A 54,847-nucleotide genomic window follows, 5' to 3' on the forward strand; every position below is an offset into this window, starting at 1 on the left:
TTTTGCCGGGTCGAGAAGCACTCTAACTCGTCGATTGGAGCGGTACAAGATAGAAACGACGTGAGTGGGAGCATCCGATCTTCACGTCTCTCTACGCGCTACATCAGCATAAGGTGCGAAGTCAAGTAGTTCAGCACCTCCTCAACTGGAGTCGAGCCATCTAACGCTCGGTTCGGCCGGTGGCGGTTGTAGTAGTGTCTGAAGCGTCTTAGCTAGCGTTTCGCGCTTGACTGACTGCCCTGCCAGAACGAGTGGAAGTGGTCGATTCGTATGGTGACGATCTGGAACCACTTTTCGATATGGTTCCGGTCGTGGTAGTCGAGGTGACCGCTCAGATCGTGACGAGAGTGGGCAGTCAAATAGTCACCAGCATCGACGAGAAACTCGGTGTCTGCGACGCCATGGTTCTCGGTGAGACGATGCAGGAACGCCGTCCTCAGAAATCAGAGATTTCTGATGTGCTGCACGAGAACGCAGTTCTCGTGAACGTCGGCGGGTCGCTCTGCGTTTCAGCAAGTGTTTCTTTCCAGAACCAAATCGCCTGATGACAGCGATCGACACCCAACCAGTCTAAGACGGCCTCGATTTCACGCAACGACAACCCCATCGAGTGAAGTCGAACCGCGAAACACCGGACGGGTGTCGGTGTGCGCTCGTTTTCCCAACTGACCACATTCTGCACGTCTAAGCGTTCTCTGAGGAGGTCTGCGAGTTTCATGGACAGCACTCACTACGACCTCCTCGCTTCTCAATCCTTCAACTAGACAGTAACAATATTTCCATATTATAAAAAACCTGTTACTAAATAACTGTGCGAATATTGAGTGAACTGTAAAGGTTTCAGTATACCACTGGTTTCTGGTGTATCCCCTTGTATTAGGATGTGTAAAAATAATATTATACCATATCCTTTTCATGTCGGTGGAACTTATATTTATCAATAATATTTTATATCTATCAGTTGTGGATAATACTTACTATTGCATTTTTCTCTGTGTGTCTGAACGACATCTTCTCAGAGGATAGGAAGAAGGATGTTAATTCACCTACTTCCGTCTCGACTGTCTAGTTGTATGGACTTCGACGAATTCACCGGAGAGATACAGCACCGACTCGAACTACCAGGGACCGGCGAGACAGTCCGTGCGATTCGGGCGACGCTACTGACACTCGGCCAGCGAATCCCCGCGGGAAACGCAGAGGACCTGGCGGCCTCTCTCCCGATGGAAATTCGATGGTACCTCACAGGTGCCGTCGCGGAGCACGGTCAACGGTTCGACTGGCAGGAGTTTGTCGCCCGCGTCAGCGATATCGAGGGCGAAGATCCGAGGGACGCAGCCTACCACGCCCGAGTTATCATCGACCTCGTCCGCACGGTCGTCCCGGAGTCCGATTTCCGTGAACTTCGGGACCAGCTCCCGGAGAGTGAAGACGACGAGAACTGGCGGAAGCTCTTCGAGGTTGTAGACGCTGGCGGCTGGAGCGACGCTGAAGAGGCACAGACTGGTGGTGGACCGCAGTCTGCTGAATCCGACGATATCGACGACTGATACGGAAGATCTCGGAGGTGAACGCTACTGTACTATTCAGTCTATGCCGACAATGGTGAGTAACTCGCGGAGATCGTCGATAACGTAGTCAACGACGGACTCGTCGTCGGACGCTCTCGCCGCGGCGCTCCCACCGAATGCCACCGTGTTCAGTCCCGCCCGCGCTCCTCCCACCATATCGTTTTTGTACCGGTCTCCGACGAACAGAATCCGTTCCGGCGGAACCGCTGCTTTCTCGAGTGCCGCCTCGAACACTTCTGGCGCGGGTTTTGTCTTGCCCACCTCGGCCGATGTCGTCACGTGTTCGAAGTACGACCGAACGTCAAGAATCGTCAGGAGATACTCGGATTCCCATGCATCGATGTCGCTAATTACGCCGAGATAGTACCCTGCATCCGCGAGTTTTTCGAGGCTTTCGATGGCACCATCCCCCGCTTCGAACGCAACGTGGGCAGCCTGAACCGCCAGCGGGAGCCACTCGTCGACTGCGACAGGTTGACCGACGACCTTCTCGACGGTCTGCTGATAGCCTTCGTACGCTGGCCGAAACGTCTCCCCATCGCGAGCACGAAAATACGCCCCGAGTTCCCTGTCCCAGGCACGGATTGCTTCAGTTGTCTTGAGGTCGAACTCGACGGAGAGGCCAGTGACGAACAGTCTGCGGCCTCGCTGTATCGACTCCGGATCCAGTAAGACACCGCCGATATCCCAGAGGATGGCGTCGTACTCGTTGGTCATGATTTCATCTCTGTTTTTATTCGAGGATGCGACCGTGGGCGTCGATTTCGCCGTTTCGGATTCGCGTACTGCTAATCCGTTCGCCATCCTCTGCGACGACGAACGGTGGGGTGTGTATCTCCAGTGGGGAGAGCCCGGATTCACGACGCTCCTTGTTGAGTTCATATGCGCGTCGCTGAGCCTTGGCCTCGGGCGATACGACCAGTGCGTTCAGGTCTTCGCGCGTCGTCGCGGGACCGTGAGTGTCCGCGAGTTCGAGAATCTCGTAACTGGCCGTGTACGCGTCGTTCATCCTGTCGAGTTCGTCGTCGAGAGCCGCACGGCGCTCTGTGAAATTGCCGAGTGTATCGGCGTGCGTCGGGTCGCTGCGGGTCTGTTTGGCGACGTCCGGTGACGTGAGCCCGACGATAACGTGACCATCACCAGGGCCGTCGTGACTCGCAGTCTGGAACGCCGAGTGCAAGAGGGCCCGGTGCCCGTTGTGGATCGGCGTGAACGTGCCACCGAGAATTGCGGTCCGTTCTTCCATACGTGCTTTCTGTCCCGCGGGGGCTGTATAGCTGCCGGAGAGTGACTCGTACTGTGGTGGCATGCCAATACGGAATATCCATCAACGGGTGCAAAGTATCCCGAGGACGTACGGTCGCGCATGAACGGTTGGGACGACACGATTACCTCATACTGGAGAACGATCGTGTGGACGGCACTCGTCATGCTGGTCGGCTCACTGGTCCCCTCTCCCTTCCAGCGTCGTCCGCAATTCAGCCGATTCGGTCCCGACAAAATCTTTCACTTCCTGGGTCACGCTCGTCTCACGGTAGTGCTTGCGGAGGCGTTCAGTACTGGTCGGCTGACCGTCGTTCAGACGGATCTTCTTGCCGTCGGAGTGTCGTTCGTGTACGGTCTCGTCATCGGTAGCCTCCAGCGATACGTTCCAGGGCGTGCACCTGAACGAGCGGACCTCGTCTCCGGATTACTCGGTGCGGTTGTCGGCGTACTCTGGTGGCATCACCGCCACAGTAAATGACACTATTTTGCACCGGGAGGTGCCTTCGTGAGCCAGTTGACGTGAAGAACCTGGAATTCAATTCCCACGATTCTGGAACGGCCGGATACCGTTTGTTCTTCCGGTACAAACACTCGAGTATGTACAACGACATTCTCGTACCCACGGACGGGAGCGACGGAACTATGGGTGCTGTCCAACACGCTATCGACCATGCGACAACGTACGATGCGGCCCTGCACACACTGTACGTGGTCGATACAACTGTCGGCGTCGACGCGTCGGCCGCTGGAACGCTCGACGCTCTCGAGGAAGCCGGTGAGAACGCAATCCAGGACGTAATCCACCGGGCAGAGACTGCAGGCGTCGACAGCATCGAGGGGGCCGTCGCGCGAGGAGCACCCCATCAGGCGATACTCGATTACGTCGACGAATACGATATCGATCTCGTCGTCATGGGCACGCACGGACGCACGGGCCTGGACCGCTATCTGCTCGGGAGTGTCACTGAAAAGGTCGTCAGACTGTCCGATGTGCCGGTACTAACAGTTCGAATGCCGTCTGAAGAACCGGAGGACTCGTTCTAATCGTCTCAGAACTCTTCTCACCGAATAGGAACAAGGGGTAGCAATTAGGCGTAAGGCTACGAGGCTCCAATTAGGTGTAGTACAATGTCCGAAAATTCTTCGACACAGTTCCAACGGACAACCGAACTTCCAACTGACTCGCTGACGCTCATCGAGGGACTCCCTGGACTGGGACTAGTCGCCTCGATCGCGGTCGACCAGATTACGAAGCAACTCGGATTAGAACAGCACGGTGCTATCGTCTCTGACGATTTTCCGCCTGTCGCAGCGTTCGACGGTGGCCGGGTCCGAGACCCGGTGCGCGTTTACGCTGGCGAAGATCCAGCCGTGATGACACTCCAGAGTGACGTCCCGATACCACCGACGGCTGTCGAGTCGTTGAGTCACTGTGTTCTGAACGATCTGGCCGAAGAGTTCCAGCGGGCGATATTCCTCGCGGGCGCACCAGCCGAGTCCGAAGACGAAATTGGCGACGTCATCGGTGTCGCAACCACCGAGCAGCTACAAACGTCGCTCACCGATGCGGGAATCCCGCTGGCAGAGGGGTCTGGGGTTATCGGTGGTGTCACTGGGGCGCTGTTGGCCGACTGTTACCAGAACGACGTTCCTGCCGCAGTCCTTATCGTCAGCTCGAATCCTTACATCCCTGACCCCAGCGCCGCCCGCGCTGTCATCGAAAACGCACTGGAACCGCTCGTCGAGTTCGACATCGATACAGAGGAACTCCGCGAACAGGCCGAAGAAATTCAACAACAGAAACAGCAGATTGCCGAACAACTCCAGCAATATCAACAACAGCAGGAGCAACAACCCCAGGTGGCGGGGATGTATCAGTGAGTGTCGACGGACACTCTCTCGACTTCTCTGTAGAGGACAGGTAACGCACAGAGAGCAGCCGGCGTTTCCAGGCGTGACTCCGAGTGTGCCGTTCTCAGCGGTTGGGAGTCTGACCGTGCATTTTTATCATCATCTATAATACACTAACATATGACAGACTCTGCAAAATTTGACGCGAAAGAACTCAGAGAGTGGCTCGACGCCGTCGACGAAAAGGAGACGACACAGTCGCTGATGCTCGCCATTGCGTACGACCACGGCGCAGATGTCTCTGAACTCGCAAGTTGGTACGGCAAATCAGAGACCGAAGTCAGGGATATCATCGAGGAGTTGTCGTCTCGTCAGGCGATTCTCCCGATCGCAGAGTGGGAAGGAATCGACTTCGAGATGCTCGCCGACAGGTGGGGCCTCAGGCCGGAAACTATCGTGGAGTGGTTCGCCGCACTGCAGTCACGCCCCATCAAGGAACGTGCTGAAATCATCCATCGATACAGCCAGGAAGAGTCCGGCCCGCTGCTCTCTCATCCGGAGGCCAGAGTCGACTTCCTGGATTACGACGTAATCGAAGACCATGGCTGGACGATAGACGACGAGGACCTGTTCGAGAAAGCGTCGAACGCGGACCTCTCACCGTCCGCCTACGGTCGCTTTGTCGTCGAACCCGAAGAGACGATTCTCGAAGCCGCCGAAAACCGGGGCTACTCCTGGCCGTATGCCTGTCGGGGCGGCGCCTGTGCAAACTGTGCAGTGATTGTCAAAGAGGGTGACATCGCCATGCCGGGCCAGACTGTCCTGCAAGAAGAGCAAGTCAAGCAGATGAACGCGCGACTGACGTGTGTTGGCGTCCCCGTCTCCGAGCGACTCAAACTGGTGATGAACGTCCAGCAGCTAGACCAGTTCGAAGACCTCCGGCTTCCCTCGCCCGTCTCGGAATCAGAGCCGTCTCTGTAACCGACCCCAGGTGGGACAACTGCCCCACCCGAGTCGCTGTTCCCGCGTGTGTCCTTTTTTCAGAACTGCTTGGCGGGCAGCGGTCGGAATTTGCCGTCACCGGACGACAGTGACCGGCACGGTCGCCCGTTCGACGATATCTTTCGCGACGCTGCCGAGCATGACGTCTGTGCGCTCCGAACGGCCACGGTGGCCGACGAATATCGTCTCGAAGCCCTCTTTTCTCGCGTAATCCGTAATTCTCGTGACCGGGTCTCCGTACAGTAGTTCTGTTTCGATGTCGAATCCGAGTTCATCGGCGAGGGCCGTTGTATCGTCGAGCACGTCGAGTGCCCGGTCTTCTGCGTCCTCGACACTTTCGAGCAGGAGCCGCTCGTCGGCGTCGGCGAGGCCGGCAATCGGCTGGCTGCCGCCCTGGTCGTAGATGTTTGGGTCGACCGCGTACACCGCGGTTATCGAGCCGTTCATCGCGTCTGCGATGTCCGTGGCATACGCGAGCGCATCGTCCGCTTCTTCTGAGCCATCGACGGCTACGAGCAACTTCATACGTGACGGTTCGTCTTACATCCTCTTCAAACAACACGACAGATGCCATTCTGTGAGACCGGCTGGGATGTCGACCCGAGCAGTCCGTTCCAAAGAGCTGGGAACCAGGTGCCAGCTATTAGACGGTCCTCAGCGTAGTCTCAGACGGAGGAGAGGATACATGCCAGTTGAGGAACTCGCACGGACAGACCCGATTGCAGCGACCCGTCAGGCATCGATTACACAGGTAGCGGCACTCATGCGCGACGAGGACGTCGGCAGCGTCGTCATCGTCGAGGATGACGAACCGGTCGGTATCGTCACCGACCGGGACGTCACTGTCAAGGTGACTGCCGAAGGAAACGACCCGACAGACGTGACGGCCGAAGAGGTCATGACCCCCGACCCAGTCGTCGTCGACAGTGATACCGGCGTGATGGAACTCACCCACTTCATGGCCGACAACGCCGTCCGCCGGGTCCCAGTCGTCGACGACGGGAAACTCGACGGCATCATCACACTAGACGATCTCGACCAGCTGCTCAGTGACGAACGACAGAACCTCGCCAAAGTAGTCGAGGCAGAATCCCCACCGTACTGACACCGGTCAGACGCTCGACTCGCTCAGCCACCGTCTTTCGCTGAATCGAGTGCGGGCGGCAGCTACCGCCCCCGACTCAGTTGCTTTTGCGGGGCCGCGCCCGGACTCGACTACCCGGTCGGCCGAGCGACTACCACTTCGACAGTCAGTCCCCACAGCGACGTGGATTCCATCTCGACGACGGTGAACCCGGTCGCTTCGAGTAGTTCGTTGACATATATCGGTCGACAGTCCGCATACTGTGGGAACAGGTCGTGGAAACGTTCGTACGCGTGGGTCACGGCTCCAGCGTCCCGTTTCGACAGCGCTACGACACCGAGCCGGCCGTCGTCTCGCAGCACCCGATGCCACTCTTCGAGAACGGCCGGTAGCACTGGGGTATCGAACAGTTCGAGCGTGAAGCTCGCGAACGTCGCGTCGAACGTGGCTGACCTGAACGGCAACTCCTCTGCGTCACCACGGACGACAGCGACCCGGTTCCCGACGTGTGCCGCCGCGACAGTCTCGCGGGCGACCGAACACATCCCTTCGGAGATATCGAGGCCGACGACGTGGCCAGTAGCACCGACGTCGTCGGCAAACGAGACGAGCGCCTGTCCCGTTCCGGCTCCGACGTCGAGTACCCGCTGGCCGTTCTGGACGTCCAGTAACTCGATGCCGCGGTTCCGGGGCCGGCGGTCGAGACGGGCGACGAGCGTGTCGTACCACGGACTCAGCCGGTCGTACCACGACATCGCGTCCCGCTTCGACCGTTCGACGCGAGCTATCGAACCCGTCCTAAAGTCGTCGTCTGCCGTGGGTCGTTCATCGTGCATCTCTGGATGTTGTCTGGTCTGTGTCCCTCTCGAAGACCGATTCTCTTGAGTGAATTTCACGCCCAGGTACAAATACGTCGGTTGTTCCAAGGCAGTAGGAAGCAGAGAACTGTGTGAAGAGTGTAAGTCGACCACCGATTTCGGTGAGCATCCGTCGTTTACCGAAGAGCACAGTTCAAAACACGTAGATCGACTCTCCGTAGTCCGAGGTGGGACTGATACTGGCGGAATCAGTCGGATCGTTGTTCCCGAACAACTGTCACTGGAACCGGTGCCCGACGAACAACCATCTCGGCAACGCTCCCGAGAAGTATCCGAGCGAAGCGATCACGACCGTGACTTCCCATGACGATGTGCTCGATGTCTTGGTCTACGACGTACTCGTTGATTTTACGTGCAGGGTCACCGATGACCACCTCGGTTTCTATCTCTCCTCCCTGATCTCTTTCAGCAGCCAACCGTCCGAGCCACTCCCGCCGTCTCGCCCGCAAGTTGTCGTAATCTTTCCCCCTTCGTTCGAGATACGACTCGGGAGGACCACGAGAAAAGACATTCAACAACGTAATCGAACTGTCGGGATACCTCTCAAGCGCGTAATCGAGTGCGTTCTTCGCCTGTTCAGAGTTGTCTATCGGAACAAGGAGGTTCTTGCGTCCCGTTTTGACGTCACCGCGAACAACGGTAACGGGTACTGGTGCACGCCGGACGACTTTCTCGGCGACGCTCCCGAGCAACACGCGAGAGAACCCGGTTCTGCCGTGACTCCCGATCACTACGTGGTCGATGTCATTTTCGGCGGTATACTCGACAATCCTTCGAGCGGGGTCTCCGAAGTTGTGAACGGCATCCGCTTCCACTCCTTCTCCCTCGGCATGATCGATGTATTCGTCGAGGATTTCGTTGGCCGCTTCGACCAGACGGTCGTACGTTTCCGAATTTGGATATGCCACTCCCTCCTCGACACCATCTACTTTTGATATTTCTGTCGAGTCGATTACATGAAGGATCGACAAATGGTGCTCGGGAAATTCTTTTAACGCGAACTTGAATGCTTTCTCCGCTTGAGCGGAGTTATCCACCGGGACGAGAATATCGAGCATCACGTTCCTAATTCACGCCCCCTTTCCAAAGGTGTTGCCTGCGACGGGGCAATAGAAGTACGTCCGGATATCAGGGACTGCTACCGCTGATACTCTATGGAGAGTCCGCCACCGATACCTGACCACCCAATCCTCAATCCAACCGGGTAGTGGGTTCAGGGGCTCGATGTAGTACGCCAAAGTTGGTTGCTATGGATGCGTGTCAAACGCCTTGAAGCAACGCGTTTAGCTTTTCAGGAGCTTCATCTGTGCCGATGGCCATTAGCCGATCTCCAGTGGCAAAGTTGAATTTATTGGGATCTTATCTTTTTTCGAAGACCTGCTTCGCTCGTCCCTCTGTGTGGCCACCTGCTTACGGAAGTTCAAGGAGAAAGCCCCGTCCACGGACCCAGGACAATCAGCGTCACCATGATACCGAGTGCCGTGACGTCGATAGGGACTGGTTCGGTAACGAACAGAACGAGGGCGATGACGATGACGAGGAAGACGAGGACGATCCCGACAGGGTCTGCAGCCATCACTTTGTGATGACATCGTGGAACAAATTGGAAGTACTGGTCGCCAGCTACTATCACGTGGGAATCACTACGAGAGTATTTATACATTGCCACGCTAGTCTCAACGAAGAGGTGTCACCAGCAGCCATGCCATACACGCTCGAGATCAGCGACGAACTCAAAGAGAAGATAGACGGCCACCTGGAGGAAGGGGAGTCACACGAGGAGTTCATCGCAGAGTTGGTATCGATGTACGAAACAGAAGGCGCCTTCCTTCAGGAGGGGTACTCGGAGTAACCCCTCAGTTCCGGTGATGTCCGTCGATGGTCGAACGAGTCGTTGGAATCGGTGGCCGCGTCCTCGGTGACGACTCTGACTGTCGCCGGGCAGCCTCTGCAGGCGGGTGTGTTTACTGTGCCGACGCCAAAGTAGATCTATGAACCTCGAAGAGACACTGATAGATAGTCCCGAACAGATCGTATCGGCAATCGAACACACGAACGTCGACCCCACGGCGACAGAAGCTGAGATTCGTGACCTGTGTCAGGCCGTTCACGAGTACGACTTTCGCTCGGCGGTCGTCGTTCCGTACCATGCCCAACTCGCAGACGAACTGCTGGGTGAGACTGCCAACGTCGTTGCCGTCGTCGGCTTCCCGTACGGCATCCAGAACGCAAAGGCCAAACAGGCCGAGGTTACCGAGCTACTCGACTACGTCGACGAACTCGACATGGTGATGAACCGAACGGCTTTTGCCAACGACGACAACGAGTCCGTCGTCGAGGACATCAGTGCGGTCAAAGATGTCGTCGGCGAGAAGACGCTGAAGTGTATCATCGAGTCGCCCGCGCTGTCCCCCGAAGAGATACGGCGAGCGGCAACACTGGCAGAACGAGGCGGTGCAGATTTCGTCAAGACCGCTGTCGGCTACGACGGTCCGACCGACAAGACAGAAGTCGAAGCGATTCAGGACGGTATCGGCCCGGAGACCGGAATCAAAGCGTCCGGTGGGATCAGTCGTTTCGACGAGGCCCTCGAGATGGTCCGGGCAGGAGCCACCCGTATCGGAACCTCCTCTGGGGTGGAGATATACGAGTCGATACCCGAGCGTGACTGACTCCAAAAATCGAAATCGCGAGCCGTCTCGACCGGGTCCGTCTCTCCCGCAGTCGAGAGGCGTGACTGTTCCACACTCAGTACGAGGGTCGCTGCGCCTGAATCACCGCGGCGAGGTGCTCGTGTTCGTCTGCGAGTAGTTCTGTCAGGTCGTCGGCGGTGATGATGCCGACGAGCTCGTCGCCGTCTGTACAGACTGGGAGTCGGCGGATTCCGTTTTCACTCATCACCTGAGCGGCTTCGTAGAAGCCGGCGTTCGGCTCGACCGTACACAGGTCCGTCGACATGACATCCGCCGCGGTCGCGGTCGAGGCAGCCTCTTCGGCGACCACACGAGTCGTCAGATCCCGGTCGGTGACGATTCCGACTGGACTGCCATCGTTCGTGACGACGACGCTCCCGACGTTCTCGTCTCGCATCTGCTGGGCGAGTTCGGCTACTGGCGCGTCCTGGCTGTTACTGACGACATCTTCCCGAGCGAGGTTCTGGACTGGCATTGTGTGTTCCTCCACGTAGATACTGGTTGTCACGACCGATATATCGGCCGGACCTTCCCAGCAGGCTGGAATTACCCCCGGAGCACTCGGTCGTGCCCGGCGTCCAGACACCGGACGACGTTCCAGTGCGAGCGGCAACGTCGTCCGGAAGACAAACAGTCCTGTGTCGACCAGTATCAGTTGATGAGTGTCGAAACACTTTGCCAGATCTGTGAGGCAGCGCCCGCCGAGCACCAGTGTTCCCGCTGTGGAGCGCTCGTCTGTGATGCCCACTACGATACAGCGACTGGTCTGTGTACGGACTGCGCGACGGCGACTCGTGACCGGGTCCGGTAGCGAATCGCAACCTTTCCGTCCGCGCTCTCAAAATAAGGGAAGAGTAAGATGGGATACGACCGACTCGCCCGACATTTCTCCCGCTGTGACCAGCCGACAGTGACGACGCTCCCTGATGGGAGTGTCGACTACTATTGTTCGGTTACTGGCGGTACCGGTGACCTTCTCGACACGCGGGACGCGCTCGCTGACGAGTTGCTCGGTGACCGGACCTCCATCGAGTATGTCGTCGAGACGACCGAGCCCGGCGGACAGGCGGTCAACGCCGCCAAACAACTGCACGCTCTCGGTGGGGACGTGACCTGCTACGGCCACCTCGATTCACCCGTGTTCGACGCGACATCCTTCGAGACGGTGTCGATGGGCGATCCCGCTCTCGTGTACGTCTTCACGTTTTCCGACCGCGACGTCATGTTCGTCAACAACTCGGGCGTCACCGACTGGACACTCGACGACCTGCGGCGCGAGCGCTCACTCTCTGCGGTTTTCGACAGCGACGTCGTCTGCTGTAGTAACTGGCTCTCTCTGTCGGGTCTCGAAGATGCATTCTACCAGTTGGCCGAGGAGGACCTGCCGCGGATTCCGTTCGTGTTCGACCCCGGCGATATCGTCGGGAACAGTCACGACGAGATCGATGCGTTGCACGATGCGCTGGCTGCCCTGCAGAACACGTTCGATGTCGTGTACAACGCGAATCGGGCGGAGGTTCGAACGACGACTGCACCATTCGAAGAGACGTTCGAGGACGACATCGACCGACTCGCTGCGATTCGAGCCGAGACTGGCATCACGGCTGCCGCGATGCACGCCAGAGACGAGGCCGCCGTGGTGTCGAGTGACGAACGGACGAGCGTCGACAACTATCACGTCACCAAGCCAGCGCGACACACGGGCGGCGGCGACCGCTTTACAGGTGGACTGGGATACGCGCTGGCGTGTGACTGGGACTGGGAGAGCGGGTTGGCCTGTGGGAACGCCTGTGCCACGTACTACGTGGAGACGGGTGAGACTGCTACTGTCGACGATATCGTTACTCTGGTCGAAGAGCATCGACCAGCCGAGAGATAGCGTCTGGTGAGACGTTCCGAAGTCACTCTCTGTCTCCAGTCCCATCTTCGCGTGCCATCGCGAGTTCGTGGGAAGCGACGTTCGATTACTTACGTGTGGCGCGAGCAGTCAGCGTGAGGAGGAGACAGCCGATGAAAAATCAGGAGGTCGCAAACGTCCTCTACGAAATCGCCGATTTCCTCGAAATCGAGGACGTTGAGTACAAACCCCAGGCCTATCGGACCGCCGCTCGGAACATCGAATCACTCTCCGAACCGGTCGAAGAGATTCACGAGCGGGAGGAACTCGAAGAGATCGAGGGCGTTGGCGAGTCGATTGCCGAGAAGGTCGCAGAGTATCTCGAGACGGGGCACCTGGAGTACTACGAGAATCTCAAAGCAGATCTCCCGGTCGACATCGAGGCAATCACCAGCGTGGAGGGAGTCGGGCCGAAAACTGCAAAGACGCTCTACCTGGAACTCGGTGTCGCGACACTCGAAGACCTCGAGCGGGCAGCCGAAGCAGGGGAGATCGCCGCTCTCGAGGGATTCGGTGAGAAGTCCCAACAGAACATCCTGACCCACATCGACCGGGTGAAAGAAGGGCAGGAACGGATGCTCCTCGGCCGTGCGTTTCCGATAGCTCAGACCGTCGAGACGCGCCTCCAGAAGTCCGCGGCGTTCGACCGCCTCGATATCGTTGGCTCGTTTCGACGGCGGCGACCGACCGTCGGCGACCTCGATATCCTCGCCACTGCGGCGACTCCTGCCGACGCGATGGACGAGTTCTGTGGCCACGACGACGTGAACGAAGTTCTCGCTCGTGGCGAGACCAAAGCGTCGGTCGTTGTTTCGGGTGGTCTCCAGATGGACCTTCGCATTGTCGACGAGTCGGAGTACGGCGCCGCATTCGTCTACTTTACCGGGTCGAAAGACCACAATATCGCCCTCCGAAACCGAGCTATCGACCGCGACTGGAAGCTCAACGAGTACGGCCTTTTCGACGTCAGTGACGTTGACGACCCGCGAGGGCAACAGCGGGTCGGCGAGCGAATCGCGGGCGAAACCGAGAGAGAGGTTTACGAAACACTCGATATGGCCTGGATACCGCCCGAAATCCGAGAAGATACCGGTGAAGTCGCCGGAGCGGCAGCCGACGAACTCCCCAGTCTGGTCGAGAGCGAAGAGATGCGCGGTGACCTGCAAGCTCATACTACGTACTCCGATGGGTCACAGACAGTCCGTGAGATGGCCGAAGCTGCCGAAGAGCTGGGATACGAGTACGTTCTCGTCACCGACCACGGGCCGAATGCACCTATCCCGAGCAAACTCGATTCCGACGGGTTCGACAGCCAGCGAGAAGATATCGAGGCGGTCAATGCCGACGACGACCTCGATATCACAGTGCTCCATGGGATAGAAGCCGAAATCACGGCATCTGGACTCGAAACACCGTCAGACTGGTTGGAAGCCTGCGACCTGGTTGTTGCCGGTATGCACAGTCGACCCGATGACCCAACTGACCAGGTGGTTCGAACATTGCGGGAGTTCCCGGTCGACGTATTGGCGCACCCGACCAACCGCCTGATAAACGAGCGCGCTCCACTGGATATCGACATGGAGATGGTCGCGGCGACAGCTGCTGAAGAGAACGTCGCGATAGAAATCAACGCCCAACCCGAACGGCTGGACCTCGAGTGGCAGGCCGTCAAAGCCAATCGTGAGACGGTCTATTATGTCGTCTCGACCGATGCACACACGACCGGGGAGCTTGAGTATCTGCATCTGGGTGTCTCACAGGCCCGCCGTGGCTGGTGTCGTGCTGACCGTATCTTGAATACTCGTTCTCTGGACGACCTGTTGTCGTTTTTCGACAAGTGATGGATAGCTCCGTGTTCCGTTTCAGTTGGTTTCGGACTCCGAGATGGTTCCAGCACCTGGAAATCCTCCCGACGTGTCTGCGCTGTCGACACCTCAGTCGTCGGTTGTCGATACGATGGGACACGCATACTCGGTTCCATCGCTCTGTGACACCTGCAGTTTCACCCCCCCATTCCAACCGAGTGATACAGTCACCTGTTCAACGACTCGGGAGTACTCACTGGCGTGTTTCCCCGAGCGACAGACACGCGTCTGCTCTTCGACCAACCCTGCACTGGTGAGCAAATCGAGTTTGCGGTACGCCGTCGAAAGCGGCAGATCACAGATTACCGAAACCTCTTTTGCTGACAGCGCGTCATCGCTCGTCACATCGAGGATAGTTCGACAATCGGGATCATCGAGAGCATCGAGCAACGGTTGAACGTCGTCTTCAGACACAATTGTTTCCACATCTTCTGATGACGATTCGGCTGTGCCGACTGTCGTGGCTATCACCTGTGACTCACTCATATCTAGATCTATCTCCGGCCAGGCGGAGTAACACGTACCCACAGTATCTTGGGTGTATTATACACGACTCTCTTTAGCTGTATTAATTGAGAGTATTCCATTAAAAAGCAAACCTATCACACGACACCGGCCGTACACGCCTGACTGTTCCGTCAAAGGACGTCTTCGAGGATTTTCGATTCCGCTGCCGTGAGGTGTTCTCTGAACGTCGATGGGGTGATATCGAGTTCCGTGGCGATTTCCGTTGCGTTGGCTCGGCGTGGACGGTCGAAGTATCCGCGTTCGTAGGCAGTGGTCAACACTTCGAGTTGACGCGAGGTGAGCTTGCTGCAATCCACGAAAGTGCTATCTCTGGAGTTGTCTTCTGTTGCCGTTCGAACGAAGCGTTTGATATCGACGTCAGGAAACCGGTCACGTAGTTTGGCAATCACGTCTTGCAGTTGGTTGTAATCGGTCGCGTGAAATCCGAGTTTCAAAACACCGTCTCGTGCTACGTACCGGTTTATAGGACACCCGAACTTCCCCAGGCATTCACACGGACAGTCCACACCCTCGTCGTGGGTCAATCGATACCAGTCTGTCGAGCCGTATGAAAAAGCCAGTGTGAGGTCTGTGTCGAACTCCACGTCTGAGTCTATCGAAAATTCGGTCACACTTTCTCCGCACTGCGATGGACAGACGCTCGTCGATACCGAGTCGATTGTTGTCTCCGCCGCCTCTGAGAGTTCGACAATCGGGCAGAGACTCGGCGTGGGAAATTCCACCGTCGCTCGGATTCCTGGCGGCATGAACTCGTCTGAGGACACAGAGTACCACTACTTCAGTATACAGACGTTTCCCTGAAAAAGAAGAGGGTTATTGGCGTGTCCCTCGAAAATTGGGGACACTACTATCCACATCAAAGTACGAATTAGGCTCGAAGTTCGCTGTCAAGAAGACGCTTCGTCTCGGTCGATCTCGATTCGGTGACCACTCAGCTCGTCTGGTTGTAATTCGTACAGTCGAACTTCCAGGTCTGGTCGTGATTCACCCCAGATCTCGAAAAGTGGACGCTTGGCAGCACCGTATTGTGTGATGTGGTCGACAGTCAGGTCATCTCGATTGATTTCGCTCAGTGTTCCGCTCGCGATAACGCTCCAGTAGACGGGATCGTCCGGTTCGTAAACCACGAGACGCGCATGAGGTGTAGACGCCAGGAACTCCCGTTTCTCGCTTCCAGGTGTCGAAACTAATCGCAGATAAAATCGACGGTCTGCAGCATCGTACCCGTAAGAGATGGGTATAGAGTACGGTTCGCCAGCGCGCGCCAGCGATAACACTCCCGTCTCGTGGCGACCGAGGACGGCATCTGTCTCTTCGTCCGAGAGTAAGGTCTCCTGAGATACTGGCATTATTCTCCTACGGGTATAGAACAGTGGAAACGATTTAACAGTGGTTACTATGATAGACCGGTTTCGGTAACCAGACCCAGAAAGATGCTGCCTCAGGAATACTGCTCTCTTTCAAAAGCGACGTCTCCAGGAGCAGCAACTGAGTAAGAACAGACTGAAAAAAGCGGAGAGAGTGAGTTAGGAGGCGTCAGCAGACGACTCGCTCGTGAACGCGTCCGCTGTCACGGCAGCCCCACAGATAACACAGCCTCTCACGAGGAGCGCATCTCGCATCGGGTCGTCAAGCTTCAGAGATTCGTTGCACTCTGGACAGACGAACAGGTATTCTTTCTGCCCTCTACTGCCCATTGTGTCTAAGAATATGTGGTCTGTCGATAAAATGGTGCTCTGTCTTTCCAGATGAGTGAGAACGACACGCTGACCGACGGTTTTTGCCTGCTGGCAGTACGGTAGAATGACTTCGAAAGGTCGGTGACCTTTGAACCCGAGAGCATGGACAATCACGGGTTCAAGGTGGCTCAGAAGGATCTTGGTACTCTGTCACTCCTCGCCGCGGAGGGATTCGATTCGCGTTTCGAGATCGTCGATTGCCTCTTCGACGCTCTCTTTGGCCTGGTCGCTCAGCTCTTCTGCTTCGTTCACTGCCTCGTCGAAGGTGTCTCGCAGACGCTGGACAGCGGTCTCGATGTCGTCGGATTCACTCATACTGTAGCCGCTTCTACAATCGGTGGGCAGTTAGAGATAACTCCAGTTCCTATTCGATGGGAATGACTGGGAATTTTCATTTCCCGTGGGTTCCATTCATCTCATAGACCAATGGCACCACTAGAACTGACGAGTCCGGTCTTCGCGGACGGCGAACAGATTCCAGACAAGTACGGATACACAGCGGAGAACGTGAACCCGCCCCTCGAAATCGAGGCTGTCCCTGCGGATGCTGAATCACTGGCGCTTGTGATGGACGATCCCGATGCAGTCGAACCGGCGGGCAAGGTCTGGGACCACTGGGTCGTGTGGAATATCGACACCGAGACGACGACGATTCCCGAAGGCTGGGACGCATCCGGAGCAGTCCAGGGACAGAACGACTACGGCGAACAGGACTACGGCGGTCCGAATCCGCCGGACAAGGAACACACCTATCGATTCAGACTGTATGCGCTCGACCAGCAGTTAGAACTCGACGCAGATGCGACGAAAGCAGACCTTGAGACTGCACTGTCCGGGAGCGTTCTCGAGGAGACCACACTCGAAGGAACGTACGCACCGTGACCCGGACACATCTCTCGTCCAGCAATCCCAGCCCAAGCGCGCGTGTCGACCGTACGAAATCCGTGTTAGCGTCGGCTGTAAGTTGACGGACCCCGTTACCCGGTGTACGGGGAGTTCGTCGTCTGGACTCGACACTGTATGACAGACCCAGACGAGCGGTCGGGAACGAGTACGTATTCGACGACACTCGGAGACCGTCTGAGTGAGGCGAGTCGGCTCTGGGTCGGCGCGCTAGCGACAGTTCTCCTCTTTCTGTTTTCCATCCAGTTGCTCGGGACTGCGACAGAAGCGGCAGAGCCGGTCATCGAACGGATACTGCGGCGTATCGTCGTCGATGATAGTTCTGCGCTCGGGCTGAGTTGGCTAACCACGTACGCGCTGACGAACGGGTCGGTCGTGGCGGCGCTTTCACTGTCCTTGCTCAGGTCCGGTCTCGCCTCCGTCTCGGAGACCTTTCTCATGATAATCGGGTCCCGCCTTGGCGGTGCCGCAATCGTCGTTCTCGTCGGCGCAGTCGACTATCTGCACCGTCGCCGCGACCGGACGCTGAGTGAGGGGACTAGTCTGGGGCTGCTGACGTTTCTGGTCACGTTCACTATCTACATCCCGGTCACTGTGCTCGGACTCGTCGTCCTGGGGCCGTTCCGGTCTGAACTGCTCGCCGTGACCAGCGGATTCGACCTGTCGCTCCGGTCGGTGCAGTACATCGAGCCAGTCACCGACGCCGTCACGCGAGCGCTAGGTCCCGGGCCCTCGCTGGTCGTCGCGTTCGCGTTACTGTTCGGGAGCCTCTGGCTATTCGACCGGGTCCTCCAGCGGGTCAAGACTGAGACGTTCCGGCGATATGTCTTCCAGCATTTCGAACGACGGTGGATGGCCTTCGGTATCGGACTCTTGCTTACTGGAGTTACGACGAGCGTCGCCTTTTCCCTTGGTATCATCGTCCCACTCTACAATCGCCAGTTCGTTCGCCGTGCGGAGATTGTGCCATACATTCTCGGTGCGAATATCGGAACGCTGTTTGACACGCTTCTCGTGGCGTTCGTCCTGGAGACGACCGTCGGAGTCGCCATCGTCGTGCTGATAATCGGGCTCGCGACGCTCCTGACGAGTGTGGCCTTGGTCCGATACGGCTCGTACGTTGCGGTCATCGACCGCGTCCAAGACAGGCTCCTCGAAGACCGTCGCTCCTTCATCGGCTTCGGTATTCTGCTGCTCACACTACCTCTCGTATTCTTACTCCTCCCGCACCTCTGAGACACATACCAACTCAGTTCGACTCAGAACGGGAGTCGGGCAGTAAGCGACTGGTTTCCCGACTGTTTGTCGGAAGCGCACCCGAACTGACACTCGAACCGCCCGTACTGCGCCGCATCCTCGCCACGGGAACGTTCCCAAACTCTACAGATTCATTCGCTGCCGGAGGTCCGACTGGACCCGCTCGGCCGTGGCCGTGAGGCCGTCGCTGATATCGACCGGATACTCGGCGGGGTTCTCGATGGCTCGCACGTCGGTCGGAAGTCTCTCGAGAGTCTCGAAGGTCCGGTCACGAATCTCGTCGAGTGTCGGGAACTCGTAGACGAATTCACCGTCTCTGATGACATCCACGAGCAACTCTTCGCCACCGACGTCCTCGTCCGCGCGGGCGAGGATATCCCGGTGAAAGCCGTCGTCGTCGCTGAACCGACGGATGCTCTTTGCACCGGGATAGGTCACCTTGCCTTCGGAGAGTTTCATACTCGGTTGCATCTCGCCGTCTCGTTCGACGGCGACGAGTTTGTACACCGGGTTCAGCGTCGGAGCGTCCTTGCTCGTCGTCAACGCAGTCCCCGGTCCGAAGCCGTCTGCAACGCCGCCATCGGCGAAAAACTCCCCCAGGAAGAACTCGTCGACACCGGAGGAGACGAACACGTCCATCCCGTCCGGAAGCATCTCGCGAACGTCTTGAGAGAGTGCTGCGAGGTCACCCGAGTCGAGTCGAACGCCGCGCACGTCAACGTCCGTCTCGCGGGCAACCTCGATTGCCGTCTCCGTGCCAGCTATCGTATCGTAGGTGTCGACAAGCAAAACAGAATCCTCGCCGTACACGTCGACGAATGTTTCGAAGGCGTCACGCTCGCTGGTGAAACTCTGAATCCAGGAGTGGGCCATGGTCCCAAAGACTGGAATGTCGAACCGCTCGCCGGCGGCATCGTTGGAGGTGCCGTCGACGCCCCCGGCGTAGGCGGCGCGAGCGGCCTTGAGGCCGGCGTCGGTGCCGTGTGCTCGTCGAGAGCCAAAATCGACCAGCGTCTGGTCGTCGCCGTGTTTGCGAACAACGTCGCGCATCCGAGCGGCTTTCGTGGCGATCAGACTCTGGAACCCGACCTGATTTATCAGGAGTGTCTCAAACAGCTGTGCCTGGTCGATCGGTGCCGTGACCTCGATGAACGGCTCGTTCGGAAAGACTGCGGTTCCCTCGGGGATAGCGCGGACGCTTCCGGTAAACTCGAACTCGGACAGGTACTCGAGAAACGCTTCCGGGAACCCCTCTTCCCGGAGATGGGCGAGTTGGCGCTCTCCGAACGAAATATCCTGCAGATAGGCAATTGCCTGTTCCAGGCCCGCAGCGATGACGTATCCACGATTCGTGGGCAACGACCGGAAAAACAGCGAAAATGTCCCGATGGGGGTGTGGTCGGCCTCGCGGTACGCACGCAACATCGTCAGTTCGTACCGGTCCGTGAACAGACCGAGATCGTCGGGCGACAGGTATCCGAATCGAGGGGTCTCGGCAGTGGTCATAGACGTACTTCATTCGCCCAGAACAAGGATGTGTCGCTGACGGACGCGCTCTGCGTTCGCAAAACGGCCGGTGAGTCGATTGGAGTTCGTCAAGAAACGTCTGTAACAGATCGGTGAGGTAGGCATCTTCTAGTCAGCGCCTAGAAGCAATTACGGATATATCCACGTAATGGAAAATGATGGTGACTAAATACATTATGATGTTACTAACCTCAACATCAGTCTGTGAAATTCCGGTTCAGGTCATGGTTCGGTTGCGAAACCAGACCGGTCGATTCGTCCAACGCAAGTCGTCGAGCAGTTCCCAGCCCCACGAGTACTTCTTTTGAAGACCGAATGGCGAGACGATGTTGGGAATTGGTGGCCAACAGAAGGAGTAGTCAGTGAATACCGGTCCACTCGTTTGTCTTACTCGTGTACTGGACAATAAGTATCGCACTGTCTTTGCTCGCCTGTTGAAAACTTGTCGTCGACTTATTACAGACGAGTGTGAACCTCCAGTATGGTCATCGACGTAGACGTTCCGACACCGCCGGACATCACGAATCGCGGAATTCCGGACACAGTCGACTCCGATGCAGTAACGAGTGAAATTAGCCTTCGGCGTGAAGAACTCGAAAAGATTCTTCGGCAAAACGCCTGGCAGGAAGGCTTCGAGGAGTGGTGGCAGTACACCGACCTTTCGGAAGCGGACATCCAGTGGGCCGAGGAACTGTCTCTGTTCCATGCGTTCGACTTCTTCTGGGACAGCGAGGCCGGACGACTCCGATACGTCACGCCAGCAGTACCCGACGAGTGGGGTGACGACGCCGAAGAGGCTGTCTCTCCTGCATCGGTCGTCCAGAGTGAACTCGGAGAACTCGGAGACACTGTCGCCGAAACAATCGCCACCAATTACGTTGACTGGGGCGAGAGAGAGTTGTCTGATCCCGTCTGGAGCGTCGATTCGTTCGGTCAGGTGCCAACGAGAGACGAAGAAGAACGGTGAATGCACAGCGTGTCAGCTGATATCGGTAACGAGTTCCGTGAACCGGCCACCCGGTGCCTCGATAGCTTCGATTTCCTGTTTGACGGAGCCACCTGTGACACCCGAGACGTTCGATAACGGCAGAACGATTTCCTGGGATTGGTCCTCTGAACTCGCCCAGGCGAGGTCTCCGATTATCTTGACCTCCTCGCAGTCGATGCGCTGTTCGTGCTCGCCGAGGGGTTCTTCGAGAAACACTGTTGCACTCATGGCCTATTGTCAGATAGTGTGATGGACACACAAATAGCTATGCCGTCGTGATATCTGGCGTCCAGCAACCGGGGACGAGACGGCCGCAGTCACGACTGCTCTTCGACGACGACAACGTCGCGGCCGGCCGCCTCAGTCAGCTTTCGTCCAACGCCTGAAAAGTGCGTGTCGTGGTCGCCGTGTTTGCCGATGACGATAGCATCGGCATCGACTTCGTCGGCATACTCGAGGATAACTTCGTGCGGAAGTCCTCGCTTCGTCTCTCCGTCAGCAGGGACGTCCTCGCGGGCAGCCATCTCGACCACGTCGTCGACAGTCAGTGCCGCCTCATCTTCTGCGTATATCCTCGCCAGTTCCGCCGACCCGAGGGCGGGGTCGTCAAATCGCCGGTCGTCCACGACGCAGATGACGTGTAACGGTACATCCTGCTCTTTCGCTCGTTCGATCGCGGCCGTGGCTGCCTGCTGGCTGTATTCGCTCCCATCGGTAGCCAGGAGAATACTCCCCATAGGTGCGCTACGAGATGAGAGTGTTTAATTCTATGTTGCCAACTAGCATATCTCACATGTCGTGGCAGCCGGCTCGGTTCATTCCTGGGCAGACCTGTCGCTGTGATACTCTCTCCAGCGATTCTAACGATCTGCGAACGACCTCTGTGTTCTTAGTACGGTCTGAGCGTAGTCCCGGTATGGGAGACCCGTTTGTGATCATCGGTGGAGACGCTGCTGGAATGAGCGCCGCGAGCAAGGCGAGACGTGAAGATCCTGACCGCGATATCGTTGTGTTCGAGCGCGGCGAGTGGGTTTCGTATGCCGCCTGTGGGATGCCATACTACGTGAAAGGTGACGTAGAAACGCTCGACGACCTCGTTCAGGTGACGCCAGCGGAGTTCAGAACAGAGCGCGATATCGACCTTCGAACGGAGCACGAAGTCGTCGGAATCGACCCCGACAGCCAGAGAGTCACGGTGACGACAAACGGCGAGCGGTTCGAGCAACCGTACGACACGCTGCTCATCGCCACTGGTGCACACGCAATCGAGCCACCGCTCGACGGTCGCGACCTCGACGGTGTGTATACGATTCACGCGATGGATGACGCTGACGCGATTCAAGACTACATCGACGAGATGGAGCCAGAATCAGCGGCCATCGTCGGCGGTGGCTACGTGGGCGTCGAGATGGCGGAGGCACTGGACGCACACGGTATCGACGTTTCCGTCTTCGAGATGCTGCCACATATCCTCCAGCCGTTCGGCGAGTCGGCTGCGACCGTCATCGAGGACCATCTCCGGGACCAAACCGTCGACCTCCATCTCGAAACCTCGGTCGACGGCTTCACTGGCAAGGAGGTGGTCGACGGCATCGTGGTAGACGAGGAGACGATTCCAGTCGAGATGGCCATCGTGGGTGTCGGAGTGGCTCCGAACGTCGAACTCGCCCAGCAAGCCGGCATCGAAATCGGTGAGACCGGTGCCATCGCGACCGACGAGTTCGGACGCACGAACTACGAAAACGTGTTCGCGGCCGGCGACTGCGCACAGTCGAGACACGTCGTCACCGGTGAGCCCGCCCACGTTCCACTGGCGCTGACTGCAAACCGCGCCGGGCGAGCCATCGGCCAAACTGTCACCGGAACGCCGACAACAGTCGGCGACATCGCCGGGACAGCTATCGTCAAAGCGTTCGAGTACGGCGCAGCGCGGACGGGTATTCTGGACGAACAACGTGCGCGCGACGCCGAGTTCGAACCCGTCTCAGTCGAGATCTCTGCGCCGACCCGAGCACATTACTACCCGGGGGCCGAAGAACTCACTGTGAATCTCGTCGCAGACCAGCGAACGAACCGTGTTATCGGTGCGAGTCTCGCGGGGCCTGACGGGCTCAAACGCATCGACACTGTCGCTACGGCGTTGCACGGAGAGATGACCGTCGCCACCCTCGAAACACTCGACCTGGCGTACGCGCCACCATATAGTCCGGTCTGGGACCCGGTTGCGACGGCAGCGAGGGTCCTTAACGGACGGGTAGAGCGTACGGAGTAACGATTCGAATCGCCTCGGGCATCAACGAGTTGCATCGACAATCAACTACCAGTCACACAAAATACGATGACCCCGAAGAAAGACGGACGGATACGGTCGCCGGTCGAGTTTCTACTATCGACCCAGGCCGAGTTCGCTGACGTGAGCGCAGAGACGATTCGAAGAGCGGCACTGTTCGATGACCGCCTCGAAGACGTCCTGTCTGTCGAGGTAGGCGAAACGCCGAGTGAAGTGGTTTACAGCGAGAACAAACTGGAGCTCCGCCGCTACGAGTCGGTCACGGACACCCGGCACGACGTGCCGATTCTCGTCGTCTACGCGCTTATCAACCAGCCGTACATTCTCGATTTACAGCCAGACCGAAGCGTCATTCGTCGGTTTCTGGAAGCGGGCCACGATGTCTATCTCATCGACTGGAACGAACCGTCGCGGCTCGACCGTCGGTTGGGGATTCAGGATTACGTCGACCGATATATCGACAACTGCGTCGATTTCGTCCGGGAAGCGTCTGACCAGGAGTCGATTAACGTCCTCGGATACTGCATGGGCGGTACCCTGTCAGCGATTTACGCTGCCCGCTACCCGGAGAAAGTGAATGCCATGGCGCTACTGGCTACCGGACTGTACTTCGACGATACTGGGGGAATCCTCGAACTGTGGGGCGACGAGAACCACTACGACCCGCGGGCATTGACGCAGACGTACGGCAATGTCCCGGGCGAGTTTCTCGATGTGGGTTTTGCACTGATGAACCCGGTGACAAACTACGTCTCGAAGTACGTCCGTCTGTTCGAACGAGTCGAAAACGAGGACTTCGTCAGGAACTTCGCACGGATGGAGACGTGGCTTTCCGAAAGCATCGACGTGGCGGGCGATGTCTACGCCGAGTTTCTCGAAGAGATTTACCAGAAGAACAGTCTCTACAAGAACGAACTGGTCGTCGACGGTGAACGCGTCGACGTTAGGAACATCGAGATGCCACTGCTCCAGATCGTCGGTGAGTACGACCACCTTGTTCCGCCGGAGGCGAGCAAACCCTTCAACGACGTCGTCGGAAGCGACGAGGTGACGACTATCGAGTATCCGACCGGTCACGTCGGACTCGCAATGTCCACGAATGCGCACAGAGATGTCTGGCCGGAAGTCGCCGAGTGGTTTCTCGACCAATCGAAGCAACCGGGGCTTGCCGAGGTTATCGCTGAGGGTGTCGAACAGGCTCTCGGCGTCGATATCGAGACGGATGTGACGGTGGGTGATGTCGACGAGATCGAAATTAGCGTCGCCGACGAACAAGATGACACCGCACGGGCGGTGATTCGTCAAGACGTACAGAGTATCAGGGCTTTTCTCGAAGACACACTCGACAGCGACATCGAAATCGAAGTCGGCACGAGCGGTACCACTGTTGCAGTTGAGACCGACGATGGCGTCGAGGTGGAGTTCGTAGAGACCGTCGGAGAGGCGACGCGGGCCGAAATCGAGGAGGCTATCGAAGATACCGATATCGCTGCAACCTACGACCTCGAACACGTCGATGGAATCGGCCCGACGTACGCCGGCCGACTTCGTGAGGCAGGTATCGAATCAGTCGGGGAACTAGCTGTCAGCGATCCGAGCACGGTCCGTGAGTCAGCACAGACCACAATTAACCTCGCACGGAAATTGATCGACCGGGCGCGGGCGCTACTCGACGCACACGAGGCTGTCGAGACACCCTCACAGGACTGAGCCACTCAGGAATCTCATCCCTCGGCTGAGACACTGTCAAGAGTCTTGCAGGCGGTCAGTCAAGCTTGTTCTGCCCGACTCCCGGCCAGTTCAGAACCACTCCCGAGCCTTCAGCCGCGTCGTCAACTGGATGGTCTTTCGCAGCCCTCGACGAATCAACCCACCGGAGTTCGGAATACCCTCACCGTCATCGTAGTCGAGGCCGCGGACGACGACGGCGGGTATCTGCTCGTCGGCCTGGCCGAACAACAGTGCAGACCCTGCCGTGAGTTCGTTCGCCAGGAGGTCGAGGCCCCCGATTTTTGGTTCGCCGTAGAGGTCCGTTCGACCAAAGTTACTGTCCACTGCCTCGATACCCGAACAGCCGACAGCGAGATCCATCGTGCCGGCACCCATAATTTCGGAATCTGCCAGCACGACCGCCACATCGGCACCGGTCTGTTCCTCTAGCCCCCTTCGAATTTCCCGCGCGCTCCTGTCGGGGTCCTCTGGCAGCAACGTCATCATCCCTTCAGGAGAATTCGACCAGTCGACGCCAGCGTTCGAACAGAGTCGACCGTCGCGGTCTGTTAGAAGCGCCGAGGGCATCTTTTCGATTGCCTCCTCGGCAGCCTCACGGTCGGCTGCATGTTCGAGGATGAAATCTTCTCCAATGTCTGCCACCGGAATTGCCCCCAACACCTCACTTTCCTCGTAGATGACAGCTACTTCCCGCGGGTCGAGGTCAGTGACGCTGGCAACGCGCTCGGCACGGTCGGTCACTGTCACGTCGTCAGCTTCGACGAACCGGTTCTCTGCAATCGAGACGATTTTCGATGTCAGTACGACTACGTCCCCATCTTCCAACGGGTACTCGTCGGTCGTCGTCTCCACGAGCATCTCCACGATATCGTCTTCTGGCTCAACTCGTCCGATATCGATCCCTCGAAATGTCAGCTCTGGCATACGCTCGACTATTCACGTCGCTGTCAAATCAAACCCCTTGGATTCGTTGTGTTTTCGAACGTCGAAACGGATTGCTACGTTTCGCCTTCGACGACGATGACTTCACGGTCACTTTCCTCGACGAGCGTTCTCCCGACCCCTCCGAGATGTTCGTCGTGTTCTCCGTGTTCCCCGATGACGATACGATCAGCCCCGATTTCGGCGGCGTACTCCAAGATGAGTTCGGACGGGACCCCGTGGCGAACGTCGCCCTCGACAGTGATGCCGGTTCCATCTGCCATTTTGGACACCTCTTTGACGCAGTCGTGTCCGTGGTCTTCCGCCTCGATTGTCTCGTACTCTGTCGAGCTGAACGCGGGCTCGCTAAGCTTTCGTTTGTCGACGACACAGAGGACGTGAAGAGACGCGCCTTCCTCGGCTGCGAGGTCGACTGCGTACTGGGCAGCCCTGCGGGCATATTCGCTTCCGTCTGTCGCGAGCAGAATGTGGTCGCTCATATCCAGAGATTTTCGGGCAGCGAAAAAGAGTTAGCCATGATTCCTGCACAGTGAAAATCACCTCGCGTGTTCGCTCCAGGTGCACCAGAACTCGTTGAGATGGCCGGACGAGCTGAGGTGGTCTTTCTCGATGCACGGGAACGACGCCGTTCTTCTAAGGCCGTTCGTCTCCAATATTCGCATGTATGTCAGCTGACCTTCCGACACGAGACGAACTCAGAAAGGGACTCACCGTTGAAATCGAGCAAGAGAACGGCGACCGGCTCGTCGGTGAGATCGGTGCCGTACTGACCGACGAGCGGACGCATCCCGACGGGATTCTCGTGAAACTCAAATCCGGCGTTCGGGGGCGTGTCAAGCGCATCGGCCCCGAGGTCTGACTCAATCGCTCCGGCCGGTAACTGCGGCCGCCACCCCGTCAGCACGGAACGGCACCAGTTCACGAGCGTCTTGCCTGGATGCCGACGAACGAGCCGTCTCCGTAGCCTTCTTCGACCTGTTCGGGCTCGTCGAGGTCCCCGGGCCACTGGAAGATGGTCTGCACGAATTCGAAGTCGGTGAATCCGGCCGTTTCCAGTTCGTCGAGGAGTTCGTCGGTCGAGACGAAGGTAGCCTCTTGGTAGAAGGGGTTGTTCGCTTGCTTTTCCTTGTATATCTGTCCCACGGGACTATCTTCGTCGATGTAGCCCATCACGAGCGTGCCGTCAGAGTCGAGGACTCGAGCGGCTTCGGAGAGCGTCTCTGCCACGTCGTCGACGAAACAGATTGTGGTGACCAGCAACGCCGTCTGGAACGCGTTCTCGTCGAAGGGGAGGGACTCGGCGACCCCTCGAACAGTATCGATTCCGCGCTCGCGTGCGAACTCGAGCATCTCACCAGAGGGGTCGAGGCCGACATCGATTCCGAGTGGTTCGGCGAATCGCGCACTCCCGACACCGATTTCGAGGCCGTACCCAGCTGGCAGGAGACGACGTATGGCGTCTAATTCCGACTCGTAGGCACTCTCATTTTGCTCGAACCACTCGTCGTATCGTTCCGTGTGTTCTTCGAAGGGCGTGGCTTTCGGCATATGTAGCTGTACAGACTACGGCTATACCAGTGTTCGGTCTCTCTGGAGAACTGACTGGCTGATTCGGTGGGAGGCCAGCGACCCACATACCAGCCTGTCTCTTTTTTACACACCATCCCGAAGTCCCTGTATGACAATCGAAGAAGGTGACCGGGTGAAAGTAGCGTTCACTGCGACGTATCCGGACGGGGAACTCTTCGATACGTCTTCCAGAGAAGTGGCAGTCGACCACGGTCTCGAGATGGACAAGCGATTTAGACCGATTGTCCTCGAAATCGGGGCTGAGCCAGCAATCGAGTCGCTCCAGGATGGTTTACTCGGGCTAGAGAACGGAGATACTGCCCAAATCGAGGTTCCACACGAGGACTTTACGTTCACCTACGACCGACACGAGTTCGAGACGATGGTCGATACTCCCGTCGAAGTCGGCCAGGAGATCCACGCCATGACGGGACTGCTGGGTGAAGTAGTCGAGGTGACAGACGACTCAGTGACCGTCGATTTCGACCCCGAACGATCCGGGGAGATGCTGACGTTCGACGTCGAAGTCCTCGATGTCGAGTAGCGCGCGCACGTCGTGTGTCGACCGACTGTCTGTCTCTCAAATAGGCTTTCGGCAGCCGTATTTTACTCGTCGCTATTGGGTTGGCCCAGTTCTTCGGCGATCGCCTCGAATATCGCCTCCTCACGGTCAGCAATCTCACCGATCAGACTCGCAGCCTCCTCGAAGCGAGCGGGATGCGGGTCGTCCGCGGTCAGGATATTTTCCAGGTGATCGGCGACGGTTTGCCACTGTTCACCGACACGGGCCATTCGGTCAGACAGGTCGTGGGGGAGTTCAGTACGCTGTCCCAACTCCTCGATCGAATCGGCATACAGCGCTCGGAACGCTGCCCCTTCGCCGTGTTCGTCGATGCTTCGATGGGCAGCCGCCACCGGTTGGTCCGGTTCGGGAAGGTCCGGCCACGCACCGAGATAGTCCCCGAACGACCGCAGTGCTGCGAGTCCCTCGGCACCCGGTCCTCGTGCGTCTCGCTTGATCTGGAGCGGCTCGAGCATGTACGTTGCAGTCTGTCGGAGACCGGCAGCAGCCGCGTCCGTGCCATCGTTGGTCGTTCTCGCGCGGGTGACAGTGAGGTACTCGTTATCCAATGGAATGATCCCGTCGCTGGCCCAGGCGCTCTGTAGCGTCGCGCGGGACACTTCCTGTCGCGCCTCCATCGCCCCATCTGAGAGTATCACGGTTTCTTCGTCGTAGCCTATCATGACTGCGACGTGAGGCGGTACGTGGTCGGGTTCGTCGGGGAGGTACGGCAACGGCGTCGGGTCGAGAAACACGAAAACGGGATCATCTTCGTCGACGCGCATCGTCGCGTTGTCCCAGGCAGTTTGGAAGTCGTCTCCGCTCCGAAATGAGTGTGGGACACCGAGTCGTTCGAAAAACGCCCGCTCCAGCCAGGTGGAACTGGCACGGAACGTGACCCACGGTTCTTCGGGATGGTCGTACAGGACGAACGCCGGACCACCCCCGATTCCGAAACAGGTCGCTTCGCTGTAGTTCCAGCCGTAGTACTGTGCAACGTTCCGAAGCGCAATCGCCCCGCAGTGGCTACCGGGTTGGTGGTCGTACCCTTCAACGAGTTCCATACCACGCCTACGGTCAGCGATGAAATAATTCCTCTACCCCACTAACACAATCCAAGGAGGACACTGTCGAATACCTTCATCGAATCTCTTCGAGAGCCACGAAGGACTCCTCGTGAGCCAGAACCCACTCCGCGAGCAACGCTCGTTCACTCTCTGGCAACGGTGAAATCGTACACGTCTCCCCACCGTCTGCTCGTTCCGTAACGGTGGCTACGAACACCTCGCGTTCGACCGATTCTGAGGGTGTGGTGCCCATACTGTTTATTCCGTGTCTGTCGCAGTGGGTTCGGACGGTCGCATTCGACTCACAGTGCAGCGTTTCTGATCGTCTTCTCCAGAGTGGTGTGTCCTGTTGGCGAACGCACAGACAATACCGGAATTCAGACAGAGCACCATGGTCGTCTCACTCAGTCTTCCCCTTCGAGCATCCAGCCAAAGCGCTTCTCCCAGAACTCCTCACTCCGTGGCTTCTTGCTCTTTTTGTGCGTCTTTTTGTCTCGAATCCGGCGTTCCAGGGTGTCACGCGCTTCGTTGAGCGCGTGGCTCGCACCGTACCCCTCGCCGGAGGCGATGTACAGTCCTCTGTCGGTATGCAGACGAATCCGGGCGAGCAGGAGTGGCGTTCCGCGGCGCTTCTCGTCGTGCTCGTGGAGATGGACCTTCGCGTCCAGGACGTTCATTCCGTGGTCTCTGTCGTCGAATTTCTCGACCATCGCGACGATGTCGTCGTAGCTCATGTCGTCAATCAGGTCGGTACCGTAGACCTGAACCGCCCGATTACCGCCGGCTTCCCAGGTGAGCGAGTCGAGAACGTCGGTCTTCGTGATGATACCGTAGGGGCTGCCGTTCTCCGTGACCACCAGCGACGATGCGTCGATTGCGAACATCTCTTCGACGGCTGCTTCGAGTGTTTCGTCCGGACGAATCGTCCGCACCGGTGACGCCATCACGTCACGGACCGGGAGATCCAGTACGCGTGCAAGTTCCCCTTCCCTCGCACCAAACCCCCCGCCGCGCGTACGCCCTGCGCTGTCAGACAGGTTGCCGCCGAAGGAATCCTGTCCACCCCCCTCGCCACCCTGGCTCTGGTCCGCATCTCGTACTGTAACTCCGGTCACATCGTAGAGACTCAAGATACCGAGCGCGTTGTCGTTTTCGACGACCGGCAGGTGAGTTATCCGATTCTCGCGGAAGATGTGGAGCGCCTCCCCGAACGTCGAGTCGGGATCGACAGTGACGAGGTCAGTACTCGCGGCTTCAGAGACGGTTGCTGCGTCGAGAAACGGTTGGACCGCTTCGAGAATCCCGTCGACAGTGACGACACCGCTCAGGTCGTTGCCGTCGAATACCGGGAGGAGGTGTGCGTCGCTGTCGATCATGAGCTGGGCGACTTTGCGAATATCCTCGTCGGGCGAGAGTCGGGGGACGTGCCAGACCAGCGAGCGGAGCTTTTCGTTGGGCTGGTGGTGTGACCTTGCGAGTTGCCGTCTCGTAACGACACCTTCGAACTCGTCACCGTACACGACGACGCCTCTGGTTGTCCGGTCTTCGAAGATACCGACGAGTTTCGAAACAGTTGTTTCCGGTTGTAATTCCACGTAGTCCTCTGAGACGATATTTGCGATGTTCATGGTTGTGCGCATCCGTTCGTACTGGCTGCTCGTTCTCCGGTCTCGGTGCTTGACCACCGATATGTGATGCTTCGTTGTCGGATCTGAAGTAGTCGCCGGTCACTATTCTTCGAGGTACGCCATGGCCTCTTCGTCAGAGACCTGTTCGAAGCGGTCGTAGAACTGCCCGACCCCTCTGAAACTGCTCGGAGTCTCGAGACAGACGACTTCGTCGGCCATCGCTTCGAGTTCGTCGATACTGTCGGGTGGTCCGACCGGGACCGCCAGCACGATACGTTCGGCATCGGTCTCTCCGAGCATCTTGAGACACGCCCTGGCCGTGGACCCCGTCGCGACGCCATCGTCGACAACCGCCACGGTCTTTCCAGCCAGGTCCGGTTCTGGCCGGTCACCTCGATAACGGTCGGCCTTCTGCCGTGCGTTCTCCGCCTCTTTGGTTCGCTCGTTTTCGAAATATTCCTCGTTGGAGCCCGTCCCACGAAAGGCCTCTTCGTTCCGCCAGACGGTCCCGTCGCTGGCGACGGCGCCGATAGCGTACTCCGGGTTCCCGGGTGCGCCGATTTTCGATGCGACAACAATATCCAGCGGCACGTCGAGCGCATCGGCCACGGCTCGACCCAGCGGAAGTCCACCTCTGGGGATCGCGAGCACGATATCTACGTGAAGGTCGCGCTCTCGAAGCGCGTCACCGAGCTGTTCGCCCGCCTGGGTGCGGTCTGTGAATCGGTGGGAGTCAGCCATGAGCCTTCGGCTGAAGTTAGACTCGAAGATGCCTGTAACACTCGGACGTTCTCACGAGTCTGGAATTGCCGTGTGACTAATTGACGCGAAAGCATTACTTCCGCCATGAGACAGACGGCGGAGAACCCAACCCGGATTCCGGTCGACGGCGTCGAACTCGACGGGATACTCGACATCCCGGCCGACGCATCCGGACTAGTCGTGTTCGCTCACGGGAGCGGCTCCAGTCGGAAGAGTCCGCGGAACAACTTCGTCGCAGAGGTAATCCGGGACCGTGGTCTCGGAACACTGTTGTTCGATTTACTCACCGAATCAGAAGACCAGGTCCGCGAGAACCGCTTCGATATACCTCTGTTGACGGACCGTCTCGTTGCCGTTACTGCGTGGCTGGGTAACCGAGATGACACGCGTGATCTGAACGTGGGTTACTTCGGTTCCAGCACGGGTGCCGCCGCCGCACTCAGGGGGACGGTCCGTCCGGACAACAGTGTCGATGCGGTAGTGTCACGCGGTGGCCGCGTCGACATGGCCGCGGAAGTCCTCGAAGAGATTCGCGTCCCGACGCTATTTATCGTCGGCGGCGCCGACACCGAAGTACTCGAACTCAACCGGGAGGCCTACGAGCGTCTCTCCTGTGAGAAGGAACTACACGTCGTCGAGGGAGCGGGACACCTCTTCGAAAGGCAGGCAGAACTCGAAGAAGTCGCGGATGTGGCAGCCGACTGGTTCGCAGAGTCGTTACAGTGAATCGCTGTCCGTGTTTGTCTGCCGCTGTTGAATCAGCACGCGTCGTTTTATTCCCGACTGCTCTATTGCCCAGCGTTCATTTTCGCATCGAACCGTGACGGCAATCCGGCGGTTGGCCGTCGTCGACACAAAATCAAGTTCTCATAGACTTATGAGAAATATGTTTTAATCCGAAAATCAGTATAAATATATGGAATATATTATTAATACTTCGATGATGTTATGGCTGTATTCAACAGTCTAATTATTATATATCTCTCATTTATCTGAGGGTGGAACTGCTTTCGATGACTGACGTACTGAAATCGGAATTCGGGAGTGTATATTCCGCCAGAATACGCACCGCTATTGAATCTCGCTACAGTTCCTCCTTTTAGATGTGTAATGTAAAACAGGTATCTATGAGATATTCAGGCGACAGACTGAACACGTGCTTTTGCTATTTTAATGGTACAGGACAATCCTGAGGCTGTAAAACATAAATTATCCATATCTTATATATGGGTATATATGATATATTGATGGAAGAGGTCACCGATGATCTGCACTTTCGTCTGATCATATTTCGGGTATTTGTTGCGTCGGTAGTCGGACGCTCCCCCTTACGCAGCGTAGATAACGATTTATCGTGCTAACAGTGAGTGTAATACATGTGAAGATCTATTAATAAATGACGAGTAAAAGGGTAAAGTTATTATATCCATACTCAATATTATTAACTACGCATGGCACCAACGCGACGGCAGTTACTCTCTTCGGCAGTCGGAATCGCTGGATTCGGAACGCTCGCAGGTTGTCTCGGGGGTAATGGCAGTGGAGCGAGTGATGCAACAGCACAGGCGACATTTTTTGTGTTTGGTGATGTAGCAGCAAATGTAGCTGACGGGGCGGTCGAAACCGACCTACTCGTCCCCGTCGGACAGCACGGCCACGGCTGGGAACCCGGACCAAGAGTTCGTGAAGACATCTACGATGCGGGAGTGCTCTTTCACGGCATGGACGGATTTCAGCCGTGGGTCGATGACATCAAAGGTGACCTCGAAGATGACGGTGCCGATGTCGTGACCGTTGACGTAAGTGACGGCGTCGGCTTGTTGGAAGCTGGGGCGGATCACGACCATACCGAAGATGACCACGACAACGATACCCACACTGAAGAACACGACGACGAAAATGGCCACGACGACGACATCCACACCGAAGAACACGACGACGAAAATGGCCACGACGATCACGGGCACAGAGACGAAGAATCTGCAGACCCGCACTTCTGGATGGACCCATTGCGTGTGAAAGAGGCTATTTCGAACGTCCGTCGGGGACTAGCTGCTGTCGATGGGGGTAACACTGAGACGTACGTGGCAAACGCGGACGACTACGCAGCGAAACTCGACGACCTCCACGAACGCATGCAGGCAGTTCGAGAATCTGCCTCCAAGGAGGTCCTGCTCATCGCAGGGCACGATTCGTTTCAGTACTTTGGGGACCGATACGACATCGAGATCAAGGCACTGACCGACGTGTCTCCGGACGACAACCCGACGACCCGGGATATCGAACGCGCACAGGACATCATCCGGGACCACGACCTGCAATACATCTGTGCTGACCCGCTCGAATCACAGGAAGCAGCCGAGCAACTGGTCGCAGAGACCGACGCAGAGGCGGTCCTGCCCTTGACCGCTATGCCCGGATTGAAAGAGGAGTGGGAGGAAAACGACTGGGGATACGTCGACGTCATGGAAAAGGTAAACCTCCCCACCCTCGAAGATGCACTGAACGCACAATGACCGCTATCGAGGCCAGCGATGTGTCGTTTGCCTACGCCGACCAGCCGGTCATCGAAGACGTTTCTCTCGAGATCGACGAGGGCGAGTTTCTGGGGCTCGTAGGACCGAACGGTTCCGGAAAAACCACACTTCTCGAACTGATGGTTGGCCTGCGGCAACCAGATAGCGGCACCATCACACTGTTCGGTGAGCCAGCACATTCGTTCAGCGACGGCGAGCGCGTCGGATACGTCCCACAGGACGTGACCAGCGCCAAAGGGGAGATGCCGATCACCGTTTCGGAAGTTGTTCGGATGGGGCGATACCCCCGTCGCCTGTTCCGTCGGTTTCGGTCCGAGGATCGGGTGTCCGTTGAGGCTGCACTCGACCGCGTCGGAATCTCGGCTCTCGCGGACCGCCGAGTCGGCCGGTTATCTGGCGGACAGCGTCAGCGTGTGTTCATCGCACGTGCGCTCGCTGCGGAGGCGGACCTGCTCGCACTCGATGAGCCAACTGTGGGCGTCGACGCCGAATCCAGGGAACAGTTCTACGACTTGCTACACGAGTTGAACGACGGCGGTATCACTATCATCCTCATCGAACACGACATCGGTATCGTGACGACTCACGCCTCGGAAATCGCCTGTCTCAACAGGGAGTTGTTCTTCCACGGTGACCCCGAGACGTTCGTCGAAACCAACGCACTCGCTGACGCGTACGGCGGCGGGCAACACGTCATCCAGCACAATCACTGATGCACGCACTGTCATATTCAGAAACCACTGGAACACCGCTGTCCGCTCTCGGTGAGGGTGTTGACTGGCTGCTCGCGGTGTTACTCGATGTGCTCTGGGGAACGGTTCTCGACGTACTGGCAACTCTGTCAGGAGTCAGAATGCTCGGCTTTCCGTTCATGCAACGAGCGTACCTCGCGGCAATCTGTATCGGGGTTATCGGCCCGCTCGTAGGGAGTTTCCTCGTCCACCGGGAGATGGCGATGATCGGCGACACGCTCGCTCACTCCGCGTTCGCAGGCGTCGCTGCCGGTCTGTTCGTGAACGCGCTGTTTTCGCTCTCGGTTCCGCCGCTGTTGACAGCGTTGCTGGTTGCTGCAATCGCTGCGCTACTGGTACAGATGCTCGTCGACTACGCCGGGGCCTACAGAGATACGTCCCTGGCTATCGTCCTGACTGGTTCCTTTGCTGTCGGGAGTGTGCTTGTGACTGCGACCGATGGTGGGATTGCGGTCGGTATCAACGCTTATCTCTTCGGGTCACTCGCAACGGTTTCCAGACTCAGTGCAGGGATCCTCGTTGCGATGAGTATCGTCGTCGGTTTCGTCGTCACCGTTGCCTACCGCCCGCTCGTTTACGTGACGTTCGACGAGGTCGGCGCTCGTGCTGCTGGACTCAGCGTCAAGCGGTACAACCAGCTGATAGCAGTCCTCACTGCGGTCGTCGTCGTGGGTGCGATGCAGATAATGGGCGTCATCCTCGTCGCCGCGATGCTCGTCATTCCGGTCGCTGCAACCACCTGGGTCGGAGGGTTCAAACGCTCTATCGCGGCCGCCGTCGTTGCTGGTCAACTGGCGACCGTCGCCGGCGTGACACTGTCGTACGTCTACGATGTGGCGGCAGGGGGGACTATCGTACTCGTCGCTATCGCGATCTACGTTGTGCTTCAGGTCGGACTGCGTTTCAGACACCGATTCGTGACACAGCGATTCGGCCAGGCGACAACTTCCGAAGAGACACAGACACGTGCGACACCGGATGGGGGACAGGACGAAAACTGAGTCGTCATTATTTTGTTTCCTCTCGACCCCGAGTTGTTCACACCGAAATTAAACTGTCTACTCTCGTAGTCGCTCTTGGACATCAGGTGCTCTCAGAATTTTTCAAGACCTGCTACGACTCAACGTTGATGACCGATCACAACGGACCCACGTGCACTGTCCGAACAGTTTCGAACCGGTATCTTCGTAACATGCCTGATTCAGACGTCCAGCTCCCTGAGGACGGCTGACCAACTGTTTGCTTTACCACGCGCTGTTCCCGGGAGGAGTGACCTCTCCAGTTCGGTGAGGAACAGAATCCGGCGGACATTCGCTATAGCGCTATAGAGTTTATACGCTCGTGCCACCCAGGCCAATCGGCAGAAATGAACCATTACCCATATATTTTTATATTGTTATTTCAGAGTATCGAATATATATTCGCAACGTAGACATCGCGTACTCGGCTTCCCCAGTCGTGGGTATACGTGTCGATAACGTCGTTGGCCACGTCACCGCGAAGATACTTTACAATGCCCCGGTCGCCAGTTCGGTCCCGGAGATGGGTTGTGAAGAAGTGACGGAAGTAGTGGGGGGTGACATTCTCTTCTGGGCCGCCACCAACGCGATACCAGCCCGTTTCACGGGCGTGCGATTCCACCAGGTGGTGGACCATATCCGGTGTGAGGCGACTTCCCCACCGGTCCGATGTTGAGAGGAAGAGTGGGTCTGCCGTTGACAGCGGATCAGGTCGGATCGCTAGCCAGCGACACAGGAGATATGCGAGTTCCTCGTCGACTGGAATCGTCGTCGGCCGTTTCCGTTTATTCGATGCAGTGCGTTCTTCACCGTTGTACTGTTGCCCTTGAGACGGCTCCGAATCCACGTAAACGGCGTCTCCACGTCCATCGAGCCCTGCACGATGGTCCAACTCGACAGGTACGTTCGAAAGTTTGAGGTCTCGCAGATCGAGATTACAGAGTTCACCAGCGCGCATTCCAGTCTTGAGGAGCGTCCCAACGACAGCAGAGTCCAAGGGATGCGAGATTGTCGCGAAGAAATCTTGCATCTCGACAACCGAGATATCCCGTCTTGCAGGGTCTGTATTTATTGATTCATCGATTTCCTCGAGCACAAGCGACATCGGATTCTCACTGAATCGGCCCACCTGGACCATATAATCGTAAAACCGGTGCAGGTAGGAGGCATACGTCGCGACAGTACTACTGGCGACCACTCCCCGAAGTCGATGTACGTAGGCCATACAGTCTCGATGATTTGCGTCATCGAACGTGAGATCCCTCGATTCGAGATACGTCTGGAAATCTGAAAGGACACGCTCGTAGGCCTCGCGTGTTTGCGGCTTTTTACCTTGGTAGGTAATATCTTCGAGAAAGTATTCGATCGCATCCTGGCTGTGGGACTGAGCGTCGGTGTCGCTGCTCATGCGTCGAGTGTGTAACCGCCGTGGCGCCCACTATATCGGACCCGGTCGTTTGCCTGGAGATTCTGAAGCGTGTCTTCGAGTTGTGATTCGATATCGTCTGTGACAACTTCGAGTAGCTCGTCCCAGGAGCGATAATCTTCGGCGGAGAGCGCATCGAGCACTGTTTCTTCGAGGGCCTCACTCGACTGTGCCGTCTCTGACTGCTCAGTCACTTGCTCATTAGGGGTGGCGGGCGTGACACTCTCCGTTGTGGGGGCAGGACGACCGTCGAATCCTCGCCGGCCTGCCTGTACCATCGTTTTGACGAACTCGCTCCGACTCATATCCAGATCGTCTGCGTGTGCGTCCCATTCGTCCCGCTGGTACTCAGGGAGGTACGCCTGGACGACTACTTTCGACGTATCGTCAGAATCAGTTGCCATTATCGGAGGAGTCGAACCCCACCCACATCAATCTAACTCTGTATTCACAGCTAAAGACCCTTATTTGTGAGCATAAACTCTAAATCCGCCACGAGAAATTTGTATTCTGACAATATACGCTATTACTTTCACGCCTAAACAAGTTACATGTGTACACGATTCCCAGAGCAGGGCCAGTGTCGACTCCCCGAGAACAGAATAGCTAGTCCAAGATGAAGGTGACACCACCACCTCAACCCCTGGAGTTGTGGTCGTGAGATGGGTTTCAAAGGCCCTTTTATAAGTGGGTACTTATCACTGCTGGTAAACGCCGTATAGTTGGATTCTGGGCGTGGTTGTACGGAGTCCACGATCGTTGAGGTTTGTCAGCAGTTCCCAATTGCGAGTTCGAGGTGCACTTTACAGAGCAGCTTTTTCATGTAGCAAATCGATATGATTCGGTGACACACAATAGTGACTGACAGTGGACATAGTTCATAGAGGATAGGAGAAACATTCACGAGCAATTACTAAATCTTCGACATACGATAAGCAGCAAACAATTGTGCAGTGAATTCTATACACACGTAGGCAAAAATATTATTTTTGTCGGCTGCAACCCGGGCCAGTTGCTGTACGCTGTACTGTGATTCTATCAGCATTTCGTCCACGAAGCTTTACCGAGGTTCCGTAGTTGGCACCAACAGATAGCGTCTGTTCTAGTTCTACGTCCTTTTGGGAAGGGCGTTTGAGCGGTGGCTTGGCCGTTCACGACTGTTCGCTGAATTGCTGTCGACACCGTTGGTATGCACCGATTTCACCCGCACGACAAGCAGGACTTGTCATCCCGATTATAGATTTTAAATACTCTTTGAGATGTGGTTGCCGGTACTTGAACTCGCTTTGCGATTCTCGCTTTGGATGGTCAAGTAACACTCGATTGTCCCGGTAAAATTCTTGCAATCACAGAACTCTACCCTCTGCCCAGTGGCGTTCCCTCGACCGAGGGGGTTGTCTGCTCTTTGAACAGGGGCCGTCCACAGTGCTCGCAGAGACAGACTGCCACCACACACAGGTAAACTCAGCGGTGCCCTCTTTTTTCGTACACTCTATCAGACCGAACAGATCTCGAGAATTCTTCGATCGCGTCTTTCTTCCAGAGCGATCGTCCAGTTATTCGAGATCTCAATAACGATCCCAGATTGTCCTCGCATGGTCTGCCCCACAGCTGGTTGGTTTCCCCCACCACCGGCTTGCTGAACTGCACTATGAATTCTGGTGTACTGGTCTACTCACCCTTGATTACTCAACTTCAAATCCTTACCAGACGTGACTGCCATTTTAACTTAGAATGTTACTGTCATACCCAAGCATTGTATATCTGGCGCAAGTAGTGGATTCTACTTTTTATAAATCATATACCGCTATACTCAATATACCACGGTGGCGCTCACGTTTTCGGGATCTCAATTTCTACCAACCACTAGTTCGCTAATACGTTTTTTGGGCAGCAGTACCGTGTGACGAGACAGCTATGAATTCGAGAAGGGTCCCAAACGGTCGATTTAACGACTAATGTGACGATTTGAAACCGCTTGCTACCCCGCTCAGAACTACGATGAGTTCTAAACGGATGTCGTCAGTCGATGACGACGCCCCCGCGCTCGCGGGGGCGATCGTCTATCACGCTGGAGAAGTCTGTGAATCAGCGGATCACCTCTGGCGTGTCCTTGGTGAAGTATCAATTCCAGCCGACGGACTCACCGACGACCGCCAGCAGCACAAGGTCGCAAACGGCACTGAACCGATGGCTCGGGTGTATCTCTATCAGAAGATCTACGACCTCGCCCAGAGCGAGGTCGCAGATCGCCTCGAAAACCGACCATCACTCCTGAAGACACTTGATTTAGAGAAGGCACCGTCCCAGCAATCACTCTCGTACGCGTGGCAGCAGTTCAGCCAACAAACCAAACAGACGCTTACCGCCGCAGCTACGGGTATCGCACACGAAGCCGTTGACCGCAGCGTCTTATCAGAAGCACGGGTTCCGATAATCCCAGATGAAGACGATATCGAAGAAGAGGGTGATGAACCGACCGTAACACGTGAGCACGTTCGGAAGCAGGGGAACAAGATCGTCGAGCTCGCCCGAAGGCACGCCTTCGGCGAGTTCGACTCTGAGAGGGCTGAAAACAGAGTCTACGAGGACGAACAGATCCTCGATCTGTTCGCCTCGGCATGCCTCACTCAAGGAAGCGCCCATTCTGAAGGCGAAGCTGGCTGGTTTCTCGACGAGAACGACGCCTGTGACGACTCTACGTTCCTCCGAGTGATCAAGCAGTTCGCAATGCCGGCTGATCAGGAAGTCTCTGTTCCGCTCCAAAACCAACAGATCGAGGATATCGTGGCATTCACCGAGGTATTTCGCGAGTATCTCATGGACGCCTTCGATACAGCGACGGAGAATATCCTCCAGACAATCCGGTACGAAGATCCATTCGACGACCGCCACGTCGTGGCGGCCGTCGATTTCACGCACGTTCCCTACCACGTCTGGCCGTGGGTCGACAAGGACGAGGAGATTCCAAAGTCGACGTACCCGCCGATGGTGAGCGGGTACGTCGACGACGGTGAGTTGAAACACGGCTACACGTTCGCGACGATCACGATCGTCGGGAACGACGTGCCGATCATCTTGGGGATTGAGGGCGTCAAGGAACACTCAGACTGGGAACCAGCTGAAACGCCCGCTGACTCGAAAGCAGACGTCGTTGGGCGTCTGCTTTCGAGAGCCCAGCGGTACGTCGATCTGGACGAGATTCTGTTGGATCGTGGCTTCTACACGAGGAACGTTCGTGCAGAGATCAACAGTCGTGAACTGTTGTACACGATGCCAGTGCCGAAATACGAGTCAGATTACGAGGCGATCAAGCACATCAAAACCAAAGACGGGGTAGACGCCGCTGTCAACCACGACGTCCCCGTCGGGATGGACGGGGACGTCGATCATACTGCAGAATATCTGTACGTTCCAGCCACCAGTGACGACGCTGAAGGCAAGTATGCCGTGTTCGTGACCAACCGCGATCACGTCGCTCCCGACGAGATCGCTCACGTGACCAACAGTTACGGTCGTCGCTGGGACATCGAAAACCAGTACAAGTCGGTGAAAGCGTACCTCCCGAAGACCTCCTCGACAGACTACCGAGTGCGGTTGTTCAACTTCACGTTCGCAGCGCTACTGTACAACCTGTGGCGGCTCACCGACTTTCTGGTGAAAGTCGGCATAGAGCGGGATATCAGGTCGCCACCGGTCGTGACCGCCAGGACATTCGTCCGGGCGGTCGGCCACTCTCTCCGGAAAGTCGGATGAGAAGATGCTGCCGTACCCTGTCGCTCGCCTGCGGCAAGCCGCAGGACTCGCAATCGAAGCTCGATATCGGTGGCTGTTCGTCACTCGAACCGTTCTGTTCAGCCAGCTAAGAATCGACACAGAGAACACCCCCATCAATCTCTCAGATTCTATATGATTCGACTGTTACTCGTTTGTAGCGCTTCTATATCCCGAAAACGTGAGAAAGTCACAAGGTTGGGATCTATATTTCTACGAACCGCCATCTATCGCACACGTAGGCCGGAATCTCAGTGAGTGGTCGTTATAACTATTCACGAGGGTCAATATCAGCCTATCAAACCGGCCGACAAGTTTCTAAAACCTCTTAGAATTATAATAGCCACTGAAAGCCATTGTACACACGACCGCACGAGGGCGGTGCGGTCGGTGTGTAAACCGTTTCAGTTGTTACTATAGATTGCTCGAGGAGAATGCTATCTACCACAACAACTACCGTCCTTTCATACAGAAATCTTAGAGTCCTGTAACGTGTACACCTCGATGTTAGACGACTACCGGTACGTATCAGTCTATATAAACACGTATGATACAGTATACGTAAATATAAAATAATCTTCACTTATTTGTATCAACCGCAGTTCGTCTCCGGTATGGATCGACAACCTGCGACGGGATCGGGAACACAGACCGCCCAGCTATCGCGCGGGAACTGAGAGCGATGTCACAGGAAAACGACTTTTCGGAGATCGCAGCGGCGGCGGCGACCACCGGTGCAGAGTTCGCACGGTCCAATTTCGAGACAAAACTCGACCTGGAAAACAAGGGCGAATCCGGCGAACCGATGGGACCGGCCGACGTGGTGACCGAGACCGACCGAGAGACACAGCGACGAGTCGTCGAGGTGTTGACCGAGCGAGATTCGGCAGCAACGATTGTCGGTGAGGAGAACAATGCCGCAAAGACTGTCCCGGAGACGGGGCGTGCATGGGTGATCGATCCGATCGACGGGACGTTCAATTTCGTCCGAGGCCTCCATTATTGGACCACCAGTGTGGCGGCGACAATCGACGGCGAGCCGGTTGCCGCCTGCAGTGTCCTGCCGGCGCTCAACCGTACGTACTCTGCGAACAACACTGCTGCCTTCCTCGATGGCGACCCTATCTCGGTCAGCGACCGGACGGTGGGACAGTCGACGACGGTTGCCCCTATCATTCCACCAACGTACGGGGACCGGTCAGTGTACGGTGACGGCGTCGGCGACATGTTCAGACGGTTCGGAACGACCGTCCGTCTCTGCAGCGCACAGGCGACGCTCGCGCTGATCGCCCGCGGCGCGCTCGATGGCGCGGTGACGCCACAGCGGCCGAACCCGTGGGACAGCCTTGCCGGGGTACAGCTCATCCGACAGGCTGGCGGCATGGTCACCGATCTCGATGGCGAACGCTGGACCGTAGACAGCGATAGTATGGTAGCCTCAAACGGCCAGATTCACGAGGAGCTTCTCGACGCCGCGAAGGGACTTCGGTAACGTGACCGTCCCTGTCACGACACCTGGGACAACGACCCTGTCGGCGGACACCGTATGGAGTGCCGCGTGACAAACGGGTTCCTGCTGTCGGTGGCCGCAGTACTTGTCCTCGGGAGCTATCTCGTCGGTGTCAAGCAGTACTTCAGCCACTATCCGCCAGCGCTGTTCATATCGCTGATTTACGGTATCGCCGTCGCGTGGTACCTCCCTGCCGCGGCGCAGCGGTGCTTCTCGGGACAGCTAGCTTCACCGCTCTTGCGCTGTTTGCGTTTTACCGGGCGCTATCCATCGGCGATGTCTCTTTTGTCGCCCCGATCAGCAAGATTGTCCCCGTCTTCGTCCTCCCGCTGGAAGTTCTGCTGCTCGGCCAGCGGCTCTCGGCACTGCAGGTGGCTGGCATCGTCGTCGCCACGGCAGCCGTTTACGTCGCCAACTATCGGCGGGGCTCCCTGCTTGCTCCATTGCGACAGTTGGTCCGAAGCAAGGCAGCGCTGTTGGCGCTTGCCAGTGCGGCTGCCTTCGGCGTCGTCGATGTCGGGAAACGCGTCAGCATGCAAGAGCTCGGTATCTCCCCAGAGGTGTTCGTCCTCACAATGCTCGTCCTCGTTGCCGCACTGCTCTCACCCTCGGCGCTCACTCACCGCGACGCAGTCGACTGGTGGGTCGACCGTCGACTACTCGCACTCGCTGGACTCGTCCTCGTAATCGGCCAGCACCTCGTCGCTGTGGCCTTTGAGACGCTGCCGGCGAGCGTCGTCTCCCCGGTGGTTAACACACAGGCCGTTGTCGCTGTCTTTCTCGGCAGTCTCCTCCTCGGTGAGTCACAACTCCGCCTCCGCATGACTGCCGCGGGGCTGGCGGTGTTCGGAGTTGTCCTTATTTCGCTTGGATAGCGGTCCAGTTGGGACGGAATCGGAAGTATCCATTCCCTGGCCACCACAAGATATATATTAGATTCTACTTATATTAGCAATTATTAATATGGGTCGAGATGCCGCCGACACTGCCTCACAGGCCAAGAGATCCGATAAAACGCGAGATGGACCCGATGAGTGACCTCTGTGAGTTCAGAGAAGCGATTCCAGCTGCGAACGACATCACGTATCTGAACACCGGATCGAGTAGCCCGAGCAGCGTCGACGTCGTTGAGTCGATGCAGGACTTCCTCGAGTACCACGGCTACGAATCGCCCACCAGAAAACCGGGCATGTATCCGCAAGTCTACAACGCTTTCGACAAGACACGGCAAGATGTGGCCGAGTTTCTGAACGCCCGGTCCGGGGAAATTGCCCTCACGCAAAGCACGGGTGACGGCATGAGCCGAGTCGCGAACGCTATCTCGTGGAATCCCGGTGACACGGTTGTCAGAACCGATCTTGAACATCCCGCGAGCATCGTTCCGTGGGCTGCGAACGGAGTGAACACGCGTGTCATTGAGACAATAGACGGCCACGTTGATCTGGACGACGTGAAGGATGCCGTCACGGACGCACGACTGATCTGTGTGAGTTCCATCTCGCGAAACTACGGGACCAGACTCCCAGTTACGAAAATCACCGAGATCGCCCACGATGCGGGGGCAGAGGTTCTCGTCGACGCCGTCCAGTCGGTCGGCCAGACACCCATCGACGTGACCGACTGGGGAGCGGAGTACGTCGCTGCGGCAAGTCATAAGTGGCTTGTCGGTCCCTGGGGTGCCGGATTCCTGTACGTCTCCAAAGATGTCATCCCCGAGTTACGTCCCAGGCACGTGAGCTATCGTGGCGTCGATAGGGACTCGCCGACGCTCGATCCACATCCTGACGCCCGCCGTTTCGAAGTTGGCACGACATCGGCAGCACCGTACGTGGGGCTCCAAACGGCACTCGAGAGAGTTTCGTCGGTGGGCGTGGACGCCATCGAAACTCGGATAGAGTCACTGACCACCCTTCTCAAAGACGAACTGCCAGCGTCACTACTCTTGTCGCCGCGACCGTTCGAGTCCGGTCTGATCGCGATCGATGACGACGCCCCAGAACAAACTGTCGAACAATTAGCTGCACACGACGTTCAGGTACGGTCGATAGCTGAACCGAATGCGATCCGCCTCTCGATTCACGCGTTCAATACTGAGTCTGATATCCGCCGGTTTCTCTCGGTCTATGACGACATCCGCCGAGGGCGTTAGTCACCGGAAACTTTATATTAGATTCTACTTATATTAGTACTTGCTAATATGAGTCAAGATGACCCCGATACCGCCTCACAGATCGAACAGTCTGCTGCAACGAGAGAGAGTTCGTGTTGTACAGGTGTACCCGAAGTCGAGGAAGACGATCTGGTCGCAGATGTGCAGTTGCTCTCGGCATTGGGCAACGACACGCGGTACGAACTGGTGTGTCGTATCGGTGCTGCCGAGAGCGATGTCTGCGTCTGTGATCTCGAATCTGCAGTCGGGATCAGCCAGAGCGCGGTTAGTCAGGCGCTTTCGCGCCTATACTCGGCAGGACTGGTAACCCGTCGGAAGGAGGGGTCCTGGCGGTACTACGGGCTGACCGATGACGCCGAACAGTTGCTGGACACGCTTGACGCTCTCAGAACGAACGATGAGTGAAACACCGACTTCCGAGGATCCCTCACCCGACGGCGACGCCGACGCTCAGCGCCGTCTGGTCCGGGACCGGTATGCCGATATCGCAACCGACGACGGCGGGAATTCCTGCTGTTCTGACACAGCAGGGAACGATGGCGACTGTTGCGATGATTCGACCGGGACAGACAGCGAGCAACTCGGGTACTCCACTGAGGACATCGAGGCTGTCGCTAACGGTGCAGACCTCGGCCTCGGGTGCGGAAATCCCAAGGCCATCGCCGACCTCGAACCCGGCGAGACGGTTCTCGATCTGGGTTCGGGGGCCGGGTTCGACTGCTTCCTCGCCGCTCGTGAAGTCGGTGAGGAGGGCCGGGTCATCGGCGTCGACATGACGCCCGAGATGATCGAAAAGGCCCGCGAAAACGTCGCGAAAAATGACGCGACGAACGTCGAGTTCCGACTCGGGGAGATCGAACACCTGCCTGTAGCCGACGCCTGTGTCGATGTCGTCATCTCGAACTGTGTCATCAACCTCTCGCCGGCGAAAGGCCAGGTCTTCGCTGAAGCGTTTCGGGTGCTCGCCCCCGGTGGGCGACTCGCCGTCTCGGACGTGGTACTGACCGCACCGCTCCCTGACACCGTCCGAGACGACCCGGATTCGCTGGCGGCCTGCGTCGCCGGCGCGTCACCCGTCGCGGAAATCGAGCAACTGCTCGACGACGCCGGGTTCGTCGACGTGCGAGTCGAACCGAAAGACGACAGTGCCGAGTTCATCAGCGAGTGGGACGACCGCCGCGACATGAGCGAGTACGTCGTCAGCGCAACCATCGAGGCGCAGAAACCGAAGATGGAGCGGGACTGATCGTCACGACAGATGGCGGCGCGCGAAGACCGGTCGAGCGACGGGTGGATCAGACGGCCCAACGTACGGATGCTGGTGGTCGCCAGCGCAACTCTGCTGTTATCGGGGTTGCTCTGGTTCAACTACTCGGCGGTGCTGCCGACTGTCGTCGAGGACTGGGGACTGAGCGGGTTTCAGGCCGGCGTCGTCTACGGGGCCTTCCAGGCTGGATACCTTCTCGGTGTGATTCCGTTCGGGATACTCGCTGACCGATATGCCCCCCGGTCAGTGATTGCGGTCGGCGCGACGGTTGCGGCGGTTCCCAGCCTCGCTTTCGGCGTAGTCGCCGACGGAGTTCTTGTCGGGACTATCCTCCGTTTTCTCAGCGGCATCGGCATGGCGGCCGTCTACACCCCAGGCATGCGATTTATCAGCGAGTGGTTCGAGGCGGCCAACCGCGGGACGGCGATGGGCGTTTACGTCGGCACTTTCTCGGTGAGCAGCGGACTCTCCTTCGTGCTGACGTCCTCGATAGCCGCGAGTGCTGACTGGCAAACCGGCATCGTCGTCACGAGCCTGCTTGCGCTCTGTGCTGGTCCGCTGATGTACGCACTGGGCCGCGATAATCCTGACCGGGAGTCGGACGGTGGTGGGCTCGATCTCTCCTTGCTGCGGAACCGGTCGTTCCTCGCCGGCGTTGGGGTCTACAGCGCGCACAACTGGGAGCTGTTCGGGATTCGAAACTGGCTCCCAGCGTTTCTCGTGTCGACGGCGGCCGTCAGTGCGACGGCGACACCGGTCGCTACCGCCGGACTGTTGGCCGGGCTTGTCACGGCTGTCGGCGGCATTGGGAACCTGGTCGGCGGCTGGCTGAGCGACCGCGTCGGTCGCCTCCAGATTATCGCCGTCGCCCTCGCTGTCAGTGGCGCGGTCACCATCTTGCTCGGTGCTCTCGCCTGGGGTTCGCTGGCGGTACTCGCTGCCGTCGTGCTCGGGTACGGAATCGCCCTTACGATGGACAGCGCTCCGACTTCGACGGCAATCACGCTCGTCGTCGACGATGACCAACTCGGAACGGCACTGTCAGTCCAGTCTTTTCTTGGCACGCTCCCCGGACTCGTCTCCCCAGTTCTATTCGGTGCTGCGCTTGATACGGGCGGTTTCGCGCTTGCAATGCCGACTCTCGGCATCGGGGCTCTGCTCGGCGTTGGCGGGGTCTATCTCCTCTGGACGACCGTTAAACCAGGCTTCGGAACGGCAACGCAAGTAGATACCGCAGACTAGCCGCCCGATCGCTCCAGCAATTCGACCAACTCTGTCAGCTTCGGTCTGTTGCTGCACCGGTACCACCTCGCAGAAGAATATAAAAAATATTTCAGTCGAAACACTCGCACTCACGTGCAACCTGTTGGACTGCGATACGAGCGACGTTCGCTCCGTACTCGCCGGTCCGGCGGATGCTGTCGAGTATGAGACCGACGGCGTAGGCCTCGGCGGGGTCGTCGTGGGAGTACAGTTCCCGGTCGAGCGCTCTGAGATCTGTGGTCAACTCGTCGCGTTTGGCAAGCGCCGATTGCGCCCCCTCGATCCCGGTGTCGGTGAGAATTACGTCCGCTGCGGTGTCGACGATCTGTCTGGATGCCGTCGCCAAGGTTTCGATCTGCTCCTCGAAATCCGCTGGAACGGTGACCTCAGGATCGAGGGTGAATCGGGCTATCTTCTCTGCGTGGTCGGCGATGCGCTCGAACTGCCGGCTGACGTAGTAGTACTCGAACAGTTCGTCGCGCGTGTATTCCAGTTTCTCGACTTCTTGGAGGTTCGAAAGCGCGCGCCGGAAGTGCCGAGTCACCATCTCCAGTAGCTTGTCGGCTTCGTTATCGCGGTCGATGACCCGCCGAGCCAGCGTCTCGTCGTCGGTCAGGACCGCAGTTACAGCATCACGGTGCATCCCGAGCATCACGAGGCGTAGCCTGAGGGCGGACTTACGAATATCGACGTTCTCGGCGTCGATGAGGTTTTGCAACCGAATCCTGGTCTCGTTCGCTTCGAGTAACTCGAATCCCGAGAGGGTAGCGACCGTGTCTTCGACGACCTTGCGGTGGTCCGCAGAGTGGCCGGCCTTGTCGACCAGTGTCACCGTATCGTAGCCGACGGCGTGGAGGGCGTGAATCCGCTGTCTGATTGCGTTCTCAGAGTCGGTCGAGACGTCTACGGTCGTTGACAGTGTCTCGGTCGACCGGTCACCCTCCGGCTCGACCAGTAACGACCCGTCGCCGTTCGGATATAGCGAGAGCGACGAGCCAGCGTCGATACCCTGTTCCTCCGCCCACGACTTCGGAAGCGACACTGTGTATGTCGTTCCTCCCGAGAGCTGCACTTTTCGGGTCTCCATACAGAACTGCCGTGGGAGGACACATATTATGGTATATATGAAAGGTCCGGTTCAATATCGAGCAATACGTATCTTTACAGTACCACTCGGGCGGTTACCGTTGACTGTAAGCGCCACTCAAAACGGTATATATCCGTCTGGACAATCTGTGGACCAGTCCTAATACAGGGAGTCGAGACTGTCAGATATGTTCCACCGAACGTGGCAACGCCCGCTCGGTACGGGTGGCCGTGACGCGACGCTCGCCCAGGTGATCGAGGCGATCGAACGGACAACACCGGAGACGAAGGCGGAACTGGCGGGAGCCGTTGGAATCTCCGAACAGTATCTCTCCGAGTTGCTACAGGAACTCAAGGCCGAGGATGTTGTCCGCAAAGGGTACATCGTTGACGACGGCGAACTGTATGCCAGTTCGGGTGAAATATCGAAGCTCCACAGCAACAGGTCCGACGCTGTCGACGGCTTGGCCAACGGAACGACCGGTAATCGTGGGACCGAAGTGATGGCGTTGCTCGAACCGCTGGAATCAGTGACAACGCGCCAGTACGACGCCGCCAGGGCAGCGTTTTTTGGTGAGAATGTCGAACGCTCGGCCCAGACGTTGGAATCGCTGACGAACGAGCGCTACTCGGCGGTGCTCGCGGAACTGAAATCCTACACACTGACAACAGACTGGCCGGGAAACCGCGTCGCTGCGGACCTCTCGACCATTGCGACGAACCTCGAAATCGTCGGGGATCGGGCCTGTTTCATCGCCGACGTTGTCGACGAGGAGGGGACCGACGCGAACGGGATCGTCGGCGAGCGAATGGCCGACATCTTCACGTCCGGCGCACAGATCAACGAGTATTTCTCGCGGATCTTCTTCGACTGCGAACTCGACGTTCATAAGCAACTTCGCGAGCAAGAGGAGAGCGTCCACCGGAATCTAGACGAACTGTTCGAGCTCGTAACGGCCTACGACCCAGAGATGTACGGCTACCTGGTGACGATTACCCGAGCGCTCGAACGGACGATCTACTACTGGGTCGACGCCGCCGAACTGGCGGTGCAACTCCACTCCGGTCTCCGGCCGGATCACACCGAAATATAACGGAATCGCCCTCAGACAGACTGGTTGATTTTTTCTGGAGCGTACCGGTCGAGGAAGGTCTCCAGGTCACGGAACGCGTCGAGTCGGTCAGCCAGCGTTGCGTGATCCCAGTGCCACCACTCGGTGGCCTCGATGCGAGCGGCGACCGCTTCGGGGAACCGCCGCCGGATCGGTTCGGCTGGAACTCCAGCGACGACAGTGTACGGATCGACGTCCTCGGCGACGACGGCACCGGCACCGACGACCGCACCGTTGCCGATGGTGACGCCGGGAAGGACGATCGCCCCGTGGCCGATCCAGACGTCGTGACCGACTTCGACCGGCTGATCGGCCCGCCACTCGAAGATCGACTCGTCGTCATCACCGAGATCGTACGCACCCGCCCGGTAGGTGAAATGGTGGGCAGTCGGGCGATCGATCGGGTGGTTCGTCGGGCCAAGTCTGGCGTCGGCTGCGACGCTGCCGAACTTCCCGATGGTTGTGTAATCGAGCTGTACACGTTCCATCAGGTAGGTGTAATCGCCGATCGTGGATTCGTGGAGCCGCGCGTGTTGGTGAAGTTCTGTCCACGCGCCGAGTTCGCTCTCGGTGATCGAGACAGGGTCGTGCAGCGTGGGGTCCGGACCGAGACCGTGCGTCCGGTCCGGCCCGTACGCTTCGTAGTAGGTCATCGGCCCCGTCGACCCATCGTCGAGGAGAGAATGTTTTTCGGCACGTTAGCCATCGTTTCGAGGATGCCGGTTTTTTCGACGGTATCGTCCTCGCGCAGTGCCGACCGCACTCGCTGGCTGATCAGTTCGACCGAGCCAGCCAGCAGGAAGATCAGAATAATGCAGGCCATCATTTCGGTGTAATTGAACGTCTGGCGCTGGACGTACAGTTCCAGACCGAGCCCGCCGGCACCGATGATGCCCAGCCCGATCGCCGCCCGGACGTTGTGTTCGAGGTCGAAGGCGATCCAGGCGATAAACTGCCGGAACACCTGACTCAGCATGCCGAAGGAGACGATCTGCGACCGGCTCGCCCCGGTCGAGCGGATTCCCTCGATCGGCCCGTCTTCGATCTCTTCGAGTTCGTCGGTAAACAGTCGTCCGAGATACCCCGTAGTGTCGACCATGATCGCCAGCGCACCGGTGAACGGCGTGACACCGGCCAGCGGGATGAGGATGAGAAACCAGACCAGTCCCGGAATCGCACGGATCAGGCTCATCGTCCCGCGGAAGATGAAGTTGAACGGGTACGGGATGACACGCTCGCTCGACATCACGCCGAAAAACAGCGCCAACGGCAGTCCGAGCACCGTTCCGGCGAAGGCGACGGCCATCGTCACGAACATCGCGCCCCAGACGATCTGCCCGCCCTCGATGGAGAGAATCAGATTCTCCTCGATGATGAAACTCGCGTACGCCCCCAGGTCGATGAACGGAATCCCGAAGTACGTCGTCGGCGGGAAGTAGCCAGCGAGCGCTTCACGGAACTGACCGAACTGGCCGACTAGCTCGGCGAGATTGAACTCGATGACCAACAGGCTGGCGTAAAAGAGCAGGTACGTCCCGATGAGCCCGGCAAGTACCCAGACTCGTCGCCGCGTCTTGCGGCGTTTCATATCCTGGAGCTTCTGCTCGGCCGGGGAGTCCCCGATCTCGCCGTAACCGAAATACGTCGCAAGAGAGCCGTCTTTCGAGGGTGGCGTGCTCATACTTCGACCTCCTGGGTCTCTTCGACCGAGGTGCTCTCGATCTCCTCGATGATTTCCTCGGCGCTTTCCTTCTGATCGGCGAGTCCGACCGTTTCGACGCTCCCGTACAGATCGTCGATCAGTTCCGGCGTGAGCTCATCACGGCCGACGTCGAACAACTTCTGACCGTCTCGCAGCCCGATGAACCGGTCGCCGAAGTGGGCGGCGATATTCACTTGATGGAGGCTGACCAGGGCAGTCACGTCGTGTTCCTCGGCGGCCTTGCGGAGATAGCCCATCACCGTCTCGGCGCTCGAAGGGTCCAGACTGGCGACGGGTTCGTCCGCCAGCAACAGCCGTGGATCCTGCACGAGTGCTCTGGCGATGCCGACCCGTTGCTGTTGGCCGCCGGACATCTGTGAGACGCGCTGGTGACTTTCGTCGAGGAGGCCGACTGTCTCGAGCGCCTCTAGCGCGCGCAGTTTGTCTTCCTGGGACTGCCACTGCAGCCAACTCCGGAGCATCGAGACCCGGTTGAGTGACCCCGTCAGGGAGTTGAGATAGGCCGACACACCGTCGACGAGGTTGTGCTGCTGGAAGATCATCCCCACGTCCGTCCGGGAGCCAGTGACCGCTTCGCCGTCGAGGGCAATTGTTCCGCTCGTCGGCTCGGTCAGTCCGTTGACACACCGCAGCAGCGTCGACTTGCCCGCGCCGGATTCACCTAACAGGACGGCGAACTCATCTTCGATCTCGAAGGACACGCTGTCGAGGGCAGTCACGTCTCCGTACTGCTTCGACAGGTCGTCAACAGTAAGTGTACTCATTATGATATCCTCAGAGTAGTTACGACGAGGGATCGATGCCGACGGCGTTCATGCGCTTGATAACCGGCTCGTAATCATCGATTGAGGTGTCACTCAGCGTCGTGAACGGGAGCTCTTCTTCGTTGTAATCGTCGGGGTAGTGCTGTTCGATCTTTTCTTGCGTCGAGTTGCGGAGTACTTCCCCGACCTCTTCTTTCACGTCCGACTCCCATGTCTTGCGGGCGTACATCGGCTGTTTCGGGATGGGGAACGACCACCATATCGGTTTGAATTTCGGCGATTCGGTGTCTATCGTATCCAGGAAGGAGCTTTTCTCTTTGACGCGGTCTGGTAACTCGGTATCTTCCGGAATGTGAGGGATGCCGTTGCCACCCCAGGTGGTCGCGCCGTCGGCCTCCCCCTCTCCGAGTCGCTGCAGCGCCTGATCATGGTCAGTCCAGCTGCCCTCGAAATCATTTGGCTGTTCCTTCGGTGCACCACCGATGTCGAGCCCGGCCTCTTGCAGCGTGTACAGTGCGAAAATAGAGCCACTGGTCGAGAGGCGGTCGGCGAAAGCCCAGGTCTTCCCTTCGACGTCGGTTCGTTCGTCGATCTCGGAATCCGGCTGGACGAGCATCATCGAGAAATAAAACGCCGAGCCGCCGGTTACGGTCGTCCCGTAGATATCCATGAGCTCTGGCTTCGAGAGAACGGTCACGTCGTCCATTCCGATCTCGGCCTGCTCGCTTTCGAGTGCGGGGCGAATCGCCGAGTAGTCCGTCGGAACCTGCATCTCGAACTCGGCACCGTCGATTTCGGCGTTGAGGAGGTTCTGGACGGGTTTATATCGTCGTCGAGCATCGGCCGGTGTGCCCGGTGTCAGTAGCATCGTCACGGTGTTTTCGTCACTGGTTCCTCCCCCGAGAACGCCGCCACAGCCTGCGAGGCCGACACTGAGCGCAGCTCCGACACTCCCGGCGATGAACTTCCGTCGCCCGACCGAGTTTTTTTCGCGGCTGTTGTTCGGTGTCGATACCCCGGATCGATCCTCGTTCTGTTTGGTAGGCATCACCTGAGTGCTGCCGAAGAGACCCAATAACGATTAGCTGTCTAGTGTCCGAAGCGTCTGTCTCCAGCATCGAGAGCGACGGGTCGACACCACGACGAGATTTGTCAGTCTGTACTCGTCCGTACCTTCTTTTTTCGGCCGGGGAACGAACCCCCACGACGCGCAAGCAATCGAGAGTACCGAGAGAACTGTTATGCAGACGTTGGGATGTGTTTCGGCTGACTGTATGGTTGATCCACACGACAGATCCGACCGGTTCGAGTTGATCGCCGCCTGCGAGGAGGCGACACTCGCCGGGTTCGCAAACGACGTGCTCGAAGACGATCCACCGCTGTCGGTCCGCCAGGAGCCCCGGCCACAGCTTTTGATGCAACGGGTCCGGGAACCAGTTCAGCGCCGACCGTTCAATCTCGGTGAGGTACTTGTGACGCCCGCAGAGGTAGAACTCGACGGTGCACGCGGGTTCGCTATGCTGCCGGGCAAGGCCGAACGCGGTGCGCTCTCGGGAGCGATCGTCGACGCCGCCGTCGCGGGGGAACACGAGGAAATGCCAGCAATCATCGCCGGTCTAGAGAAGGTGGCCGACAGACGCCGCGCGCAACGACGGACGGAGTGGGCCGAGAGCAAACACACCACCGTCGAGTTCCAGACAATGGAGGACCAGCAGTGAGAGCGCTCGGTATCGATCCGGTTCACGACACCCGACAAACGTTCGACGGCCTCCTGTCGGCGATGAGCCGACCAGGGACTGTCCACACCGTCGCAACACCTGCCGACCACGCTGTCGTAACGACGCTCGTCGATCACGAGGTAACTCTGGCGACTGACGACGGCAGTCTCCGGGGGGCGCTTTCCGATCAGGGCCGACTCGATACCGCGCCCCGGGATGAAGCAGATATCGTCCACGCACGCGAGCACGCGGGCTGGGACATCCGGGAGTGCAAGCGCGGCTCGCTGGTCGAGCCCAGCGACGGGGCGACCGTCGTCTATCGTGTCGACACACTCGACGATGACGCGACAGGAGCCACAGTGACGCTTTCCGGTCCTGGTGTCGATGGCACCGCGGCGCTGTCAGTCGGGCTGCCGGAATCTGAACTGTCCGCCATCGCGACGGCACAGGCGGACTACCCGCGCGGTGTCGATGTGATTTTCACCACAGCGGACCGTGTGGCCGCTCTCCCGCGCTCGGTCCAACTGGAGGTGGCCTGAATGGGGTACGTCGCGGTTACCGCCGGGGAAGAGATTATCGAACGCGCCGAGCAACTGTTCGAGAAACAGCGAGTCAACGAGGACGAAGAACTGGCCGTCGATCAGATCGAAGGCCAGCTCGGCCGTCTCACCGGACAGGCGATGAGCGAGGGGGGACTCTACGCCCCTCGACTGGCCGCACTCGCGGTCAAGCAGGCTCAGGGAGACACCGTCGAAGCGGCCTTCCTGCTCAGAGCGTATCGCTCGACGCTAGAGCGGTACGACGAGACGGCCACGGTCGAGCCGAGTGAGATGATCGCCAGCCGACGCGTCTCGCCAGCCTTCAAGGACGTCCCCGGCGGGCAGATCCTCGGCGCGACGAAAGATTACACCCAGCGACTGCTGGATTTCGACCTCCTCGACGGGCACACCTCGGACCCAACCGCCGACTGGGACCTCGACGACGAGGGTGACCCAGAAGCGTTGACCAACGTGACGGAACTGCTCCGGGAGGAGGGGCTGTTGCACGAGCCGGACGAAACAACCGTCGACGAACCCACCGACACCACCCGTGAGTCGGTGACACATCCCCCCGCCCGCGATGCGGT

61 protein-coding genes and 1 pseudogene (1 of these 62 cut by a window edge) are annotated in these 54,847 nt (G+C 57.9%); 32 read left to right on the forward strand and 30 right to left on the reverse strand.

Going from position 1 to position 54,847, the window contains the following annotated elements:
- Positions 1-98: 98 nt before the first annotated feature.
- Positions 99-718, reverse strand: a pseudogene (locus tag WDJ60_RS14960) (IS6 family transposase).
- Positions 719-1,073: 355 nt separating this feature from the next.
- Between WDJ60_RS14960 and WDJ60_RS14965 the strand changes: the two are divergent.
- Positions 1,074-1,550 (forward strand): DUF2267 domain-containing protein, encoded by a 477-nt coding sequence (locus WDJ60_RS14965; protein ID WP_340101413.1) that lies wholly within the window; start codon positions 1,074-1,076, stop codon positions 1,548-1,550.
- A 36-nt stretch (positions 1,551-1,586) separates the two neighbouring features.
- Here the strand turns inward: WDJ60_RS14965 and WDJ60_RS14970 are convergent, their stop codons facing one another.
- Both WDJ60_RS14970 and WDJ60_RS14975 read right to left on the reverse strand, forming a co-directional pair.
- Positions 1,587-2,288: an HAD family hydrolase gene (locus tag WDJ60_RS14970; protein ID WP_340101415.1), complete on the reverse strand. Its 702-nt coding sequence runs from the start codon at positions 2,286-2,288 to the stop codon at positions 1,587-1,589.
- A gap of 16 nt (positions 2,289-2,304) precedes the next feature.
- The gene (locus WDJ60_RS14975; RefSeq protein WP_340101416.1) at positions 2,305-2,817 is read right to left on the reverse strand and encodes a phosphopantetheine adenylyltransferase; all 513 of its coding nucleotides are present in this window, start codon (positions 2,815-2,817) and stop codon (positions 2,305-2,307) included.
- Positions 2,818-2,937: 120 nt separating this feature from the next.
- Between WDJ60_RS14975 and WDJ60_RS14980 the strand changes: the two genes are divergently transcribed.
- The 4 genes from WDJ60_RS14980 to fer all read left to right on the forward strand — a co-directional run bounded on the left by WDJ60_RS14980 (position 2,938) and on the right by fer (position 5,669).
- Positions 2,938-3,315: a VanZ family protein gene (locus WDJ60_RS14980; RefSeq protein ID WP_340101418.1), complete on the forward strand. Its 378-nt coding sequence runs from the start codon at positions 2,938-2,940 to the stop codon at positions 3,313-3,315.
- Between the two features lie 119 nt (positions 3,316-3,434).
- Positions 3,435-3,881, forward strand: coding sequence for a universal stress protein (locus WDJ60_RS14985; protein WP_340101419.1), 447 nt, complete (start codon positions 3,435-3,437; stop codon positions 3,879-3,881).
- Between the two features lie 84 nt (positions 3,882-3,965).
- Positions 3,966-4,718 (forward strand): proteasome assembly chaperone family protein, encoded by a 753-nt coding sequence (locus tag WDJ60_RS14990; protein ID WP_340101420.1) that lies wholly within the window; start codon positions 3,966-3,968, stop codon positions 4,716-4,718.
- 150 nt (positions 4,719-4,868) lie between these two features.
- The gene (gene fer, locus WDJ60_RS14995; protein ID WP_340101421.1) at positions 4,869-5,669 is read left to right on the forward strand and encodes a ferredoxin Fer; all 801 of its coding nucleotides are present in this window, start codon (positions 4,869-4,871) and stop codon (positions 5,667-5,669) included.
- 96 nt (positions 5,670-5,765) lie between these two features.
- On the opposite strand, the gene WDJ60_RS15000 is transcribed toward fer, so the two are convergent.
- On the reverse strand, positions 5,766-6,215 hold the full coding sequence (locus WDJ60_RS15000; protein ID WP_340101422.1) for a universal stress protein: 450 nt from the start codon (positions 6,213-6,215) through the stop codon (positions 5,766-5,768).
- A gap of 160 nt (positions 6,216-6,375) precedes the next feature.
- On the opposite strand from WDJ60_RS15000, the gene WDJ60_RS15005 reads away from it, so the two are divergent.
- Positions 6,376-6,795: a CBS domain-containing protein gene (locus WDJ60_RS15005; RefSeq protein WP_340101423.1), complete on the forward strand. Its 420-nt coding sequence runs from the start codon at positions 6,376-6,378 to the stop codon at positions 6,793-6,795.
- 110 nt (positions 6,796-6,905) lie between these two features.
- Here WDJ60_RS15005 and WDJ60_RS15010 read toward each other — a convergent pair whose 3' ends face one another.
- The 3 genes from WDJ60_RS15010 to WDJ60_RS15020 form a co-directional block, all read right to left on the reverse strand.
- Entirely contained in the window at positions 6,906-7,610 is a 705-nt protein-coding gene (locus WDJ60_RS15010; RefSeq protein ID WP_340101424.1) for a methyltransferase domain-containing protein, read from the reverse strand.
- Between the two features lie 230 nt (positions 7,611-7,840).
- On the reverse strand, positions 7,841-8,710 hold the full coding sequence (locus WDJ60_RS15015) for a universal stress protein (protein ID WP_340101425.1): 870 nt from the start codon (positions 8,708-8,710) through the stop codon (positions 7,841-7,843).
- A 362-nt stretch (positions 8,711-9,072) separates the two neighbouring features.
- Positions 9,073-9,228 carry a hypothetical protein gene (locus WDJ60_RS15020; RefSeq protein ID WP_340101426.1) on the reverse strand — a complete coding sequence of 52 codons (156 nt, stop codon included), beginning with the start codon at positions 9,226-9,228 and terminating at the stop codon, positions 9,073-9,075.
- Between the two features lie 126 nt (positions 9,229-9,354).
- Here WDJ60_RS15020 and WDJ60_RS15025 point away from each other — a divergent pair, with 126 nt between their 5' ends.
- The gene (locus tag WDJ60_RS15025; RefSeq protein WP_340101427.1) at positions 9,355-9,504 is read left to right on the forward strand and encodes a DUF7557 family protein; all 150 of its coding nucleotides are present in this window, start codon (positions 9,355-9,357) and stop codon (positions 9,502-9,504) included.
- Positions 9,505-9,643: 139 nt separating this feature from the next.
- Positions 9,644-10,324: a deoxyribose-phosphate aldolase gene (deoC, locus tag WDJ60_RS15030; protein WP_340101428.1), complete on the forward strand. Its 681-nt coding sequence runs from the start codon at positions 9,644-9,646 to the stop codon at positions 10,322-10,324.
- Between the two features lie 76 nt (positions 10,325-10,400).
- Here deoC and WDJ60_RS15035 read toward each other — a convergent pair whose 3' ends face one another.
- Positions 10,401-10,820, reverse strand: a complete 420-nt coding sequence (locus tag WDJ60_RS15035; protein WP_340101429.1) for a CBS domain-containing protein — start codon at positions 10,818-10,820, stop codon at positions 10,401-10,403.
- A gap of 384 nt (positions 10,821-11,204) precedes the next feature.
- Here WDJ60_RS15035 and WDJ60_RS15040 point away from each other — a divergent pair, with 384 nt between their 5' ends.
- Both WDJ60_RS15040 and polX read left to right on the forward strand, forming a co-directional pair.
- Positions 11,205-12,224: a carbohydrate kinase family protein gene (locus WDJ60_RS15040; protein WP_340101430.1), complete on the forward strand. Its 1,020-nt coding sequence runs from the start codon at positions 11,205-11,207 to the stop codon at positions 12,222-12,224.
- 131 nt (positions 12,225-12,355) lie between these two features.
- Entirely contained in the window at positions 12,356-14,083 is a 1,728-nt protein-coding gene (gene polX / locus WDJ60_RS15045; protein ID WP_340101431.1) for a DNA polymerase/3'-5' exonuclease PolX, read from the forward strand.
- 93 nt (positions 14,084-14,176) lie between these two features.
- Here polX and WDJ60_RS15050 read toward each other — a convergent pair whose 3' ends face one another.
- The 5 genes from WDJ60_RS15050 to WDJ60_RS15070 all read right to left on the reverse strand — a co-directional run bounded on the left by WDJ60_RS15050 (position 14,177) and on the right by WDJ60_RS15070 (position 16,689).
- Entirely contained in the window at positions 14,177-14,593 is a 417-nt protein-coding gene (locus WDJ60_RS15050) for a helix-turn-helix domain-containing protein (protein WP_340101432.1), read from the reverse strand.
- Positions 14,594-14,745: 152 nt separating this feature from the next.
- Positions 14,746-15,381: a helix-turn-helix domain-containing protein gene (locus WDJ60_RS18850; RefSeq protein WP_417750463.1), complete on the reverse strand. Its 636-nt coding sequence runs from the start codon at positions 15,379-15,381 to the stop codon at positions 14,746-14,748.
- Between the two features lie 141 nt (positions 15,382-15,522).
- Positions 15,523-15,984 (reverse strand): pyridoxamine 5'-phosphate oxidase family protein, encoded by a 462-nt coding sequence (locus WDJ60_RS15060; protein ID WP_340101435.1) that lies wholly within the window; start codon positions 15,982-15,984, stop codon positions 15,523-15,525.
- Between the two features lie 177 nt (positions 15,985-16,161).
- Positions 16,162-16,332 (reverse strand): DUF7560 family zinc ribbon protein, encoded by a 171-nt coding sequence (locus tag WDJ60_RS15065; protein ID WP_340101436.1) that lies wholly within the window; start codon positions 16,330-16,332, stop codon positions 16,162-16,164.
- 192 nt (positions 16,333-16,524) lie between these two features.
- Positions 16,525-16,689 (reverse strand): hypothetical protein, encoded by a 165-nt coding sequence (locus tag WDJ60_RS15070; protein ID WP_340101437.1) that lies wholly within the window; start codon positions 16,687-16,689, stop codon positions 16,525-16,527.
- Between the two features lie 111 nt (positions 16,690-16,800).
- On the opposite strand from WDJ60_RS15070, the gene WDJ60_RS15075 reads away from it, so the two are divergent.
- Both WDJ60_RS15075 and WDJ60_RS15080 read left to right on the forward strand, forming a co-directional pair.
- On the forward strand, positions 16,801-17,256 hold the full coding sequence (locus tag WDJ60_RS15075; RefSeq protein WP_340101438.1) for a YbhB/YbcL family Raf kinase inhibitor-like protein: 456 nt from the start codon (positions 16,801-16,803) through the stop codon (positions 17,254-17,256).
- Positions 17,257-17,394: 138 nt separating this feature from the next.
- Complete coding sequence (locus WDJ60_RS15080) at positions 17,395-18,513, forward strand: sodium:phosphate symporter (protein ID WP_340101439.1); 1,119 nt, start codon at positions 17,395-17,397, stop codon at positions 18,511-18,513.
- Between the two features lie 144 nt (positions 18,514-18,657).
- On the opposite strand, the gene WDJ60_RS15085 is transcribed toward WDJ60_RS15080, so the two are convergent.
- Positions 18,658-20,040 carry a nicotinate phosphoribosyltransferase gene (locus WDJ60_RS15085; RefSeq protein WP_340101440.1) on the reverse strand — a complete coding sequence of 461 codons (1,383 nt, stop codon included), beginning with the start codon at positions 20,038-20,040 and terminating at the stop codon, positions 18,658-18,660.
- Positions 20,041-20,542: 502 nt separating this feature from the next.
- Here WDJ60_RS15085 and WDJ60_RS15090 point away from each other — a divergent pair.
- The gene (locus WDJ60_RS15090; RefSeq protein ID WP_340101442.1) at positions 20,543-21,028 is read left to right on the forward strand and encodes a DUF7992 family protein; all 486 of its coding nucleotides are present in this window, start codon (positions 20,543-20,545) and stop codon (positions 21,026-21,028) included.
- A gap of 12 nt (positions 21,029-21,040) precedes the next feature.
- On the opposite strand, the gene WDJ60_RS15095 is transcribed toward WDJ60_RS15090, so the two are convergent.
- Both WDJ60_RS15095 and WDJ60_RS15100 read right to left on the reverse strand, forming a co-directional pair.
- Positions 21,041-21,277: a hypothetical protein gene (locus WDJ60_RS15095; protein ID WP_340101443.1), complete on the reverse strand. Its 237-nt coding sequence runs from the start codon at positions 21,275-21,277 to the stop codon at positions 21,041-21,043.
- An 89-nt stretch (positions 21,278-21,366) separates the two neighbouring features.
- Entirely contained in the window at positions 21,367-21,786 is a 420-nt protein-coding gene (locus tag WDJ60_RS15100; protein ID WP_340101445.1) for a universal stress protein, read from the reverse strand.
- Between the two features lie 179 nt (positions 21,787-21,965).
- On the opposite strand from WDJ60_RS15100, the gene WDJ60_RS15105 reads away from it, so the two are divergent.
- Both WDJ60_RS15105 and WDJ60_RS15110 read left to right on the forward strand, forming a co-directional pair.
- Positions 21,966-23,321 (forward strand): FAD-dependent oxidoreductase, encoded by a 1,356-nt coding sequence (locus WDJ60_RS15105; RefSeq protein WP_340101446.1) that lies wholly within the window; start codon positions 21,966-21,968, stop codon positions 23,319-23,321.
- Positions 23,322-23,387: 66 nt separating this feature from the next.
- Positions 23,388-25,049, forward strand: coding sequence for a class III poly(R)-hydroxyalkanoic acid synthase subunit PhaC (locus WDJ60_RS15110; RefSeq protein ID WP_340101447.1), 1,662 nt, complete (start codon positions 23,388-23,390; stop codon positions 25,047-25,049).
- Positions 25,050-25,139: 90 nt separating this feature from the next.
- On the opposite strand, the gene WDJ60_RS15115 is transcribed toward WDJ60_RS15110, so the two are convergent.
- Together WDJ60_RS15115 and WDJ60_RS15120 are read right to left on the reverse strand one after the other, a co-directional pair.
- Complete coding sequence (locus tag WDJ60_RS15115) at positions 25,140-25,994, reverse strand: coenzyme F420-0:L-glutamate ligase (RefSeq protein WP_340101448.1); 855 nt, start codon at positions 25,992-25,994, stop codon at positions 25,140-25,142.
- A 74-nt stretch (positions 25,995-26,068) separates the two neighbouring features.
- Positions 26,069-26,491: a universal stress protein gene (locus WDJ60_RS15120; RefSeq protein WP_340101450.1), complete on the reverse strand. Its 423-nt coding sequence runs from the start codon at positions 26,489-26,491 to the stop codon at positions 26,069-26,071.
- A gap of 185 nt (positions 26,492-26,676) precedes the next feature.
- On the opposite strand from WDJ60_RS15120, the gene WDJ60_RS15125 reads away from it, so the two are divergent.
- Positions 26,677-26,871: a DUF2196 domain-containing protein gene (locus tag WDJ60_RS15125; RefSeq protein ID WP_340101451.1), complete on the forward strand. Its 195-nt coding sequence runs from the start codon at positions 26,677-26,679 to the stop codon at positions 26,869-26,871.
- A gap of 59 nt (positions 26,872-26,930) precedes the next feature.
- On the opposite strand, the gene WDJ60_RS15130 is transcribed toward WDJ60_RS15125, so the two are convergent.
- Positions 26,931-27,560, reverse strand: a complete 630-nt coding sequence (locus WDJ60_RS15130) for a class I SAM-dependent methyltransferase (protein ID WP_340101452.1) — start codon at positions 27,558-27,560, stop codon at positions 26,931-26,933.
- Between the two features lie 130 nt (positions 27,561-27,690).
- Here WDJ60_RS15130 and WDJ60_RS15135 point away from each other — a divergent pair, with 130 nt between their 5' ends.
- On the forward strand, positions 27,691-28,125 hold the full coding sequence (locus WDJ60_RS15135) for an FKBP-type peptidyl-prolyl cis-trans isomerase (protein ID WP_340101453.1): 435 nt from the start codon (positions 27,691-27,693) through the stop codon (positions 28,123-28,125).
- Between the two features lie 62 nt (positions 28,126-28,187).
- Here WDJ60_RS15135 and WDJ60_RS15140 read toward each other — a convergent pair whose 3' ends face one another.
- The 4 genes from WDJ60_RS15140 to WDJ60_RS15155 form a co-directional block, all read right to left on the reverse strand.
- Positions 28,188-29,207 (reverse strand): BtrH N-terminal domain-containing protein, encoded by a 1,020-nt coding sequence (locus WDJ60_RS15140; RefSeq protein WP_340101454.1) that lies wholly within the window; start codon positions 29,205-29,207, stop codon positions 28,188-28,190.
- Positions 29,208-29,283: 76 nt separating this feature from the next.
- Positions 29,284-29,463 (reverse strand): DUF7511 domain-containing protein, encoded by a 180-nt coding sequence (locus tag WDJ60_RS15145; protein WP_340101455.1) that lies wholly within the window; start codon positions 29,461-29,463, stop codon positions 29,284-29,286.
- A gap of 151 nt (positions 29,464-29,614) precedes the next feature.
- Positions 29,615-30,838: a CBS domain-containing protein gene (locus WDJ60_RS15150; protein ID WP_340101456.1), complete on the reverse strand. Its 1,224-nt coding sequence runs from the start codon at positions 30,836-30,838 to the stop codon at positions 29,615-29,617.
- Between the two features lie 102 nt (positions 30,839-30,940).
- Positions 30,941-31,579, reverse strand: coding sequence for a phosphoribosyltransferase (locus WDJ60_RS15155; RefSeq protein WP_340101457.1), 639 nt, complete (start codon positions 31,577-31,579; stop codon positions 30,941-30,943).
- A 105-nt stretch (positions 31,580-31,684) separates the two neighbouring features.
- On the opposite strand from WDJ60_RS15155, the gene WDJ60_RS15160 reads away from it, so the two are divergent.
- The 4 genes from WDJ60_RS15160 (at position 31,685) to WDJ60_RS15175 (ending at position 35,890) form a co-directional block, all read left to right on the forward strand.
- Entirely contained in the window at positions 31,685-32,326 is a 642-nt protein-coding gene (locus WDJ60_RS15160; RefSeq protein WP_340101458.1) for a dienelactone hydrolase family protein, read from the forward strand.
- 725 nt (positions 32,327-33,051) lie between these two features.
- Entirely contained in the window at positions 33,052-34,116 is a 1,065-nt protein-coding gene (locus WDJ60_RS15165) for a metal ABC transporter substrate-binding protein (protein WP_340101459.1), read from the forward strand.
- Positions 34,113-34,850 carry a metal ABC transporter ATP-binding protein gene (locus WDJ60_RS15170; RefSeq protein WP_340101460.1) on the forward strand — a complete coding sequence of 246 codons (738 nt, stop codon included), beginning with the start codon at positions 34,113-34,115 and terminating at the stop codon, positions 34,848-34,850. The genes WDJ60_RS15165 and WDJ60_RS15170 overlap by 4 nt, the downstream gene beginning before the upstream one ends.
- On the forward strand, positions 34,850-35,890 hold the full coding sequence (locus tag WDJ60_RS15175; RefSeq protein ID WP_340101461.1) for a metal ABC transporter permease: 1,041 nt from the start codon (positions 34,850-34,852) through the stop codon (positions 35,888-35,890). Before WDJ60_RS15170 ends, WDJ60_RS15175 begins: the two co-directional genes overlap by 1 nt.
- Before the next feature lie 400 nt (positions 35,891-36,290).
- On the opposite strand, the gene WDJ60_RS15180 is transcribed toward WDJ60_RS15175, so the two are convergent.
- A complete protein-coding gene (locus tag WDJ60_RS15180; RefSeq protein ID WP_340101462.1) occupies positions 36,291-37,316 on the reverse strand; it encodes a tyrosine-type recombinase/integrase in 1,026 nt (341 codons plus the stop codon).
- Positions 37,313-37,738 (reverse strand): DUF5805 domain-containing protein, encoded by a 426-nt coding sequence (locus WDJ60_RS15185; RefSeq protein WP_340101463.1) that lies wholly within the window; start codon positions 37,736-37,738, stop codon positions 37,313-37,315. The genes WDJ60_RS15180 and WDJ60_RS15185 overlap by 4 nt, the downstream gene beginning before the upstream one ends.
- Before the next feature lie 1,612 nt (positions 37,739-39,350).
- Here WDJ60_RS15185 and WDJ60_RS15190 point away from each other — a divergent pair.
- The 7 genes from WDJ60_RS15190 (at position 39,351) to WDJ60_RS15220 (ending at position 47,297) form a co-directional block, all read left to right on the forward strand.
- Positions 39,351-41,090 (forward strand): transposase, encoded by a 1,740-nt coding sequence (locus WDJ60_RS15190; RefSeq protein ID WP_340101464.1) that lies wholly within the window; start codon positions 39,351-39,353, stop codon positions 41,088-41,090.
- Between the two features lie 700 nt (positions 41,091-41,790).
- A complete protein-coding gene (locus WDJ60_RS15195; RefSeq protein WP_340101465.1) occupies positions 41,791-42,600 on the forward strand; it encodes an inositol monophosphatase family protein in 810 nt (269 codons plus the stop codon).
- 197 nt (positions 42,601-42,797) lie between these two features.
- Entirely contained in the window at positions 42,798-43,493 is a 696-nt protein-coding gene (locus WDJ60_RS15200; RefSeq protein WP_340101466.1) for an EamA family transporter, read from the forward strand.
- 146 nt (positions 43,494-43,639) lie between these two features.
- Positions 43,640-44,767 carry an aminotransferase class V-fold PLP-dependent enzyme gene (locus WDJ60_RS15205; RefSeq protein ID WP_417750464.1) on the forward strand — a complete coding sequence of 376 codons (1,128 nt, stop codon included), beginning with the start codon at positions 43,640-43,642 and terminating at the stop codon, positions 44,765-44,767.
- A gap of 48 nt (positions 44,768-44,815) precedes the next feature.
- Positions 44,816-45,193, forward strand: a complete 378-nt coding sequence (locus WDJ60_RS15210; RefSeq protein WP_340101468.1) for an ArsR/SmtB family transcription factor — start codon at positions 44,816-44,818, stop codon at positions 45,191-45,193.
- On the forward strand, positions 45,186-46,034 hold the full coding sequence (locus WDJ60_RS15215; RefSeq protein WP_340101469.1) for an arsenite methyltransferase: 849 nt from the start codon (positions 45,186-45,188) through the stop codon (positions 46,032-46,034). Before WDJ60_RS15210 ends, WDJ60_RS15215 begins: the two co-directional genes overlap by 8 nt.
- Before the next feature lie 12 nt (positions 46,035-46,046).
- Positions 46,047-47,297 (forward strand): MFS transporter, encoded by a 1,251-nt coding sequence (locus WDJ60_RS15220; protein WP_340101470.1) that lies wholly within the window; start codon positions 46,047-46,049, stop codon positions 47,295-47,297.
- Between the two features lie 91 nt (positions 47,298-47,388).
- On the opposite strand, the gene WDJ60_RS15225 is transcribed toward WDJ60_RS15220, so the two are convergent.
- Entirely contained in the window at positions 47,389-48,405 is a 1,017-nt protein-coding gene (locus tag WDJ60_RS15225; RefSeq protein WP_340101471.1) for a phosphate uptake regulator PhoU, read from the reverse strand.
- Positions 48,406-48,592: 187 nt separating this feature from the next.
- Between WDJ60_RS15225 and WDJ60_RS15230 the strand changes: the two genes are divergently transcribed.
- On the forward strand, positions 48,593-49,498 hold the full coding sequence (locus WDJ60_RS15230; RefSeq protein ID WP_340101472.1) for a helix-turn-helix domain-containing protein: 906 nt from the start codon (positions 48,593-48,595) through the stop codon (positions 49,496-49,498).
- An 11-nt stretch (positions 49,499-49,509) separates the two neighbouring features.
- Here the strand turns inward: WDJ60_RS15230 and WDJ60_RS15235 are convergent, their stop codons facing one another.
- From WDJ60_RS15235 to WDJ60_RS15250, 4 genes are read right to left on the reverse strand one after another with little or no spacing between them, the layout of a single operon-like run.
- Complete coding sequence (locus tag WDJ60_RS15235) at positions 49,510-50,169, reverse strand: DapH/DapD/GlmU-related protein (protein ID WP_340101473.1); 660 nt, start codon at positions 50,167-50,169, stop codon at positions 49,510-49,512.
- Complete coding sequence (phnE, locus tag WDJ60_RS15240) at positions 50,166-51,197, reverse strand: phosphonate ABC transporter, permease protein PhnE (RefSeq protein WP_340101476.1); 1,032 nt, start codon at positions 51,195-51,197, stop codon at positions 50,166-50,168. Before phnE ends, WDJ60_RS15235 begins: the two co-directional genes overlap by 4 nt.
- Complete coding sequence (locus WDJ60_RS15245) at positions 51,194-52,003, reverse strand: phosphonate ABC transporter ATP-binding protein (RefSeq protein ID WP_340101477.1); 810 nt, start codon at positions 52,001-52,003, stop codon at positions 51,194-51,196. The genes phnE and WDJ60_RS15245 overlap by 4 nt, the downstream gene beginning before the upstream one ends.
- 19 nt (positions 52,004-52,022) lie before the next feature.
- Entirely contained in the window at positions 52,023-53,051 is a 1,029-nt protein-coding gene (locus tag WDJ60_RS15250; RefSeq protein ID WP_340101478.1) for a PhnD/SsuA/transferrin family substrate-binding protein, read from the reverse strand.
- Between the two features lie 226 nt (positions 53,052-53,277).
- Here WDJ60_RS15250 and phnG point away from each other — a divergent pair, with 226 nt between their 5' ends.
- The 3 genes in view from phnG to WDJ60_RS15265 are tightly spaced (each overlapping or abutting the next) and all read left to right on the forward strand, a layout consistent with a single transcriptional unit that may run on beyond the window.
- A complete protein-coding gene (gene phnG / locus WDJ60_RS15255) occupies positions 53,278-53,721 on the forward strand; it encodes a phosphonate C-P lyase system protein PhnG (RefSeq protein WP_340101480.1) in 444 nt (147 codons plus the stop codon).
- Entirely contained in the window at positions 53,718-54,260 is a 543-nt protein-coding gene (gene phnH / locus WDJ60_RS15260) for a phosphonate C-P lyase system protein PhnH (RefSeq protein ID WP_340101481.1), read from the forward strand. The genes phnG and phnH overlap by 4 nt, the downstream gene beginning before the upstream one ends.
- Positions 54,261-54,847 carry the 5' portion of a carbon-phosphorus lyase complex subunit PhnI gene (locus WDJ60_RS15265; protein ID WP_340101483.1) on the forward strand. It continues 544 nt past the right edge of the window, so the window shows 587 of its 1,131 coding nt (coding positions 1-587); it begins with the start codon at positions 54,261-54,263; its stop codon lies beyond the right edge, outside the window.

Source organism: Salinibaculum salinum (genome assembly GCF_037645885.1).
Classification (GTDB): Archaea; Halobacteriota; Halobacteria; order Halobacteriales; family Haloarculaceae; genus Salinibaculum; species Salinibaculum salinum.

Coding starts and splice junctions, on each gene's coding strand:
- WDJ60_RS14965 (WP_340101413.1), top strand. CDS start 1,074: ATGGACTTCGACGAATTCACCGGAGAGATACAGCACCGACTCGAACTA.
- WDJ60_RS14970 (WP_340101415.1), bottom strand. CDS start 2,288: ATGACCAACGAGTACGACGCCATCCTCTGGGATATCGGCGGTGTCTTA.
- WDJ60_RS14975 (WP_340101416.1), bottom strand. CDS start 2,817: ATGGAAGAACGGACCGCAATTCTCGGTGGCACGTTCACGCCGATCCAC.
- WDJ60_RS14980 (WP_340101418.1), top strand. CDS start 2,938: ATGAACGGTTGGGACGACACGATTACCTCATACTGGAGAACGATCGTG.
- WDJ60_RS14985 (WP_340101419.1), top strand. CDS start 3,435: ATGTACAACGACATTCTCGTACCCACGGACGGGAGCGACGGAACTATG.
- WDJ60_RS14990 (WP_340101420.1), top strand. CDS start 3,966: ATGTCCGAAAATTCTTCGACACAGTTCCAACGGACAACCGAACTTCCA.
- fer (WP_340101421.1), top strand. CDS start 4,869: ATGACAGACTCTGCAAAATTTGACGCGAAAGAACTCAGAGAGTGGCTC.
- WDJ60_RS15000 (WP_340101422.1), bottom strand. CDS start 6,215: ATGAAGTTGCTCGTAGCCGTCGATGGCTCAGAAGAAGCGGACGATGCG.
- WDJ60_RS15005 (WP_340101423.1), top strand. CDS start 6,376: ATGCCAGTTGAGGAACTCGCACGGACAGACCCGATTGCAGCGACCCGT.
- WDJ60_RS15010 (WP_340101424.1), bottom strand. CDS start 7,610: ATGCACGATGAACGACCCACGGCAGACGACGACTTTAGGACGGGTTCG.
- WDJ60_RS15015 (WP_340101425.1), bottom strand. CDS start 8,710: ATGCTCGATATTCTCGTCCCGGTGGATAACTCCGCTCAAGCGGAGAAA.
- WDJ60_RS15020 (WP_340101426.1), bottom strand. CDS start 9,228: ATGGCTGCAGACCCTGTCGGGATCGTCCTCGTCTTCCTCGTCATCGTC.
- WDJ60_RS15025 (WP_340101427.1), top strand. CDS start 9,355: ATGCCATACACGCTCGAGATCAGCGACGAACTCAAAGAGAAGATAGAC.
- deoC (WP_340101428.1), top strand. CDS start 9,644: ATGAACCTCGAAGAGACACTGATAGATAGTCCCGAACAGATCGTATCG.
- WDJ60_RS15035 (WP_340101429.1), bottom strand. CDS start 10,820: ATGCCAGTCCAGAACCTCGCTCGGGAAGATGTCGTCAGTAACAGCCAG.
- WDJ60_RS15040 (WP_340101430.1), top strand. CDS start 11,205: ATGGGATACGACCGACTCGCCCGACATTTCTCCCGCTGTGACCAGCCG.
- polX (WP_340101431.1), top strand. CDS start 12,356: ATGAAAAATCAGGAGGTCGCAAACGTCCTCTACGAAATCGCCGATTTC.
- WDJ60_RS15050 (WP_340101432.1), bottom strand. CDS start 14,593: ATGAGTGAGTCACAGGTGATAGCCACGACAGTCGGCACAGCCGAATCG.
- WDJ60_RS18850 (WP_417750463.1), bottom strand. CDS start 15,381: ATGCCGCCAGGAATCCGAGCGACGGTGGAATTTCCCACGCCGAGTCTC.
- WDJ60_RS15060 (WP_340101435.1), bottom strand. CDS start 15,984: ATGCCAGTATCTCAGGAGACCTTACTCTCGGACGAAGAGACAGATGCC.
- WDJ60_RS15065 (WP_340101436.1), bottom strand. CDS start 16,332: ATGGGCAGTAGAGGGCAGAAAGAATACCTGTTCGTCTGTCCAGAGTGC.
- WDJ60_RS15070 (WP_340101437.1), bottom strand. CDS start 16,689: ATGAGTGAATCCGACGACATCGAGACCGCTGTCCAGCGTCTGCGAGAC.
- WDJ60_RS15075 (WP_340101438.1), top strand. CDS start 16,801: ATGGCACCACTAGAACTGACGAGTCCGGTCTTCGCGGACGGCGAACAG.
- WDJ60_RS15080 (WP_340101439.1), top strand. CDS start 17,395: ATGACAGACCCAGACGAGCGGTCGGGAACGAGTACGTATTCGACGACA.
- WDJ60_RS15085 (WP_340101440.1), bottom strand. CDS start 20,040: ATGACCACTGCCGAGACCCCTCGATTCGGATACCTGTCGCCCGACGAT.
- WDJ60_RS15090 (WP_340101442.1), top strand. CDS start 20,543: ATGGTCATCGACGTAGACGTTCCGACACCGCCGGACATCACGAATCGC.
- WDJ60_RS15095 (WP_340101443.1), bottom strand. CDS start 21,277: ATGAGTGCAACAGTGTTTCTCGAAGAACCCCTCGGCGAGCACGAACAG.
- WDJ60_RS15100 (WP_340101445.1), bottom strand. CDS start 21,786: ATGGGGAGTATTCTCCTGGCTACCGATGGGAGCGAATACAGCCAGCAG.
- WDJ60_RS15105 (WP_340101446.1), top strand. CDS start 21,966: ATGGGAGACCCGTTTGTGATCATCGGTGGAGACGCTGCTGGAATGAGC.
- WDJ60_RS15110 (WP_340101447.1), top strand. CDS start 23,388: ATGACCCCGAAGAAAGACGGACGGATACGGTCGCCGGTCGAGTTTCTA.
- WDJ60_RS15115 (WP_340101448.1), bottom strand. CDS start 25,994: ATGCCAGAGCTGACATTTCGAGGGATCGATATCGGACGAGTTGAGCCA.
- WDJ60_RS15120 (WP_340101450.1), bottom strand. CDS start 26,491: ATGAGCGACCACATTCTGCTCGCGACAGACGGAAGCGAATATGCCCGC.
- WDJ60_RS15125 (WP_340101451.1), top strand. CDS start 26,677: ATGTCAGCTGACCTTCCGACACGAGACGAACTCAGAAAGGGACTCACC.
- WDJ60_RS15130 (WP_340101452.1), bottom strand. CDS start 27,560: ATGCCGAAAGCCACGCCCTTCGAAGAACACACGGAACGATACGACGAG.
- WDJ60_RS15135 (WP_340101453.1), top strand. CDS start 27,691: ATGACAATCGAAGAAGGTGACCGGGTGAAAGTAGCGTTCACTGCGACG.
- WDJ60_RS15140 (WP_340101454.1), bottom strand. CDS start 29,207: ATGGAACTCGTTGAAGGGTACGACCACCAACCCGGTAGCCACTGCGGG.
- WDJ60_RS15145 (WP_340101455.1), bottom strand. CDS start 29,463: ATGGGCACCACACCCTCAGAATCGGTCGAACGCGAGGTGTTCGTAGCC.
- WDJ60_RS15150 (WP_340101456.1), bottom strand. CDS start 30,838: ATGAACATCGCAAATATCGTCTCAGAGGACTACGTGGAATTACAACCG.
- WDJ60_RS15155 (WP_340101457.1), bottom strand. CDS start 31,579: ATGGCTGACTCCCACCGATTCACAGACCGCACCCAGGCGGGCGAACAG.
- WDJ60_RS15160 (WP_340101458.1), top strand. CDS start 31,685: ATGAGACAGACGGCGGAGAACCCAACCCGGATTCCGGTCGACGGCGTC.
- WDJ60_RS15165 (WP_340101459.1), top strand. CDS start 33,052: ATGGCACCAACGCGACGGCAGTTACTCTCTTCGGCAGTCGGAATCGCT.
- WDJ60_RS15170 (WP_340101460.1), top strand. CDS start 34,113: ATGACCGCTATCGAGGCCAGCGATGTGTCGTTTGCCTACGCCGACCAG.
- WDJ60_RS15175 (WP_340101461.1), top strand. CDS start 34,850: ATGCACGCACTGTCATATTCAGAAACCACTGGAACACCGCTGTCCGCT.
- WDJ60_RS15180 (WP_340101462.1), bottom strand. CDS start 37,316: ATGAGCAGCGACACCGACGCTCAGTCCCACAGCCAGGATGCGATCGAA.
- WDJ60_RS15185 (WP_340101463.1), bottom strand. CDS start 37,738: ATGGCAACTGATTCTGACGATACGTCGAAAGTAGTCGTCCAGGCGTAC.
- WDJ60_RS15190 (WP_340101464.1), top strand. CDS start 39,351: ATGTCGTCAGTCGATGACGACGCCCCCGCGCTCGCGGGGGCGATCGTC.
- WDJ60_RS15195 (WP_340101465.1), top strand. CDS start 41,791: ATGTCACAGGAAAACGACTTTTCGGAGATCGCAGCGGCGGCGGCGACC.
- WDJ60_RS15205 (WP_417750464.1), top strand. CDS start 43,640: ATGGACCCGATGAGTGACCTCTGTGAGTTCAGAGAAGCGATTCCAGCT.
- WDJ60_RS15210 (WP_340101468.1), top strand. CDS start 44,816: ATGAGTCAAGATGACCCCGATACCGCCTCACAGATCGAACAGTCTGCT.
- WDJ60_RS15215 (WP_340101469.1), top strand. CDS start 45,186: ATGAGTGAAACACCGACTTCCGAGGATCCCTCACCCGACGGCGACGCC.
- WDJ60_RS15220 (WP_340101470.1), top strand. CDS start 46,047: ATGGCGGCGCGCGAAGACCGGTCGAGCGACGGGTGGATCAGACGGCCC.
- WDJ60_RS15225 (WP_340101471.1), bottom strand. CDS start 48,405: ATGGAGACCCGAAAAGTGCAGCTCTCGGGAGGAACGACATACACAGTG.
- WDJ60_RS15230 (WP_340101472.1), top strand. CDS start 48,593: ATGTTCCACCGAACGTGGCAACGCCCGCTCGGTACGGGTGGCCGTGAC.
- WDJ60_RS15235 (WP_340101473.1), bottom strand. CDS start 50,169: ATGACCTACTACGAAGCGTACGGGCCGGACCGGACGCACGGTCTCGGT.
- phnE (WP_340101476.1), bottom strand. CDS start 51,197: ATGAGCACGCCACCCTCGAAAGACGGCTCTCTTGCGACGTATTTCGGT.
- WDJ60_RS15245 (WP_340101477.1), bottom strand. CDS start 52,003: ATGAGTACACTTACTGTTGACGACCTGTCGAAGCAGTACGGAGACGTG.
- WDJ60_RS15250 (WP_340101478.1), bottom strand. CDS start 53,051: ATGCCTACCAAACAGAACGAGGATCGATCCGGGGTATCGACACCGAAC.
- phnG (WP_340101480.1), top strand. CDS start 53,278: ATGGTTGATCCACACGACAGATCCGACCGGTTCGAGTTGATCGCCGCC.